This is a genomic window from Enterobacter sp. 01-M-02-SI-ECC (genome assembly GCF_047530595.1).
Taxonomy (GTDB): domain Bacteria; phylum Pseudomonadota; class Gammaproteobacteria; order Enterobacterales; family Enterobacteriaceae; genus Enterobacter; species Enterobacter cloacae_M.
Genome location: NZ_JBLKCZ010000002.1, coordinates 287250 through 344920 on the forward strand (window position 1 = coordinate 287250; position 57671 = coordinate 344920).

The window sequence follows — 57671 nt, forward strand, 5'->3', positions numbered from 1 at the left end:
GTGATCATTACCAGCTTAAAGCATGCTTTTTGCAGCTTGAGCAGAACCGGGATCACGTCCGGCTCAAAAGCCAGCTTGTCGAATCGGTCGACCTGAAAATCGGCTGGTGGCTCCGAAATAAGGGTGCCGTCACGATCGATGAAAAGGATCTTCTGGGTCATACTTTCTCCGCTTTCAGGGCGTCAATCACGCGCTGGCTCTCTGCATGTGTGCCTACGGTAATGCGTAGGCACCCGCTCAGGGAAGGTTGTTTATTCTGGTCTCGTAAGATAATGCCCTGATCCCATAAAGATTTAAATACGGCACTCGATGCGGTGAAGCGCACCAGGATGTAGTTAGTTTCCGAGTCGAATACCTGCTCCACGCAAGGGATATCCTTCAGGGCGGTCACCAGATACTGACGTTCCTCCAGGATTTGCGCCACGCGCTCGCGCATCGCGTTGATCCCCTGTGGCGTCAGCGCTTGTGCCGCAATATCGGCAACCGGCGTCGAGAGCGGGTACGGGGCGATCACTTTCAGCAGCAGGTCGATGACCTCTTTATTCGCCAGGGTGAATCCGCAGCGCAGACCCGCAAGGGCAAAGGCTTTTGACAGCGTACGCAGCACGACCAGGTGCGGATACTCTTCCAGCCAGCCAGCCAGCGTCGCCTGCGGGCAGAACTCGATGTAGGCTTCGTCGGCAACCACCAGCGCTTTACCGCGCGTCATCTCCAGCAGGGTGCGAATATCCTGCGGGTTGATAATCTGTCCGGTCGGGTTGTTCGGGCTACAGACAAAGACAACTTTTACGCCATCGAGATTGTCGGCAATGCCCTGCAGATCCAGCTGCCAGTTCTCCAGCGCCTGCACGTTGCGGCACGCCACGCCGAAGGTTTCCGCGCTGACGCTGTACATACCGTAGGTCGGCTGGCAGTACATCACCGCGTCTTTGCCCGGTTCGCAGAAGGCGCGGATCAGTAGTTCAATGCCCTCATCAGCGCCGCGACTGACCAGCACCTGCTCCGGCTTCACGCCAGCATACTGCGCGTAGTTTTCAATCACGGCCTTCGGCTGACACTCCGGATAGCGGTTCAGCGTTTGCTGCGACAGCTCAAACTGCACCGCCGTCGGGAATTCGTTGGCGTTCAGCCAGACATCTCCTTTGCCTCCCAGACGACGCGCGGACTGATAAGGCGTCAGGCGACGGACATTTTCGCGGGCTAACTCTTCAATGTTCATGCTTGCTCCTTCAGGGCTGCAACGCGCAGCGTAACGGCATTTTTGTGGGCGGTCAGCCGCTCGGCGGCGGCCAGGGTTTCAATAGTAGACGCCAGTGACGCAAAACCTTCGCGGGAGAGCTCCTGCACGGTCATGCGTTTCTGGAAATCCGCCAGGCCCAGGCTCGAACAGGTAGAGGTGTAGCCATACGTAGGCAGCACGTGGTTGGTGCCGGAGGCGTAATCGCCCGCGGACTCCGGTGACCAGTCGCCGAGGAACACCGAGCCCGCGCTGGTAATGCTGTCAACCAGGTCGCGCGCGTTGCGGGTCTGAATGATCAGGTGTTCCGGGCCGTACTGGTTGGAGATGGTAATACACTGGTCAATGTCGCGCGCCACAATCAGGCGGCTGGCCGCTAGCGCCTGGCGTGCCGTGTCGGCGCGGGGCAGGTCGGCAAGCTGACGCTCCACGGCTTCGCCCACGCGTTTCGCCATATCGGCATCCGGCGTCAGCAGGATGACCTGCGAGTCCGGACCGTGTTCCGCCTGAGAAAGCAGGTCGGAGGCGACGAAGTCCGGCGTTGCGCCGCTGTCAGCAATCACCAGCACCTCAGACGGACCGGCAGGCATATCGATGGCCGCGCCGTCCAGACGCTGGCTGACCTGGCGCTTGGCTTCGGTTACATACGCATTGCCCGGACCAAAAATTTTGTCGACCTTCGGAATGGATTCCGTGCCGAACGCCAGGGCCGAAATCGCCTGCGCCCCACCCACTTTATAGACCGCCTGCACGCCGCACAGCTTCGCCGCGTAGAGGATCTCGTCGGCAATCGGTGGCGGCGAGCACAGCACCACTTTCTGACACCCGGCAATCCGCGCGGGAGTCGCCAGCATCAGTACGGTGGAGAAAAGCGGCGCAGAGCCGCCGGGAATATAGAGGCCGACGGACGCAACCGGGCGCGTTACCTGCTGACAACGCACGCCGGGTAGGGTTTCGACATCCACGGTCTGCAGCTTTTGCGCGTTGTGGAAGGTATCAATGTTTTTCACCGCAACAGCCATGGCCTGCTTGATGTCGTCACCCAGACGATTGCTGGCATCAATGATTTCCTGCTCGGTAACCTGTAATGCACCGACTTCCGTCTTATCAAACTTCGCGCTGTATTCACGCAGCGCGTCATCGCCGCGGGCTTTGACGTTATCCAGGATCTCCGCCACGGTGCGTGAGATGCTTTCTGAGGCGGAAATCGCCGGGCGCATCAGCAGCTCGCGCTTCTGTGCGTCGCTACAGTTATTCCAGTCGATGATTGTGTTAAAGCTCATGGCCATTACTCCATCATCTTCTCAATAGGCAGCACCAGGATGGAGCTTGCGCCCAGCGCTTTCAGTTTTTCCATGGTTTCCCAGAACAGGGTTTCGCTGCTCACCATGTGCATCGCCACGCGCTGCTGATCGCCCGCCAGCGGCAGGATGGTTGGGCGCTCGGCGCCCGGCAGGAGGGCAATCACTTCATCCAGACGCTCGGTTGGGGCGTGCATCATGATGTATTTAGACTCACGCGCCTGAATCACGCCCTGAATACGGGTCAGCAATTTGTCGATCAGCTGCTGTTTGGCGTCGGCCATCTCGCCGTCACGCTGAATCAGGCACGCTTTAGAGCGGTAGATCACTTCCACTTCGCGCAGACCATTCGCTTCCAGCGTCGCCCCGGTAGAGACGAGGTCACAGATGGCGTCCGCCAGACCCGCACGCGGCGCCACTTCAACGGAGCCGTTCAGCAGGCAGGATTTAAACTGCACGCCTTTCTGGTCGAGATAACGCTTTAACAGGTGAGGGTAAGAGGTGGCAATACGTTTGCCGTTCAGCGCGGCCGGGCCGTCCCACGCTTCGTCAACCGGCGTAGCCAGGGACAGGCGGCAGCCGCCGAAGTCCAGACGACGCAGTGTGAAGTAACGCGGATCTTCGCCCTGCGCGCGGCGGGTCAGCAGCTCTTCTTCCAGCACGTTTTCCCCGATAATGCCGAGGTCAACGACGCCATCCATGACCAGGCCTGGAATATCGTCATCACGCACGCGCAGAATGTCGATGGGCATGTTTTCAGCCAGAGCAATCAGGCGCTGGGTGTGCAGGTTAATTTTAATCCCGCAGCGGGCCAGCAGTTCGCGTGAATCGTCGCTCAAACGGCCTGATTTTTGAATAGCTATGCGTAAACGTGAGTTATCTAACATTCTTTATTCCTCGTTAACCTGTTTTAACCTGTCTGAATTCGGTCCAAAAAAAAGCCCCCGGAAGAAGATCTTCCGGGGGCTTTTTCATGCGTTCATGCACCACTGGAAGATCCAAACGTCTTCCAGCACACATCGCCTGAAAGACTAGTCAGGATGATGGTGATGATGGTGGTGGTGTTTAAATTGAACGCGTGTCATATAAATTCTCGATGAATGCTTATTCATTTGATGTCTTTTAACCTAAACCAGTTGTACGACATATTGCAAGGGCTTTTTTTGATCATTAATTCATTTCATATTGATGCTATGAATTGTGTGTTCTGCCGGGCTGGCGTAGCCTTATAAAAGACGAGTAAGAGTCAGGAGAATTCGCATGAAAAAGGTCGCGATTGTCGGTTTAGGATGGCTGGGAATGCCGCTGGCGATGTCATTAGCCGCAAAAGGCTGGCAGGTGACCGGGAGCAAAACCACGGCGGACGGGGTAGAGGCTGCGCGCATGTGCGGTATTGACGGCATTGAACTGCGCCTTGAACCGGAGCTGGTGTGTGATGCTGACGATCTGGACACGCTGATGAACGTCGATGCGCTGGTGATCACGCTCCCCGCGCGGCGCAGTGGCCCGGGCGAGTCGTTTTATCTGCAGGCGATGCAGGAGATCGTCGACAGCGCGCTGGCGCACCATGTTCCGCGTATCATTTTTACCAGCTCGACGTCGGTGTATGGCGAAGTTGAGGGCGTGGTGAAAGAGAGTTCCGAGCGCCGTCCCGTGACGGCGAGCGGTCAGGTTCTGAAAGAGCTGGAAGACTGGCTGCATAATCTTCCCGGAACGCAGGTCGATATTGTACGTCTGGCGGGGCTGGTGGGTCCAGGCCGCCATCCGGGACGCTTTTTTGCCGGTAAATCTGCGCCAGACGGCCAGCATGTCGTCAATCTTGTACATCTTGACGATGTTGTAGGCGCGATTGAGCTACTCTTACAGGCTCCGAAAGGTGGACACATCTATAATATATGTGCACCTTCTCATCCGGCGCGCAGCACGTTTTACCCGCTGATGGCACGTCAGCTGGGCCTGGCGGCGCCGGTTTTCGGTGAGGCAAAGGATGACAGTAAAGGCAAAATTGTTGATGGCAATCGCATTTGTCATGAGCTGGGGTTTGAGTATCAGTATCCCGATCCGCTGGTGATGCCCATGGAATAAGACCCGTAGCGGAGACGATCGCGCACCAGAAGGGGGCGAGCATGAAACCGCTGCTGGATGTTCTTATTATTCTGGATGCTCTGGAAAAAGAGGGGAGCTTTGCCGCTGCGTCAGCAAAGCTCTACAAAACCCCATCTGCGCTGAGCTATACCGTTCAAAAACTGGAAAGCGATCTCAATATCCAGATCCTCGATCGCTCCGGACACCGCGCACGTTTCACCCGTACCGGACAGATGCTGCTGGAAAAAGGCCGTGAAGTCCTCCATACCGTTCGTGAGCTCGAAAAACAGGCCGTAAAACTCCATCAGGGTTGGGAAAACGAGTTGGTTATTGGCGTGGATGATACCTTTCCGTTTTCACTCCTGACGCCGCTGATTGAAGCCTTCTATCAACACCACAGCGTGACCCGGCTTATCTTTATCAACGGTGTGCTGGGTGGCTCCTGGGAGGCCTTGACGCAGGGCAGGGCGGACATTTTCGTCGGTGCGCTCCATGAGCCTCCCCAACTGAGTGATTTTGGTTTTGCCCGGCTGGGCGTGCTGGAGCAGGTATTTGCCGTGGCGCCCCATCACCCGCTGGCTCAGGAACCCGAGCCGCTTAACCGTCGCGTGATTAAAGGCTACCGCGCAATCGTGGTCGGGGACAGCTCTCGTCCGGAATGCTCGGTCTCCTCGCAGCTGCTTGATGAGCAGGAAGCCATTACCGTTTTCGACTTTAAAACCAAGCTGGAACTGCAAATAAGCGGCCTGGGCTGCGGCTATTTACCTCGCTATCTGGCGCAGCGGTTTATTGACAGCGGCGCGCTTGTTGAAAAACAGGTACTTGCTCAAAGCAATAATGAATCGGTGTGGGTAGGCTGGAATGAACAAACTGCCGGGCTTGCAAGCGCCTGGTGGCGAGACGAGATTTTAGCAAATAGTGCTATCGCCGCCGTTTACTCTCAGCCCGGCGTCCAGAAATCAGCCAGTTAGTAAAAAGAAAATTGTCCCATGCTTTGCAAAGTATTGCCTTTTGTATCCGATGTGGGGCAAAATGCGGCCGCTGCAACCAAATGAATAATCGACGATATAAAAGGCGTCGGTTATTTTTTTTTGCATGTACGAAACGAAACTAAAAACCAAGAGGCCGGGCTTCGTACCGGATAGATATTTACTAAAATCCGACAGTTGTTGTCGCTGAGGAAGAAAGAAATGGGGCAATTTTTCGCTTACGTGGCGGTTATCACCGTAAAGGAGAATAACTATGTCGCATAACGCAACTCCAAACACCTCTCGCGTGGAATTACGTAAAACGCTTACGTTGATTCCGGTTGTTATGATGGGCCTTGCCTATATGCAACCGATGACGCTGTTCGATACATTCGGTATCGTATCAGGCCTCACAGACGGTCATGTGCCGACGGCTTATGGCTTCGCGCTGATTGCGATCCTCTTTACCGCGCTGAGCTACGGTAAACTGGTGCGTCGCTATCCGTCTGCCGGTTCCGCCTACACCTATGCCCAGAAATCCATCAGCCCGACAGTTGGCTTTATGGTGGGCTGGTCTTCGCTGCTCGACTATCTGTTCGCGCCGATGATCAACATTCTGCTGGCAAAAATTTATTTTGAAGCGCTGGTGCCGTCGATTCCATCCTGGATGTTCGTCGTGGCGCTGGTGGCCTTCATGACTGCCTTTAACCTGCGCAGCATTAAGTCCGTTGCCAACTTTAACTCCGTGATCGTTGTGCTTCAGGTTGTCCTGATTGCCGTTATTCTTGGCATGGTGATCTATGGCGTGTTCCACGGCGAAGGCGCTGGTACGCTGGCGAGCAGCAAACCGTTCTGGTCTGGTGATGCGCATGTGATCCCGATGATTACCGGGGCAACCATTCTGTGCTTCTCCTTTACCGGTTTTGACGGCATCAGCAACCTGTCTGAAGAAACGAAAGATGCAGAGCGCGTGATCCCTCGTGCAATCTTCCTGACAGCGCTGATTGGCGGTCTGATCTTTATTTTCTCGACCTATTTCCTGCAGCTGTACTTCCCGGATATCTCCCGCTTCAAGGATCCGGATGCGTCTCAGCCAGAAATCATGCTCTATGTTGCGGGTAAAGCGTTCCAGGTTGGCGCGCTGATCTTCTCCACCATTACCGTACTGGCGTCCGGTATGGCCGCGCATGCAGGCGTTGCGCGTCTGATGTACGTGATGGGCCGCGATGGCGTATTCCCGAAAAGCTTCTTCGGCTACGTTCATCCAACCTGGCGTACCCCGGCGATGAACATCATCCTGGTCGGTGCCATTGCGCTGCTGGCGATTAACTTTGACCTGGTGATGGCAACGGCGCTGATTAACTTCGGTGCGCTGGTGGCGTTCACCTTTGTTAACCTGTCGGTTATCTCTCAGTTCTGGATCCGTGAAAAGCGTAACAAGACGCTGAAAGATCACTTCCAGTATCTGTTCCTGCCGATGTGCGGTGCCCTGACCGTGGGCGCGCTGTGGGTTAACCTGGAAGAGAGCTCGATGGTGCTTGGCCTGATTTGGGCGGGTATCGGCCTGATTTACCTGGCCTGCGTCACGAAGAGCTTCCGTAACCCGGTTCCACAGTACGAAGACGTCGCGTAATGACTCGCCGGGTGGCGCTAGCGCTTGCCCGGCCTACAAAACGACACACCCGTAGGCCTGTGCCAGCGGGCAAAAAAAAGCCGGAGACATCGCCTCCGGCTTTTTTTATACCCCTCGCTCAGACAATCTCTTGAGCGTACTGGAACAGGGATTTCAACAGCGCCTGTTTCTCAGCATTCCCTTCATACTGGCTATAAAGCATTTCCAGCTCCTGGGCATAGCTGTTAAGAAACTCCTGGGTAAAGACATTGCGACGATGCTGCAGCCAGCGATCCTGCTCTGCCTCGTCCAGCGTGCCGGGGAAATTACGCGCGCGGTAGTTAAACATCAGCTTTTCGATGCGTTTATCGGCGAAAGTAATATCCAGCGCCGGTAAGTTACGCGGCTCGGTTTGCAGAACGATATTCATCGCCGCGCGGTCGGCATCGCTGAAGAAGCCGTTGTAGAGCTGGGCATCCACGTTTTCAGACGGCACGAACGGCTCCGCCTCGGCAAAGATAGCAACCACTTTCTCGCGCACCTGCGGGTTTTCGCGCAGCACTTTCAGGTTATCGAGGCAGTGCTGCCGGTTAATGCCCAGTCTGTCCGCATCTTCCGGGCGCAGCGTATTCGCCTGCGCCAGTACCGGACATTTATTGATATGCACCAGTTTGACCGGCACCGCAGGCAGATCGCCGAGCTCATTTTTCGGGGTGTAAAGCCGTTCGCGCAGGCTGTCGCTGTCGAGCTCAAGCAGCGGCGAAATATCGCCGGCTAAATCCACCATGATGACCGCATTACGGTTGTCCGGATGCCAGGCCAGCGGGGCAACCCAGCTGGTATTGCCGCGCCAGGCGCCAAACATGCCGGAGATATGCACCAGGGGTTTCATCTGCGGTACGTCGATAAGGGTCATGAGCTTCTGCTTGCTGCGGTGGCTCAGCAGATACTCAAACAGCCGGGGCTGCGCGTTTTTCACCAGTTTCGCCATGGCAATGGTGGCATAGACGTCCGCCATCGCGTCGTGGGCATTGCTGTGCTCGATGCCGTTGGCGCGCGTCAGGTGTTCCAGCCGGAAGCTGGTCAGCCCTTCCTCATTTTCAGGCCAGTTAATGCCCTCAGGACGCAGGGCATAACAGGCGCGCATGATGTCGAGCAAATCCCAGCGTGAATTGCGGTTCTGCCAGCTCCAGGCATAGGGATCGTAGAAGTTGCGATAAAAAACGTTGCGCGTCACTTCGTCATCGAAGCGGATGTTGTTGTAACCGACCACGCAGGTATTGGGGACGGTAAACAGATCGTGGATGCGTCGGGCGAATTCTGCCTCGTTAACGCCTTTCTCGCGCGCTTCCTGAGGAGTGATCCCGGTGACCATGACCGCCCCGGGCTGCGGCAGGTAGTCATCAGCCGGTTTGCAGTAAAAGACCTCAGGCTCGCCAATAATGTTGAATTCGTCGTCGGTACGAATGGCGGCAAACTGCGCCGGTCGGTCCAGCGCCGGGTGCGTGCCAAAGGTTTCGTAGTCATGAAATAAAAAAGTCGGGCGAGCGGCAGAGTCAGACACCAGTAATACCATCCTGTTAAAAAATGACGTCACTATGGTAAACGATCGTGCGGTTCAGACCGAATAAAAAGCACCGCCGTGACGCAAATTTGCGCGCCAGCTTCAGAGAAAAATCTGCGTTCTGTCACATTTTTTTGCAATTAAGCCAGGTAACGACATCAGAACTCCCGTAAAAAGGTCATCGATTTTTAATGACCTGAGGATATACCGTTGAAACGCCGTCTGTTTATTGCTGTTTCTTTACTCGCTTCGAGTGTCTCATCTGCTTTTGCGGCCGAACCACTGGATTTTTCGCCGCAGCCTCCGGCCATTCAGGCTGGCTCCTGGGTGCTGATGGACTACACGACTGGTCAGATCTTAACGGCGGGCAACGAACATCAACAACGCAATCCGGCGAGCCTGACCAAGCTGATGACGGGGTATGTGGTTGATCGGGCCATTGATAGCCATCGCATTACGCCGGACGACATTGTCACCGTCGGGCGTGACGCGTGGGCAAAAGGCAACCCGGTTTTTGACGGCTCGTCGCTGATGTTCCTGAAAGAGGGCGATCGCGTCTCGGTGCGTGATTTAAGCCGCGGTCTGATCGTCGATTCCGGCAATGACGCCTGCGTGGCGCTGGCCGATCACGTGGCGGGCGGTCAGCCGCAGTTTGTGAAGATGATGAACGACTACGTGCAGAAGCTGAACCTGCGCGATACGCACTTTGAAACCGTCCACGGGCTGGACGCGCCGGGCCAGCACAGCTCGGCCTATGACCTGGCCGTACTTTCCCGGGCCATCATTCACGGCGAGCCTGAGTTTTACCATATGTACAGCGAAAAGAGCCTGACCTGGAACGGGATCACCCAGCAAAACCGTAACGGCCTGCTGTGGGATAAAACCATGAACGTGGACGGGCTTAAAACGGGGCACACCTCGGGAGCGGGCTTTAACCTGATTGCCTCCGCCGTTGACGGGGAGCGTCGTTTAATCGCGGTGGTGATGGGGGCGGACAGCCCGAAGGGGCGTGAGGACCAGGCCCGAAAACTGCTGCACTGGGGGCAGCAGAACTTCGATACGGTGCAAATCCTGCACAACGGTAAAAAAGTGGGGACAGAGCGTATCTGGTACGGCGATAAGGAGCAGGTAAAACTGGGTACCGACCAGGACTTCTGGCTGGCCCTGCCGAAAGCGGAAGTGCCGAACATCAAAGCCAAATACGTGCTGGATAAAAAAGAGCTGGAAGCGCCGATTGCTGCGCATCAGCGGGTCGGGGAGATCCAGCTCTATGACCGTGACAAGGTGGTGGCGCACTGGCCGCTGGTGACGCTGGAAGCCGTTGATAAAGGTGGACTGTTCTCTCGCATGAGCGATTATCTCCACCACACGCTTTAACCGCTGATGGGCAGACTGGCAGGGTTGCGAGTCTGCTCACATAATAAACACTCCTCGTTTGCCGATAATAGTAATCCAGCCTTATGGTGTATAAATATACAGTAATAAATGGAGGCAGCATGGACTACAGCATCAAGCAGCAACATAAACGTAAGATTGCCGGTTTTCATTTGGTCGGACCGTGGGAACAAACGGTAAAACAGGGCTTTGAACAGCTGGTGATGTGGGTGGACGGGCGCCACATTGAGCCGCTGGAGTGGGTTGCGGTCTATTACGATAACCCCGATGAGGTCCCGGCAGAAAAACTGCGCTGCGATACGGCCGTTACGGTGCCGGACGATTTCGTTATTCCGGAAAACAGCGAGGGCGTCATGATGACGGAAATCGCGGCCGGGGATTATGCCGTGGCGACGGCGCGCGTGGAAAACTACGACTTCGCCACGCCGTGGTATCAGTTCTTTAATTCCCTGCTGCAGGACAATAAGTACCAGATGGCGCTCAAACCCTGCTTCGAGCGCTATCTTAATGACGGCAATGCAGACGGCTACTGGGATATCGAAATGTATATCGCGGTAGAGCATAAAACGGCTTAAGCCTGCTAAATGAAGGGTTTTTCAGCCGGGAGCGATCCGCCCGGCTGAAAACACAGTACAATTGTGATTTGCCGTGTAGCTGGAGAGCGGGTGTGCGTCCCGACAAATCATTAACCCCTTTTGAAATTCGGTTGTACAAACATTACCGCGTGGTGCACGGGTGTCGCATCGCGCTGGCTTTCGTATTGACGTTTGTGCTGGTCCGTTTGCTGGATGTTCCGGAAGGGACGTGGCCGCTGATCACCCTGGTAGTGGTAATGGGGCCCATCTCGTTTTGGGGGAACGTTGTTCCGCGCGCCTTCGAGCGAATTGGCGGGACGGTTTTAGGCTCGGCCCTTGGGCTTATTGCCCTTAAGCTGGAGCTTATCTCGTTTCCGGTGATGCTGGCATGGTGCGGTGCCGCCATGTTCCTGTGCGGCTGGCTGGCGTTGGGCAAAAGACCGTATCAGGCCTTGCTGATTGGGATTACTCTCGCGGTGGTTGTCGGTGCGCCCGCCGGGGATATGACCACGGCGCTGTGGCGAAGCGGGGATGTCATCCTGGGGTCATTGCTGGCAATGCTTTTCACCGGTATCTGGCCGCAGCGGGCTTTTCTGCACTGGCGTATTCAGATGGCGAACTACGTCACCGCCTTTAACCGCGTCTATCAGGCCGGTTTTTCCCCGAATCTGGTCGAACGTCCCCGGCTGGAAAAGCATCTGCAAACGATCCTCAACGATGTGGTCAAAATGCGCGGCCTGATCACGCCTGCCAGCAAAGAAACCCATATTCAGAAATCGATTTTCGAAGCCATCCAGACGGTAAGCCGCAATCTGGTCTGCATGCTTGAACTGCAGATCAACGCGCACTGGGCCTCGCGTCCCAGCCATCTGTTAATGCTGAACGCGCAAACCCTCAAAGAGACCCAGCAGATGACGCAGCAAACCCTGTTGACCATTGCCCATGCGCTCTATGAAGGGAACCCGCAGCCGATACTGGCCAACAGCGAGCGGCTGAATGAGATCGTCGCGGAGCTGAAGCAGTTAATCAATGAACGCCAGAGCGATAACGTAGCGGAAACGCCTATTCATGGCTACGTCTGGCTGAGCATGGAACTGGCGCGGCAGCTTGAGCTGTTATCGCACCTTATTTGCCGGGCGCTGCGCAAATAAAAGGCTTATGTGACGCCTGCTGCTTCGATTCAGCAGCAATTGGGGTTATGATAGCTTTAAACGATATACTCATTGTCATTCGCAGCCGCTGTCAGTAAGGTTATTGTTACAACGGTTGCCTTAACGAATCCGAATCTCACATTATCAGGGGTGTAAAAATGGAAACTACCAAGCCTTCGTTCCAGGATGTTCTGGAATTCGTCCGCCTGTTCCGCCGCAAAAACAAGCTGCAGCGTGAAATCCAGGACGTTGAGAAGAAGATCCGTGACAACCAGAAACGTGTTCTGCTGCTCGACAACCTGAGCGACTACATCAAGCCAGGTATGAGCGTTGAAGCTATTCAGGGCATCATCGCCAGCATGAAGAGCGACTATGAAGACCGCGTTGATGACTACATCATCAAAAATGCTGAGCTGTCCAAAGAGCGTCGTGACATCTCTAAAAAGCTGAAAGTGATGGGCGAAATCAAAAACGGCGAAGCAAAAAGCGAGTAATCGCAGCGAATAGTGAAAAAGGCTCTCTGGTGACAGAGAGCCTTTTTTTATGATTCAGAACGCGGCTGTAGCTGATAAATCCAGGCCTGAACCTGCTTGCCTTCAAGGGTGGTCACCGTGACCTCAACCCGATCGTAGCCGTCTTCAAATTCGTCCAGCATCTGCCAGTGTGCGGCAAGGTTATCCGAGATAAACAGATAGCCTTCGACGCGGGGGGCGTCAGGGTGGAGCACAATTCCCGGGAAGTCCGCCGCGGCGCCCCAGCCGCGTTCGTAAAACGTGCCGGATACGGAACCGGCCAGCCATTCGCCGCCGATGTTTTCAAGAATATGCGCATTAGAGTGGCCCGGGCGCAGCGTGCCGTAGACAAACAGAGCGTTCATTTTCCCTCATCCGCAAAGCAAAAAGCCTGCTTTAAAAGCAGGCTTTTTAAATTTGGCTCCTCTGACTGGACTCGAACCAGTGACATACGGATTAACAGTCCGCCGTTCTACCGACTGAACTACAGAGGAATCGTTGTGGAGGCTTATCTTAGCGGCGAAAAAAGTTTTGTCAAACCTGATCTTAGGGAAAATCGACTGATTGCTGATTCTGTCGTCAGTTTGTTGTAAATCCACACATCTTTTTCTGGAAAATACTTTGCAGGATTAGCATTTGTCCCCCATCATTTGAAATGGAGTTTCAACTTTTCTCGCTAAGGTCCATTTTGAACGTCACTGCCTCCTTACGCCAGGCGATAACTCGCACGCCATGGTATGCAAAACGTAAAAGCTATCGTGTCCTGTTCTGGCGTGAAATCACCCCTCTTGCCGTGCCTATCTTCCTGGAAAATACCTGCGTTCTGCTGATGGGGGTTTTGAGCACCTTCCTGGTGAGCTGGCTGGGAAAAGAGGCGATGGCTGGGGTTGGGCTAGCGGACAGCTTTAACATGGTGGTGATCTCGTTCTTTGCCGCCATAGACCTCGGGACGACGGTGGTGGTGGCCTTTAGCCTCGGCAAGCTTGATCCCAAACGTGCACGCGAGGCGGCCCGCCAGTCGCTGATGATCATGACCATTTTTTCGATCGTTCTGGCGGCGGTGATCCACTATTTCGGTAAAGAGATTATCGATTTTGTCGCCGGGGAGGCCACTAACGAGGTTAAAGACCTGGCGCTGACCTACCTGGAAATGACCGTCTTAAGCTATCCGGCGGCGGCCATTGCGCTGATTGGCAGCGGCGCGCTGCGCGGGGCGGGCAACACCAAAATTCCGCTGCTGATCAACGGCGGGATGAATATCCTGAATATCATTATCAGCAGCGTGCTGATCTATGGCGTGTTCTCGTGGGAGGGGCTGGGATTCGTCGGTGCCGGACTGGGATTAACCATTTCACGCTATATCGGTGCGGCAGCCATCATCGGGGTACTGATGGCGGGGATTACCCCCTCGCTGCGTCTGACGCTGAAAAGCTATTTCCGCCCCTTTAATTTCGCCATTATCTGGGAAGTGATGGGGATCGGCATTCCCGCCAGCATTGAATCGGTGTTATTCAATGGCGGGAAGCTGCTCACGCAGATGTTTGTCGCCGGGATGGGCACCGACGTTATCGCCGGTAACTTTATAGCCTTCTCTATTGCCTCGCTGATTAACCTGCCGGGTAACGCGTTGGGTTCGGCATCGACCATTATTACGGGTAAGCGGCTCGGGAAAGGGCAGATAGGCCAGGCGGAGCGGCAGCTGCGGCACGTGTTCTGGCTGTCGACCATTGGGCTGACGCTGATCGCCTGGGGAACCGCGCCGTTTGCCGGGCTGATGGCCTCGTTCTATACCCACGAAGACGACGTTAAAGAGGTTGTTAAGATCCTCATCTGGCTCAACGCGGCCTTTATGCCCATCTGGGCGGCCTCATGGGTATTGCCCGCCGGGCTGAAAGGAGCGCGCGATGCCCGCTTTGCGATGTGGGTATCGATGCTCGGCATGTGGGGATGTCGCGTTGTCGCGGGGTATACGCTCGGGGTGATGCTCGGATGGGGGGTGGTCGGCGTCTGGCTGGGGATGTTCCTCGACTGGGCCGTGCGGGGCGCGCTGTTCTACTGGCGGATGGTCAGCGGGCGCTGGCTGTGGAAATATCCGCGAAAGAATGCCTGACAATTGCGCGAAGTGGAGAATAATTCGGCAAACGATCGGAAATATGCATTCTGCCTTTGACATCATGGGGGAGCATCGATAATATGCGCCCCGTTCACACGATTCCTCTGTAGTTCAGTCGGTAGAACGGCGGACTGTTAATCCGTATGTCACTGGTTCGAGTCCAGTCAGAGGAGCCAAATTTGAAAAGCCTGCTTTTAAAGCAGGCTTTTTGCTTTTCTGCGCAAGGGAAATGCAAAACGGCAACCGAGTTGCCGTTTTTAGTGTGTGCTCCCTCTCCCGTGGGAGAGGGTTGGGGTGAGGGCACCAGACCGCACGAAATTACACACCAATCGGCGCTGTCGCTTCCACCAGCCACGGACGCGCATCGCTATTCACCAGAGGTGAAAGCACCTCGCGTACCTGCCGGTGATACGCATCCAGCCACTGCTTTTCCTGCTCGCTCAGCAGATGCAGCTCAACCTGACTTAAGTCGATCGGGATCAGCGTCAGCGAGGCAAATTTGCAGAACCCCGGACGGCTCTCCACAATCTCAACCTGGTTTTCAATACGAATACCGTGGCTGTCGCCCAGATAGTAGCCCGGCTCGATAGTCATGATATTGCCCGCCACCAGCGGCCACGAATTGACCTTTTTGGCGATGCGATGCGGGTTCTCGTGGATCAGCAGCTGGTGCCCCACGCCGTGTCCCGTACCGTGATCGTAATCCAGCCCCATCTCCCACAGCGGGCGACGCGCAAACGCATCCAGCTGATGCCCCTGAGTCCCGGAAGGGAACTGCAGAGTAATGAGCGACAGAAAGCCTCTCAGCACGGCGGTGTAGTGCAGGCGCTGCTGCGGATCGACTTTCCCCCACGCCAGCGTGCGCGTGGCGTCAGTGGTGCCGTTAACATACTGGCCGCCGGAATCGTTCAGGTAAAAATGGTCATGGCCGATGGGCTTATTGCTGGCCTCGCTCGAGTGATAGTGGCACATCGCCGCATTGCTCGAAGAGGCGGAGATGGTTGCAAAACTCTGCTCGATGAACCCGGGCTGCTGTTGACGGAACGCAAGCTGCTGCGCCTGCGCGTCCAGCTCGGTGAGCGGTTTTCCTGCCGCCTCGCGCCGCGGCACTTCACGGCTCAGCCAGGCGAGGAAGTTGACCCACGCGGCCCCGTCCTGGTGATGGCACTCGCGATAGCCTGCCAGCTCGACCGGATTTTTAGTCGCTTTCATCAGGGTGATGGGGTCAGTCCGCCAGACAATTTCTCCCCGTGGCTCAACGGCGAAGCGCAGGGCCACCGGCGCGGAATCGGCATCAATCATCACCCGTTTGCCTTCAGCAATCTGCTGGCAGCGTTCAATAAAGGTATCCTGCGGGGCAACGGCGAACGCACTGCGCACACCGTCAGGCAGTGCGCTGAGCTTATTGTCGTTAACAAACCACTCAACGCTACCATCACGGCTGAGCAGCGCGAAGGAAAGAGGAACCGGGCTAAAGGGGATATCTGATCCACGCACGTTTAGCAGCCAGGCGATGTTATCCGGCAGCGTCACGGCGAGGAAATCAGCATTGTGTTCTGCCAGCACGGCGGCGACGCGCTGACGTTTGTCCGCGCTGCGTTCACCGCTGTGTTCAACCGGCATTTCACGGATAAGCCCCGCCGGTGCGGCAGGGCGATCGGTCCATAGCGTGTCAAACGGCGAGGCCTTCAGTGGCACCAGCTCGCACGGCGTGGCTGACAGCTGCTCAAACTCTGAATTGGTCATCAGCAGCGCGTCAAAACCGATGCGCGTTCCTGCCTCAACGTTTTCTGCCAGCCATTCTGCCAGCGGCTCGTTGTGCAGATGGTGGATCTCAACCTCATCCGTATTGACCTGAACGCGCGCCTGAACCTGATAGCGCCCGTCGACGAACAGCAGCGCTTTGTTTTTCAACACTAGCGCCACGCCGGCCGAACCGTCAAAGCCCGTCAGCCAGGCCAGCTTTTCGTCGTAGGGCGCGCAGTATTCGCTCTGCCAGGCATCCGCGCGCGGGACGATCATCCCGTCGAGTTGACTGGCCTCAAGCCAGTGGCGCAGGGCAGAGAGCGGTGATGTGCTGGACATTGTTTTTCCTTATCATTATTAGCGGAACGGCGGTTCGTTGAAGGTGCGCAGCTTGCGCGAATGCAGCTTGTCGCCCTCCGCGCGAAGTAAATCAATCGCACGAATACCAATCTGCAGATGCTCAGAGATAGCCCCTTCGTAGAAACGGTTGGCCTGGCCCGGAAGCTTAATTTCACCGTGCAGCGGCTTATCGGAGACGCACAGCAGCGTGCCGTAAGGGACGCGGAAGCGATACCCCTGCGCGGCGATGGTGGCGCTCTCCATATCGATCGCCACCGCGCGGCTCAGGTTGAAGCGCAGCGCGGAGGCGGAGTAGCGCAGCTCCCAGTTGCGGTCATCCGTTGTGACGACCGTGCCGGTGCGCAGGCGCTGTTTAACCTCTTCGCCCGGCATGCCGCTGACCTCTTTGGTGGCGTCGTACAGCGCGCGCTGTACTTCGGCGATGCTCGGGATTGGGATATCCGGCGGTAGGACCGCATCAAGCACGTGGTCATCGCGCAGATAGGCGTGGGCCAGCACGTAGTCGCCAATCAGCTGGCTTTCGCGCAGGCCGCCGCAGTGGCCAATCATCAGCCACACGTCCGGGCGCAGTACCGCCAGATGGTCGCAGATGGTCTTGGCATTTGACGGGCCAACGCCGATGTTAATCAGGGTGATGCCCTGACCGTCTGCGGTGATCAGGTGCCAGGCGGGCATCTGGTGCTTTTTCCACGCCAGGTCGGAGATCGCCTGCTCGGGGGCTTCGGTTTCAGCGGTGATCCAGATCCCGCCCGCGCAGGACAGCGCGATATACGGGCTTTCCGGGTCGAGGATCTGGCTGCAGCCCCAGCGGACAAACTCATCGACGTAACGGGTGTAGTTGGTAAAGAGCACGAACGGCTGGAAATGTTCGACTGGCGTACCGGTGTAGTGGCGCAGGCGCGCCAGGGAGAAATCGACCCGGCGGGCATCAAAATGCGACAGGGGAGAAAATTCTGCCGGATGATAAATCCCGTCGGCCGTCTCATCGCCAATCTGTGAAAGCTCGGTGGTCGGGAAGTGGCGGGTCAGCCCCGCGCTCATGGAGCGGTCAAGAGTTAACGCCGAACCGTCAATCACGTAGGGATAGGGGATCTCATGCTGGGAGGGCTCAACGGCAATGTGCGCGCCGTAATCCTGGTACAGCAGCGTGAGTTGTTCTTCAAGATACGGGCGGAACAGCGCAGGGCGGGTGACGGTGGTGCTGTAGCAGCCGGAGTGGGTAAAGCGCGCGTAGGCGCGGGTTTTGGGATTACTGCTGGCGCTGCCGTCCCAGGTCACAGAGAGCGATGGATAAACAAAAAGGCCCTCGGTTCTGGCCTTTTGGTCGGGAAGTTTCCCTGTTTCGATATATTCGCTGATGGCGCCGCGCAGCGCGTTGACGGACTGTTCATACAGCGCGTCGAGTTTTTCCAGCGCCTGAGCCGGGGTCAGGCTGGAGCCCTTATTATTCATCTCTGTCTCCTTGTTCCACAGGTGTGCGACTCTACCCGATAGTATGTCACACGCCTGTGAAACAAAAGGGAGATCAGCGGTGGCTCGTCTCTTTCATCAGCAGCGCCGTTGCCGCCGACAGCAGGCAGCCGGCGAGCAGATAAATCGCCACGCTGTGCCAGTTGCCGCCGGAGAAGGTCACCAGCGCGGCGGCAATAAACGGCGTAAATCCGCCGCCGACCACGCTTGCCACCTGGTAGCCCACTCCCGCGCCGCTGTAGCGGTAGCTTGCGCCAAACAGCTCGGTGAACATCGGCTGCTGCACGCACACCACCATGTCGTGAGCGATGTTGGCGAGCATGATGGCGAAGAAGACAATCCAGAAGATCGACTGCGCCTCCAGCGCCATAAAGAATGGCCAGGCGCTGAGGGTGCCAATCAGCGCCCCGGTGATGTAAACGCGACGGCGGCCAAACCTGTCCGCCAGCCACGCGAAGCAGGGGATTGTCAGGCAGCTGATCCCGCCGACCAGCAGGCCGATATTCAGGAACAGCTCGCGCGGCAGACCGAGATTCTGCGTCGAGTAGTTCAGGGCAAACGCGGTGACGATATACATCGTCAGCAGCTCGCACAGGCGCAGGGCGATAATTTTCAGAAAAGCGCCAGGGTGCTGAACCAGCGCTTCCATCACAGGCAGACGCTTTTTGGCGAGCGGTTTTTCCAGCTGTTGTTTTTCAAACTCAGCCGACTCCTCCATCCCGTTACGGATCCACAGCGCAGCGATGACCAGCACGATGCTGAAGATGAACGGAATGCGCCAGCCCCAGCTCAGGAACTGCTCGTCGGTAGTAAGCTGGCTGATTAGCGATACCAGCCCGGTGGAAAGCAGAAGGCCTACGCCGTACCCGACCTGTACGCCGCTGCTGTAAAACGCTTTTCTGTGCTTCGGCGCGCTCTCAACGGACAGCAGCGCCGCACCGCCCCATTCGCCGCCTACGGCGAAGCCCTGGATGGCGCGCAGGGTGACCAGCAGTACCGGTGCCCACCAGCCGATAGAGGCAAACGAGGGGAGAATACCGATAAGCGCGGTGGCGATCCCCATCATCCAGACGGTGAGCATCAGCATGCGCTTGCGGCCGAGACGGTCGCCGAAGTGGCCGAAGATCACACCCCCCAGCGGGCGAAACAGAAAGCCAACGCCGAAGGTGGCAAACGCGGCGAGCGTGCCCATCGCAGGGCTGACCTGGGGGAAGAATTCGCGGTTAAACACCAGCGCGGCGGTAATGCCGTAAAGCAGAAAATCATACCAGTCGACGACGGCACCCGCGAAGCTGCCGAGTGCGGCGCGGCGGGCACGATTGAGCGAAGGGGTCTCCTCGTTGGGACGATCGGAGATGAGGGTGGAGTCCATAGTTGTCCTGTCCGTACTAATTTTTAATTATTGGTATAAGAAAAGGTCACTCACATTGCGCCGTTATATAAACGGAACCTATGAGACTACCGCGACAAAACGCCCGAGAAAACGTTTTTATCTTTCCTGAAGGTGCTGAATAAATAAATTTCATCTTCGCCTGCAGCGAGATAATTGTGTCTTCTGGCTCCGTTACAGGCTGAATGGTTTACAGTAATAGTGACCGCGCGTGAGTTAAGCTGAGGGAATAACGATGCAACGCACCTTTTCGGCATTCTGGATGATTCTGTTTTTATTCGTCGCACCGCTTCATGCGGAGCCCAACGTCTATGGTGAACAGCGTATCAGCGGCTGGTGGAACGCGCTGACGGACGATATTTCGCAAACCTGGGAGCAGCCTCAACGTTACGATCTGTACCTGCCGTTTCTGAGCTGGCACGCTCGCTTTATGTACGACAAAGAAAAAACCGATAAGTACAACGAAATGCCGTGGGGCGGTGGCCTGGGCGTTTCCCGCTATAACGAAGAGGGCAACTGGAGCGCGCTTTTCGCGATGATGTTCAAGGACTCGCACAACGAATGGCAGCCCGCGATGGGCTATGGCTGGGAGAAGGGCTGGTATCTGGATAATGCCAAAGATTTCCGCCTTGGGCTCGGTGCTGCAGCGGGAATCACGGCGCGAGATGATTTTGCAAACTATGTACCGCTACCGTTCATTTTCCCGCTGTTCTCTGCCGGCTACAAGCGCGTTACCGTCCAGTTCACCTATATTCCTGGAACCTATAACAACGGCAACGTGCTTTTTGCCTGGCTGCGCTTAGGCTTTTAAAGGGTGATCACCTTTTTTGCCACGGCGTTAGACAATACCAGCATGGAGAAGAGAACAGAGGTGACGAACGTAAGCACAATCAGCGCCAGCTTCATACCGAGAGAGGTCACCGGTATGAGCGCCGTCAGCAGATGAAACACCGAGTAATGCACAATGTACACGCCGGTCATCGTTTTGCTGATGGCGGCCAGAATGGACTCTTTAAATTCAGCATTGCGGCGAAAGCGCACGCCGTTTGCCGCAATCACCAGCGCGATGATCAAAATGTAAATTTGAGAGCCGGTGAGAATAAAGGCGTTTCTGTCCGCCTTGAACAGCGCGAAGAAGAAGTGGCGCTCGTAAAACCAGGTGAAGAGGTAGATAAACGGGATGGCGACAACCGCCGCCCTGACCACATTTTTGCGGCTAATCCACTCGGCGACTTTCGGGTCGCAGAAGAGTTGCCCCGTCAGATAAAACAGCAGCCACGTCCACAGCCGATACTGTGGTGAAAGAGAAAGGACATGCGTTTCAGGATAAAGCGCCGATAGCAGATCGTATCCGTAGGAAAAGAGCAGCAGGGCGGCAATCGCGCCGCAGAACAGCGCTCGCCGCTGGCTGAGCCACTCCACCGCCGGGTGGAAGGTGTAAATCACCACAAACGCAAACACGAACCAGGGCTGGATTAAATAGCCGCGCTGATAGGGCTCCCACAGGTAGTAGATCGTTATCCAGAACAGAAAAACAATCACCAGGCTTTTAATTTTACCCAGCTGCCAGCGGGTGCCGTGCCGGGATTGTCCGTCGAGATAGCCCGCAACCACAAAAAACAGCGGCGTGGCAATTGTCGAGATAAAGGTTAAAAACCCCAGGATCCAGTGATAGTCATAATCATAATGATCCCAGGTATTATAGATGGTGAAGAAGGTGACCGCCGTCATACAGCCCAGCGTTTTGATAATGTTCAGCCCTGTCGCATTCATTGTTGTTTGGCTTCGTCCTTACGATGGAAACACGCATAAATCACGGGGAGTACCAGCAGCGTCAGGATTGTAGCAAATCCCAGTCCAAACATAATGACAACGGCCATGCTCTGGAAGAAAACGTCCAGCAGCAGCGGAGCCAGGCCCAGTACGGTCGTGAAAGCGGTGAGCAGGATAGGGCGCAGGCGCGAGGTGGCGGCGTACACGATCGCCTCGTGCTGGTCCTTTTGCGTTTTCTGCTGTTCGATCTCTTCCACCAGCACGATGCCGTTACGGATGAGCATGCCGCTCAGGCTCAGCAGGCCAATCAGCGCCATAAAGCCGAACGGGATACCGGTAATCAAGAATCCAGGCGTGACGCCAATCAACGCCAGCGGCACGGTCAGCCAGATGGCGACGGCATTTTTTACCGAGCTGAACATCAGTACGGTGATAACAAACATCACCAGATACCCGAGAGGTAGCGTAGTGAATAGCCCCTGCTGCGCTTCGCTGGAGTTTTCCGCGTCGCCCCCCCACTCGATGCTGTAGCCGTGTGGCAGGCTAAGGGCATCAATCTGCGGCTTCACGCGGGCGAGAATGTCCCCGGAGGTTTGCTGGCTCAGCGGGTCCGGGTCCGTCTGCACCGTCAGCACCCTCGAGCGGTCGCGTCGAAGGATGAGCGGATCTTCCCACTCCAGCGAGAAGCGGCTGACGACGTTACTCAGCGGGATATACTGCTGCCGCGTCTGGCTCCACACCAGCACGTTGTTCAGGTGATTGGCGTCCAGCCGTTCGCTCTCAGGCGGGCGCACCACGACCGGGAGCAGGTCACTGCCTTCCCGGTACAGCCCAGCCCGGCTGCCGGAGAAGTTCATCTCCAGCGCGTTATCAACGTCCTGCTTATCTACGCCAAGCTCACGGCCCAGGGCGGCAACGTACTGTGGGCGGATCACCTTGCTGCGGTTTTGCCAGTCGTTCCTGACGCTGCCCGTGGCCGGGTCGCGGGTGAGGATGTCGTCCACCTGGCTGGCAATCAGGCGCAGCCTGTCAGGGTCGGGGCCTTTAATGCGCACCTCAATGGCGCTGTCGCCGGAGGGGCCAAACATGACGCGTTTGGTACTGGCGTTGACCTGCGGATAGTTTCGCGCGATGTACTCGTCAACGTGGCGCGTCAGGGCGGAGATGTTGCGCTGGTCGTCCATGCGCACCATGATCTGCGCATAGTTGCTGTACTGGCGCTGTCCGCTGTAGGTCAGAATGAAGCGCATACTTCCCTGACCAATGGTTGAGACGGTGGTCTCCACGCCCGGCTGGCCATTGATCGTCTTTTCAATATCGCTGGTCATTTTCTCAGTCCACTTGATATCGGTACCGTAGGGTAGCCACAGGTCGACAAAGAAAATCGGCGTATTAGACGACGGGAAAAAATTTTGCCGCACGGCGCCGAAGCCCCAGACAGAGGCTGCCAGCAGCGCAGCCATCACAATGAGCGTCGGTGCCTTATGGTGCAGCAGCGCGTTAAGCAGGCGCTGGTAGGCGCGGTAGAGGCGTTTGTCGTAAGGATCTGACTCGTCGGTTTTATCGGGCGCGCTGTCGTTTTTAAACAACCACCACTTAATCAGCACCGGGGTGAGGGTGAGCGCCGAGAACCAGCTCAGCATCAGGGAAATCAGCAGCACCTGGAACAGGGATTTACAATATTCCCCGGTGGAATCCTGCGACAGCCCGATAGGGGCAAACGCCAGTATGGCAATCACCGTCGCCCCCAGCAGCGGCAGGGCGGAGCGGCGGATGATGTAGTTCACGGCGGTCAGCAGTGGCGAGCCCTGCTGTCGGGCAATCAACACCCCTTCGACAATCACGATGGCGTTATCCACCAGCATGCTGAGGGCGATAATCAGCGCCCCGAGCGAGATGCGCTGTAGCTCAATGCCACACAGATACATAATCAGCAGCGTGCCCAGCACGTTAAGGGCGAGAGAAACCGCGATGATGATCCCGCTGCGTACGCCCATAAAGATCAGCAGCACGCCGATGACAATCGCCAGCGCCATCAGGAAGTTAATAATAAAACCGTTAACGGAGTGGCCCACTTCGGCTGCCTGATCGTAAAACAGATTTATCTGTATACCTGCCGGTTTTTCCGCCGACATCTGGCTTAGCTTCGCCTCCAGCGCGTGGCCCACGTCGATAACGTTCACGCCGGGAATAAACGAGACGCCCATGGTGACGGCTTTTTTGCCGTTGGCATGGTAGATACTGGCTGGCGATTCGTTCAGCCCGCGCGACAGCGTGGCGATATCCCGCAGACGCGTCGCCGCCCCGGTGCCGGAAGGCGTGATGATGATATCCGCCAGTTCATCAAGATTCTCGAACTCACCGGTCGGGTGCAGGCGAATGGATTCGGTGCCGGAGGTGATTTCTCCTGCGCTGGAAACGACGTTAAGTCTGTTGAGCAGGGCGGAAAGCTGGTTCAGCGTAATGCCGCGCGCGGCCATTTTGGTCAGGGAGATATCGATGTTGACCTGTTGGCTAATCGCCCCGCCGATGGCGACCTTCGCGACGCCGGGTATCAGAATTAACTCCCGGCGCAGCTGCTCCGCATATCTCACCAGTTCAGGATTACTGAATTCATCTCCGGAAATGGCGAAGAAGAAGCCGAACACGTCGCCGAAATCGTCATTCACAAAGGGCGTGACGACGCCGGGCGGAAACTGACGCGAGGCATCGCCTACGCGGCGTCGCAGTTCATCCCAAATCTGCGGCAGCTCGTTCGAGTGATAGCGAGAAGCGATGTTAACGGTGATTTGCGACAGACCGTTTGAAGAGATGGAGCTCACGTTGTCCAGATAAGGCAGCTGCTGAAGGGCATTCTCCAGCGGAAGCGTCACCTCCTCTTCAACCTGCTGAGCGGATGCGCCGGGGTAGTGGGTGACCACCACTGCGGTTTTGATGGTAAAGGCGGGATCTTCCAGCCTGCCGATATTCAACAGGGCAAAAATACCCCCGATGCCCAGCAGCAGGATCGTTAGCCAGACGCGAACAGGGTTATTAATAAATTGACGAGAGATATCCATTACAGTCCCCGTTCACGCGTCCAGATACGTACCGGCTGGTTAGCATGGAGCTCCCCAACGCCCGCGGCCACCACGCGTTCGCCTGCCTTAAGCCCGCTGGTAATCACCACCCCTTCGGTGCTCACTTGCCCCACGCTGACCTTGCGGTCTTCGAGATGGAGCGCGTCGCCTTCGCCCGTCACGACCCAGACGTGCGGCTCGTTGCGCGGGCTGTTGTTCGGGTTAAAGACTGCCTCAACCGGTACGACCAGCGCCTGAGCGTCCGCGCCCGCCGGAAGGTTGGTTAAATTGATGGTCACCGTACCGCTTACGCCACCGACGGCGGGAAAATCATCCGGGCGCGGCATGGTCAGTATCACCTGCCAGGTCAGGGTATTACTGTCGCTGCTGCCCGAATGCTCTTTGTAGACGGCGGTAAATTCCCGATCCGGCATAGCGTTAATTTTCACCACGGGGCGATACTGCGCGTTGCGGATATCAAAGGCCTTAAACAGGTTTTCAGGGATACTGAACACCACGTCCAGCAGGTCGGTGCGGGTTAACGTGGCAATGGGCTGACCGGGGGACACCACCTGATGGTTTCGGACATGTACGCTGGCCGCCGTCCCGCTGAAGGGGGCGACGAGCGTCATCTGATTCAGCTCTTCCCGGGCAATCTGTAGCGCCGCATTCGCCGAATCGCGGTTCGCACGCTGCACGTCCATTTCTGCTTTCGAAATCGCCTGACGGCCCGCCAGCGTCTGGAAGCGATCGAACTGCCTCTGGGCCAGCGTCGCCGCCGTTTGTCTGTCGTTAACCCGCTGCTGGGCTTCACGGGCGTTCAGTCTGGCAAGCTGTTGCCCCTGCTTGATGGCTGCGCCCTGACGCACATCGAGCGCTTCAATTTGACCGGCGCGCTTGAAGGAAAGGTCTGTGGCATCGCCCGATTCAATGCGGGCGGGAAAAACGCGCTGCCGGGCGTGACCGGGAACCGTCACCTCCGCCACTTTTACCATCCTGGGCAGGGGGGCGGCTTGCTTCGGTTTCGGGTCGCACGCCGTGAGCGTTAACAAAACGAACGGTAAAAGAGAGAGGTAGCGGTTCACTGTATTCCCCTAATAAATAACTGTTTTATTTATTCCATCACCTGGACAGGGGGTGACACTATTCTGCCAGAACAGTGACGACCATATAGGTAAATAAACCAATCGCCGTGCTGGCGATAATGGCAAGTGCAATAAACATACCCAGGCGGATCAGGCTTAAACCATACATACATTCCTCCATGAGCCGGAAGCGGTGGCTGACTATGAGCATAGTCGGCGAAAAGATAAATGTTAAATAACCATTATCAGTGGGGAAGCGCTAAACCTGATATTCCTGTGCTACGTTTAATATTATCCATCTTTTTTACCGTAGCTGGCATTAAGGGCAACCCCCTGCATTTAATGCGTTTTTTTGCTTCATTCACTCTCGTGTTGGTTATAAAAAGGATGCTCGATATGTATAAAAACATTCTCGTTCCGGTGGATGTCTACGAGACAAGCCTGGCGGATAAGGCGTTGCAGCATGCACAGTTTCTGGCGCAAAGCGCATCGGGTGACATTCATTTGCTGCACGTCATGCCCAAGTTTTCAGCCGAACTGACGCGTGGTTTTATTTCAGATGCGCGCAAAATGGATGAATATATGATTAATAATTCGAAAGAAAAGCTGTCTGACCTGGTCAAAAAAGTAAATCTGCCAGAAGAGCGTGTTCATCTCCACGTCCGTAGCGGGAATGTTCGTGATGAGGTTATTAAGCTGGCGGATGAACTTGCCGTCGGCGCGATTATTGTCGGCTCGCGAAATCCAAATATTCAAACCCATTTGTTAGGATCTGAGGCGGCAAGTATTGTTCGTTACGCTCATGTTCCTGTTTTCGTTATTCGTTAATTACAGAGAAGCAAGGTGATTTCTGAATAGAACCTGAGGAAGGAACGATGAAAACAGGAAAACCTGAACGTCCGTATTATCAACAAACCGTTGACGAAACCCTGTCGAATATCCACTCCACCCTGGAAGGCCTCAGCGGCACAGAGGCATCAGCCCGACTTCAGCAGCACGGTGAGAATGCGTTACCGCAAAAAAAGGGCAAACCCGCCTGGCTGCGCTTCCTGGCGCATTTTAACGACGTATTGATTTACGTGCTGCTGGTGGCCGCGTTGCTTAAGCTCTTTATGGGCCACTGGGTAGACATGTTTGTGATCCTTGGGGTTGCCATCATTAACGCGCTGATTGGCCATATCCAGGAGAGCAATGCTGAAAAATCGTTGCAGAGCATTCGCAATATGCTCTCCAGCGAAGCCGTGGTGGTACGACAGGGGAATCATGAAACGATCCCCACTACGGCGCTGGTCCCGGGAGATATCGTGGTGATCCGCGCCGGGGATCGTATCCCTGCGGACCTGCGCGTGATTGAAGCGCATAACCTTCGCGTGGAGGAGGCCATCCTGACCGGCGAATCCACCGTTGTTGAGAAAAACAGCGATGCGTTAAGCGGGGAACTGCCCTTAGGTGACCGGTATAATCTGCTCTACTCGGGCACCACCGTCAGCTCCGGCGGCGGTAAAGGCGTTGTGGTAGCAACCGGGGGGGAGACCGAGCTGGGCCACATCAATCAGATGATGTCCGACATTGAAAAGCACCGCACGCCGCTGATGGTGCAGATGGACAAGCTCGGTAAGACCATCTTCATCACTATCCTGGTGATGATGGTGGCGCTGTTTGTCTTTAGCCTCCTGTTCCGGGATATGCCGGTTTCTGAACTGGTGCTGTCGCTTATCAGCCTCGCCGTTGCCGCCGTGCCGGAAGGCCTGCCGGCCATCATCTCCATCATCCTTTCGCTTGGCGTACAGGCCATGGCGCGCCGCAAGGCCATCATTCGCAAGCTGCCTACGGTTGAAACGCTGGGGGCGATGACGGTCATCTGTTCGGATAAAACCGGCACCCTGACGATGAATGAAATGACGGTCAAAGCGGTGATAACCGCTGACACGACCTATCGCGTGGAGGGCGACAGCTACGAACCGGTGGGGAATATTCACCCCGTAGATGACCCAACGCCCGTCAGCGTGACGCAGGGTTCCCTGCTGGAACGCTACCTGCGCACCATTGACCTTTGTAATGACAGCCAGCTGATCAAAGACGAGCAGGGGCTGTGGAAAATCACCGGGGGCCCAACCGAGGGCGCGCTGAAGGTGCTGGCGGCGAAAATCCCGCTCCCTCCGGTCGATACCGAAATGCGCAGCAAAATCCCGTTTGATTCACAGTATAAATACATGTCCACCCTGTACCGGCTGGGTGATGAAGAGGTGATTTTAATCACCGGCGCGCCGGACGTCCTGTTCCGCCTCTGCCAGTACCAGCAGACGAATGACGGGCTGCAGCCGTTCGATCAGCCTTACTGGGAAGGGAAGATTGAAGAGTATGCCCGGGAAGGTCTGCGCATGGTGGCCGCGGCCTGGAAACCTGCCCGCGAGGGGCAACGCGAGCTGGATCACCCGGACCTGCATGACGGCGTGATCCTGCTGGGCATTGCCGGAATGATGGATCCACCGCGTCCGGAGGCCATTACCGCCATTGCCGACTGTCTGCAGGCCGGGATCCGCGTGAAAATGATCACCGGCGACCACCCGCAAACGGCCATGAGCATTGGGCAAATGTTGGGGATTGGTAACGCCGCAAGCGCTGTTACCGGACGTGAGCTGGAAGCGATGGACGATCGTCAGCTGAGCGACGCCGCGCAGCAGTACGATATTTTCGCCCGAACCAGCCCGGAGGATAAATTCCGCCTTGTGCAGGCCCTGCAAAGTAAGCAGGAAGTCGTGGGCATGACCGGGGATGGCGTAAATGATGCCCCGGCGCTCAAGCGGGCGGATGTGGGTATCGCCATGGGGATTAAGGGGACGGAAGTGACCAAGGAGGCCGCCGACATGGTGTTAACGGATGACAACTTTGCCACCATTGCCAGCGCGGTGCACGAGGGACGCCGGGTTTACGACAACCTGAAAAAGACCATTCTGTTCGTTATCCCCAGCAACATCGCGCAGGCTCTGCTGATCATCATCGCGCTGCTGGCGGGGAACCTGATCCCGCTGACGCCGGTCCTGATCCTGTGGATGAACATGGCCACGTCAGCAACGCTGTCGTTTGGCCTGGCGTTTGAAGCGGGTGAGAAGGACATCATGAACCGGCCACCGCGCAAGGCTAATCTCCATGTGATGGACGGCTATGCCATCTGGCGCGTGGTGTTTGTCGGTCTGATGATTGCCATTAGCGCCTTCGTGCTGGAAGCCTGGCTACAGCCGCGCGGCTATTCGGCGGAATTTATCCGCACCGTGCTGCTGCAAACCCTGGTGACCGCGCAGTGGTTCTACATGCTTAACTGCCGCGTGAATGACGGCTTCTCGCTGAGCAAAGGCCTGCTGGCGAATAAAGGGATTTGGATCGTGAGCGGCGTACTGCTGGCGCTACAGCTTCTTATCATTTACGCACCGTTCATGCAGATGCTGTTTGGCACCGAAGCGCTGCCGTTCCGCTACTGGGTCATCACCTTCCTGATTGGTTTTGTGATGTTCCTTATTGTCGAGGCGGAGAAAGTGCTGACGCGCAGGTGGCGCAAAACCGAAGCGTAATAGCGTAAACTGAGAAAGCCTGCCTGAGTCCGGGCTTTCTCTTTTTTGAGCGCAGAAAACTATGATTCGACTTACCTGGTTCGTCCTTACGCTGTGTGCCGCTGTACCCGGTGCGTTTGCCGTAACCTATACGCTTCCGCCGGAAGGCAGTCGTCTGGTGGGAACCCCGATTATCATCACCGTTCCTGAAGGTAACACGCTGCCTCTGGAAGCCTTTGCCGCGCAGCACGGGCAGGGGCTGAGCAATCTGCTGGAAGCGAACCCGGGCGTAGATCCTTTTTTGCCTAAATCCGGCACCCGGCTGGTGATCCCTCAGCAGCTGATTTTGCCCGACACCGTCCGCGAGGGCATTATCGTGAATGCTGCGGAAATGCGTCTCTACTATTATCCGCCTGGCGGTAATACCGTTGAAGTTCTGCCCATCGGCATAGGTCAGGCCGGACGCGAAACCCCGCGTAACTGGGTGACGGCCGTTGAGCGTAAGCAGGAGGGGCCAACCTGGTCTCCGACGCCGAACACGCGCCGTGCCTATGCGGCAGAAGGGAAAACGCTTCCGGCATTCGTACCCGCCGGGCCGGATAACCCGATGGGGCTGTATGCCATTTATATCGGCAGGTTGTATGCCATTCACGGCACAAACTCGAATTTCGGCATCGGGCTGCGGGTAAGTCAGGGCTGTATTCGTCTGCGTAATAACGACATCAAGTATCTTTTCGATAACGTTCCCGTAGGCACCCGCGTGCAGCTTATCGACAGGCCGGTTAAAGTCACCACCGAGCCGGACGGTAGCCGCTGGGTGGAAGTTCACGAGCCATTATCACGCAACCGAGCGGAATTTGAATCGACCCGGAAAGTGCCGCTGCCCATCTCCGCCGCGCAGCGGACGCAGCTGATAAACGAGGGGGCAGGAGCCGAACTGGAACGGCGGTCCGGGATGCCGGTGAAGTTCGGCATGTAAAGGCATAGTGCGGTCTGGTGCCCTCACCCCAACCCTCTCCCACGGGAGAGGGAGCACACACTAAAAACGGCAACTCGGTTGCCGTTTTGCATTTACCTTGCGCAGAAAAGCAAAAAGCCTGCTTTAAAAGCAGGCTTTTCAAATTTGGCTCCTCTGACTGGACTCGAACCAGTGACATACGGATTAACAGTCCGCCGTTCTACCGACTGAACTACAGAGGAATCGTGTGAACGGGGCGCATATTATCGACCTGCGTTCGCCTTGTCAAAGGGTGGATCAACGCCTTTTGATCGTTTGCTGACAAAATCGGCAAAGTGATGTTTTTGACAGCGGAATGCACCGTCATGGTGCGGGTATACCCCTAATGGGGCAGATCATAAACTGCTGTTTCGGTAATAAAACCCCCCTCTGTAATTAGGTTTCCTTATTTTCAGGCGCTTAGCGAACAATTTAGACCGCCTGGTAAAAGTGGCATTCATATTGCAAAACCTGTTCAACAACGACAGCCGGTTCCGGCACAGCATTTCGAACAGGGGGCAAAATGAACTTAAGACGACTGAAATACTTCGTAAAAATCGTCGATATCGGCAGCCTGACTCAAGCGGCAGAAGTGCTGCATATCGCGCAGCCTGCGCTGAGCCAGCAGGTGGCTACTCTGGAAGGCGAGATGGATCAGCAGCTGTTGATTCGCACCAAACGCGGCGTCACGCCAACGGAAGCAGGCAAGATCCTGTATACCCATGCGCGCACCATCCTTCGCCAGTGTGAACAGGCGCAGCTGGCGGTGAATAACGTGGGCCAGACCCTGAGCGGGCACGTGTCTATCGGCCTGGCGCCGGGAACTGCCGCGTCCTCTATTACCATGCCGCTGCTGCAGGCCGTTCGCGCCGAGCTGCCTGAGGTGCTGGTCTACCTGCACGAAAACAGCGGCTCCGTGCTGAATGACAAACTGCTCAACGGCCAGCTGGATATGGCGGTCCTTTACGATCGCTCCCCGGTCGCCGGCATCACCAGCCAGCCGCTGCTGAAAGAAGATCTCTACCTCGTGGGCACCCGCGACTGTCCGGGCCAGAGCGTAGACCTTACCGCCGTGGCAGAGATGAACCTTTATCTGCCGCGCGACTACAGCGCCGTGCGCGTGCGCGTGGACGAAGCGTTCTCACTGCGCCGCCTGACGGCCAAAATCATCGGCGAAATTGACTCAATTTCCACGCTCACAGCGGCCATTGCCAGCGGGATGGGGGTGACCGTGCTGCCGGAATCCGCAGCCCGCTCGCTGTGCAGCGCGGCAAACGGCTGGATGGCGCGGATCACCACGCCTTCCATGAGCCTGCCGCTGTCGCTGAACATGTCTGCTCGCGGTTCGCTGTCGCCGCAGGCGCAGGCGGTAAAAGAAATTTTGATGTCGCTGGTCAGCAAGCCGTCGCTTGAGAACCGTGAACTCCAGCTCGTGAGCTGATATTCCATAAAAGCATAAGATGCTGGTTTTTATTATTTGTTCTGCAGCGCGGCAGACTCTAACAATAGAGCTATGTCAGATGCGCCGGAGTGAATCGTGAATTTCCAGCAACTTAAAATCATCCGTGAGGCGGCCAGGCGGGACTACAACCTGACCGAGGTCGCCAATATGCTTTATACCTCTCAGTCCGGCGTCAGCCGCCATATCCGCGAGCTGGAAGAGGAGCTGGGCATAGAGATTTTTATCCGTCGCGGCAAGCGGCTGCTCGGCATGACGGAGCCGGGTAAGGCTTTGCTCACCATCGCAGAGCGGATCCTCAACGAGGCCAGCAACGTGCGTCGTCTGGCGGATCTCTTTACCAATGACGCTTCGGGCGTACTCACCATCGCCACCACCCACACCCAGGCGCGCTACAGCCTGCCGCCGGTGATTAAAGCGTTCCGCGAACTTTTCCCCGACGTCCGTCTGGAGCTTATCCAGGGCACGCCGCAGGAAATTGAAGTGCTGCTGCAAAACGGTGGGGCGGATATCGGCATAGCCAGCGAACGCCTGAGCAACGACCCGCTGCTGGTGGCGTTCCCCTGGTTCCGCTGGTACCACAGCTTATTACTCCCGGTCGATCATCCGCTCAATCAGGTCTCTCCCCTGACGCTGGAAGACATTGCGAAATGGCCGCTCATTACCTACCGCCAGGGGATCACCGGACGCTCGCGTATTGATGAAGCCTTCAACCGGAAAGGGTTAACGCCGGACGTGGTGCTGAGCGCGCAGGATTCTGACGTGATCAAAACCTACGTCGAGCTGGGTCTGGGCATTGGTCTGGTGGCGGAACAGTCCAGCGGAGAACGCGAGGACGGGAACCTGGTGCGTCTTGATACGCGTCACCTGTTTGACGCTAACACCGTATGGCTTGGCCTGAAGCGCGGGCAGCTGCAGCGCAACTACGTGTGGCGCTTTATCGAGCTCTGCAACGCCGGGCTGTCGGTGGATGAGATTAAACGCCAGGTGATGGAACCGGAAGAAGTGGCGATTGATTATCAGATTTAGGCGCTGGTTTGCCCGGTAGCGCTGCGCTGACCGGGCTCATCGCTTAGTTGAACGGATATTTTTTAAAGACCGCCTGTGATTCAAATGATTCGGCAGCCGCCTGAATCTCTCTAAAATCCGCTGCGTTAACGACGTGCGGAATCATCGACTGAATAAACGTCCAGACAACCGTGCTCGTGACGGCAACCTGATCGGGATCGGCGGAGGCCGGACGCTTCTTCAGCAAGGCATTCCATTCCCTGCAGGCCGCCAGCAGCTGGGTTGTAATGCGTTCGACCCATAAAGCGTGCTGCTTTTCCAACGGGCGCTGGTGGTGTTCATACACATTTTGAACGGCTTTCTCCGCGGCGGCGAGGATAAAGCCCAGCGTCTGAAGATCGTTTGCCAGCGCATCCGGCGCGACGGTCAGGAGTCTCCGCTCGGGTGCGGCCTGAGCCTCGAAATAATTCAGTATCAGCGACGAATCCATCAAACGTACTCCGTTATCCAGAATCAGCGTGGGCGCTTTTACCGCGGGGTTGATTCGGGAGAACGCTTCGAAAGTGCTAAAGACCGACAGCGGTTGGCTTTCAAACTCAACGCCATAAAGCTCAAGGGAGATCGCCACGCGCCGTACATAAGGTGAATCCATCATGCCAACAAGCTTAATCATCTTTCCCGTTTTCCTGTCTCTGTGAAATAACGCGTCATTGAAGAGGATGAACAGACAGTACAATACAAACTTCCTGGCGAATATCTTCAGTATCTTACCGTAAAGGTTAGTATTACTGACATGTGGGCAAGTTGCCGTTATACATCCAGCGCGGATAAGGGAGAGCTTTCATGTCGGATTTTCCACCCATTGCCAGTTTGCGAAGCTTTGAAGCCGTCGCCCGTCTTGGCAGCGTGACGCTGGCGGCGAAAGAACTCCACGTTACCCATTCCGCAATCAGCCAGCAGATCAAACTGCTGGAGGAGATGGTGGGCGTAAAGCTCTTTATCCGTCAGGGACGCGGGGTGCAGATCAACGAAGAAGGGCGGCTATATGCCTTACAGGTACGCGAGGCGTTGAACCATATTGCGGATGCCACCCGGCTCGTACAGGTGAAGCCGAGAAAGCAGGAGCTAACGCTAGCGATGGTGCCGTCTTTTGGATGCCACTGGCTGTTGCCGCGTCTGGAACGCTTTCGGGCGAAATATCCGCTTATCACCCTTCGGATCCTGGCCAGCCTGACGGTCACCAGCCTGCAGCAGGAAGGAACAGATATCGCGATACGAATGGGGAAGGGAAACTGGGAAGGGAGTGAAAGCCAGTACCTTTTTTCCGATGAGCTTATTGTGGTGGCCGCGCCTGGCTATAACGACGGTGTGTTGCCCGCTACGCCGGCTGAGATTGCAAAAAGTCATATTATTTTTTCCATGGAGTCGTGGAAAACGTGGTGCGTGAATGCGGGGCTGGAGAAAGAGATCGTGCCTGGCGGTTTATGCATTAACGACTCCAATATCATTATCGAAGCTGTTCGGCTCGGGAAAGGGATCGCGCTGGAGCGCCGCTCTCTGGTTCAGGATGCCATCACCCGGGGTGAACTGGTCCAGCTAACCTCCATTACCGCGCCGTATCCCTGGCCTTACTGGCTGGTGACAGCGCGGTCAACGGAGACGAAGCCGGAGGTGGCTCTTTTTGTCGCATGGCTGGATGAGGAGGTGGCGGTCTGGCGGCAGTTGACGGGCTGCTGAACTTTTTTCGATGCTGCTCGTAACAAAATGAATATCCAACAAGGGATACACAGAATTACTCCGGCACGCGTTCAGTCTTTCCGTAACCCCACAAGATTCTGCTTTTCCATCTCTGCATAATCATCGCTATAGCTTTGCATGTATATAGTTTTTGATCTATATTGGATGGGAGGCCTTGTGTCGGCAATTAACACGACGGACAGGTTTGATCGCTGGTTTACTTCGCTTGACGATACCGAACGCGCCAGCGTACTTGCAGCCCTGCTTGTTTTGCGAGAGAAGGGGCCGGGTTTATCGAGACCCTACGCCGATACGCTTAAAGGCTCTCGTCACAGCAACATGAAAGAGCTACGTATTCAGAGTAAGGGCGATCCCTTGCGGGCGTTTTTCGCCTTTGATCCAAACCGCACGGGTATCGTGCTTTGTGCGGGCAATAAGGTCGGCAATGAAAGGCGATTCTACGATGAGATGCTTCTCGTTGCTGACCGGGAATTCACTCACTGGCTGAATACATTAAAAGAGAGGGAATAGCGCGATGGGAAGAACCCTTGAGCAGCTTATAGCGGATGAAAAGCCGGAGGTTGTCGCCAGCGCTCAGGCGATAGCAACGGATATTTTGCTCAACATTCATCTTGCTGAGTTACGCGAGAAAGTACAAAAAACGCAGGTAGAAATGGCGCAGGCGTTGGGTATCAGGCAACCTACCGTTGCGGTAATGGAAAAGCCCGGGCGCGATTTGAAACTCTCTTCCCTCAAGCGCTACGTTGAGGCGGCGGGCGGAAAGCTGCGGCTTGATGTGGAGCTGCCGGATGGCTCGCACTATGAGTTCGTGCTGTAGGGCAGAAAAGCAAAAAAAACCTGCTTCAAAACCGCCAGCATGACCGTCACTCGCGGTGATGAACGAATAGATGCAATTACTTATGGGTAGAAGTGGGGACATGCTGCTGCATCAATTCAACGATCCAATCAATAAAAACGCGCAGTTTAGCGTTAACGTGGCGGTTCGGCGGAAATGCCAGATACAGGGGCATTGGATCAATACGCCAGTCTTCAAATAGCGGAATCAAGGAACCACATGCCTGATGCGCTGCCGCCATATAGACGGGTAGCGCAATCACGCCTAATCCCGCGAGCCCGGCTTCGAGGTAGGCGTTGCCATCATCCACTGCAAGCACATAGCTTCCCGTGATTTCAATACGTACACTCTCACCGTTCAGTACCAGAGGATCAATCTTACCGGTGCGTGAGGACAAGAATCCCACTATGCGATGGTCCGTGTTTTCCAGCTCTCGCGGGTGCGCAGGGGCGCCGAGGCGTTCCACGTAGCTCGGTGCGACGTAAACACCGATTTGCAAATCGCCAACATGGCGTGCGATCAGGGACTGGTCATTGATTCCCCCGCCGCGCACGACGCAATCCACGTTGTCGCCGATCAGATCCACCACCCGGTCACTCACGCCCATGTCGAACTGGATATCAGGGTAGCGCACGTGAAAAGCCGGTAGCGCGGGCACCAGCACCAGGCGGGCGAGAGGAGTGGGCACATCTACCCGTAGCCGTCCTCTGGGCGTAATTGCCGCACTGGACAGGCTGTTTTCAGCATCTTCCATGTCCGCCAGCAGGCGGATGACGCGCTCGTAGTAGACCGCGCCATCAGGAGTCACACCGAGCCTGCGGGTGGTGCGATGGAGCAGCTTTACGCGCAGGCGAGCTTCGAGCTGCTGAATAAGCTGCGTCACCGTGGTTTTGCTCATATGAAGCGTTTGGGCAGCCTTGGTGAAACTGCCAGCCTCCACCACGCGAGCAAAGGCGCGCATCGCATCGAAACGATCCATCCCAGGTCCTCTCTTTTCGCAGATTGTTTGGATATTACAAACAATGATGAACAAAGTCGCTTGTTTATCCGCCCGATCTGGCACCTGTAAAGTGTCTTTATGTTCACCGGGCAGATTTCGCCCCATTACAGAGGCACAAACATGACAACACGCGAAGCCGTTTTTCCATTAGGACGACAGGCGCTCTACGAGCGTAATCGCTATTCACCCGCCATCAAATCTAACGGCTTCCTGTTTGTTTCGGGACAGGTAGGTAGCCGGGAGGATGGTTCGCCTGAAGAGGATCTCAACGCGCAGATCCGGCTGGCATTCGATAACCTTAATGCTGTTCTCGCAGCTGCGGGCTGCACGTTCGATGACGTGGTTGACGTTACCCTCTTTGTCGTCGATCCTGAGTCAAACCTCGACGCAATCTGGAGTATCCTGCCAGAATATTGGGGGGAAGCGCCTTACCCTACGTTGACTGGGATCGGCGTGACGTGGCTGTACGGATTCCAGTTTGAGATTAAGGTGATTGCCAGGCTGCCCTAAGCGACAGGAGCTTTTTGCCATACGGCAAATTATCCGAACGCAGAAAAGCAAAAAGCCTGCTTTAAAAGCAGGCTTTTCAAATTTGGCTCCTCTGACTGGACTCGAACCAGTGACATACGGATTAACAGTCCGCCGTTCTACCGACTGAACTACAGAGGAATCGTGTGAACGAGGCGCATAGTAGCGACCTCGGTACGCCTTGTCAAAGGGTGAAAACGCACTTTTCTTTCGTTTGCCGACAATTTCAGCAAATCGCTGATTTTATAGCAAATTCGCGTTGAAATTACACAGCAAAATGCACCGCCCGCAGGCGGCGCTCAGGATCAGAACAGTACGGAGTAGTTCAGACCAAAGGTACGTCCGCGGCCTTTATAGGTATACAGCCCCGGCGCACCGTAGGTTGGGCTATACAGCCCCGGCGCGCGCTGGCCCCAGGCGGTGGTGTAGTCTTTGTCCAGCAGGTTTTCCACGCTGAAGCTGACCTTACCCACCGGCAGGGCGTAGCTGCCCAGGAAGTCGACCGTGTTATAGCCATCGATCTTCTTGCCGTCGGAGTCTGACACGTCAAAGGTCTGCGTGCTCTGCACGCGCAGGGTCCAGTCGCCCGGCGCCCAGTTGACCCATGCGCTGGCTTTCGACGGGCTTGCGCTGTCAACCGTCAGCTTCTCCCATTTCCCGTTTTCGCGCGTTTCAGACTTGATGGCGTTAAAGTTCGCACCGGTGCTCCAGTCGCTGTCGGTGAAGAAATAGTCCACCTGACCTTCCACCCCGTAGATACGACGCTTGTCGTCTTCCAGGTTGATGGTCATATCCGACTTGTTGATGGTGATGGTTTTATCCGAGAGCGAGTAATACGCCGCGACCTGCGTGCGCAGGTTATCGCCGGTGTAGCGCCAGCCCAGCTCATAAGCGTTGACCTTGATACCGTCCAGCGTCGAGTCGTTCACGTTGACGCTGTTCAGCAGGCGATAGTGACCGTTGCTGAGCTGATAGGTGCCGGAGCCGTAGTACTTCGCCAGGTCCGGAATTTCGAAGCCCTGGGAGAAGTTAAACCACAGCTGCTGCTGTTCGGTCAGGCGACCGAGGATCCCGGCGTTAAACAGGAAGTTATTGTAATCGGTTTTCCCACCCGGCACCGCATCGGCGGAGGTGGCTTTCCCGGTGGCGATGGCCTGCTGCTGGGTATAACCGACAAAGTCGTCCACCTTGTTCTCGGTGTACTGATAACGCACGCCGCCGCTCAGGGTGATGGCGTCAATGTCGTAGCTGGCCTGCAGGAACGGGGCGAGGTTGGTGATGCTGTAGCCCGGGTAACGGCCCACGTTGTAGGCATTATCCAGCTCCATGCCGCCGCTCGCCGCGGCCTTGCTCAGGTTGAAGAACTGCTGGTTGGCATCGAAGGTTTCGTGGTCGGCATCCACACCCCAGGTCAGCGTCAAATCGTCCACCGGCTTGCTGTTCAGCGTCAGCTTGCCGCCGTAAAAATCGGTTTTCTGCTGGGACGCGCCGATGCTGCTCACCACGCCTTTGGTCAGGGTCGGGAACGGATAATAGGTCAGGCTCTCGTCGCGATAGTAAATCTGCGCAACCAGATCCTGGCCCCAGAAATCGGTATTGGAATACTGCAGGTTAATCAGATGGCGCTCGGTACCCGGTACGCGGTCAGAATCGAGATTATCTTTGTTGTACGCGGTCGCATCGCCCGTTACCGCCGAGAAGTTCTTCCCGAGATACAGCCCATGCTTGCCGTCGGACTCGCTCTTGTAGTACTGCGTCGTCAGCTGCAGCTGCTGACGATCGTCAATGTTGATGGTGCCTGTGCCCATTACATCAATACGGTCGGAATACTGGAGGCCGGTCTGGGTGTTATCGATAATCACCTCGTTGCCTTTGCCGTCATACCAGCCGCCGTAGCGCTGATAGGACACCGACAGACGACCGGAGGCGTTGTCGTTGCCGCCGCTTACGGCTGCCGACACGTTCTCATCGTGATCGTTGTGGCTATTAAACCCGCTTTTTGCCCCGGTCTGGAACTCAACCTCGGTATCCGGCTGGCCCTTTTTGGTGACGATGTTCACCAGGCCGCCTGTGCTGCCGCCGCCGTAGAGCGAGGTGGCGCCGGAGATCACTTCGATACGGTCAATGTTGAACGGATCGATAGAGTCCAGCTGGCGGCTGTCGCTGCGGGACGAGTTCAGGCGAACGCCGTCCACCATCACCATCATGGAGCGGCCGCGCAGGTTCATGCCGTAGTTGGTACGGCCCTGGCTGCTGACGTCCATGCCCGGGATCAGCTGCGCCAGCACCTCTTTAATCTCTTTCCCGCCCTGAACCTGCTGCTCAATTTCAGCCCGCTCAATGACCCAGGTGGTCTGCGCCATCTCCGCCACGCTGCGGTGCGCGCGGCTGGCGGAGACAACGATATTTTCTTCCTTTTGTTCTTCCGCCCACGCAGAGGTAGAAAGCATTGCAAGCAAGCAAGGATTTAAAACCCAAAGATGAGAACGTTTCATTGTTATGTTGATCCTGATTGTGTGTGTCAGTACTCGGTGGTTTTTGCTAATGATTTAAAAACCGGGCTGCTGTCCGGGCTGGTGGTTGTGCGCCAGTGGATAACGCCGGGTGTGGTGGCCAGCTCAAACGGCTCGTCGGCATGCGCGCGATTAAGAATTCGCGCCGCGCGCCAGGCCATCAGGCTGAGCTGGGGTTCGGCAATGCCGAGACGGTGCATCCCGGCGTTCACGGCGAACAGGCGGTTGCTCTGCGGGCCGTCCCATTCGAGGGTGAAATCGTTGTTAATGCAGAAGGCTTCGTCCGTGTCCAGATGCAGGCGGTGAGACAGCGGCGCGAGGAACGCGGGCTGCACGGCGCGGTAGCCGGTGGCGAAAATCACCACGTCGCTATCCAGCTGCTCGCGGCCGCCGTCGAGGTGATGCTGAATGCTCAGGCGATGTCCGTTTTCCTGGCGCGTCAGGGCCGTCACCGAGCGGGACGGCATCAGGTGCGCCCAGGGTTTTTCACGCAGCACTTCGAAGCGGTGGTACATGGCGCGGTAAATCGCCAGCAGGGACTCGGTGGTGATGCCGTCGGAGGTCATCTTCTGCTCGTGCAGCATCTGACGTCGGGCCTCTTCGCCCAGCGTGGAGAAGCTGTCCACGTACTCCGGCGTGAAATACTCGTTGGCAAAGGCGGCTTCATCCAGCGCGTTATAGTTATTGCGGCGCGATACCCAGTTCAGGCTCAGCGGCTGGCCCCATTCGCCGCGGAAGATATTCAGGAACAGGTCGGCCCCGCTCTGGCCGCCGCCGACGACGGTGACGCGCTTGCCGGTGAGATCCGGCGTGCGCAGCATCATCTCGCTGGCGTGGAAACAGGTATCGTCCTGCGTCGTAACGCAGTCAGGCAGGTTGATCTGTTTGCCAATCCCCACGCAGACGTGCCGCGCCAGGAAGCGGTCGCGCTGGGTCACCACCTCAAACAGGCCGTTTTTCTCATCAAAGCTCACCTGCTGCACCTGCTGGCTAAAGGCCAGGTTGGTGAGGTTATCCGCCGCCCAGCACAGGTAGTCCGCAAACTCTTCGCGGGAGACGGTGCGCTGCTCGGTGGTCAGGAAGCGGTAGAACTTTTTGCGCTGCACCAGATAGTTCAGGAAGCTGTGGCGGTTGGTCGGCTCCACGGCGCTGACCAGATCCTTCAGGAAGCTGGTCTGCATGTGGCAGTCCGGCACCATCATTCCCGGGTGCCAGGAGAAGTGCGGTTTACGCTCAAGGAACAGCGAGCTAAAGCCGTCCAGCCCTTCGGCCAGAGCGGCGATGCTGAGGTTAAACGGGCCAATACCAATGCCGATGAAATCATAGGTTTTCATTGCGCTGACTCCCGGGAGGCGAGAAAAAGAGGGTTATCAAGGTCGGTGACGTAGTTCGGCAGCATGCGGCTGCCGCCGTCGTGTTCGGAGAAGGTCAGTTTGACCGGGTTGAGGATCACGCGAATAATCTGCGGCTTGAAGAGATCGAATTTGGCGAAGCGCTCTGCCAGATCCGGGTGCGCCGCCATATACTCCCGTAAAACTCCGGCCAGAATCTGGTAGAAGCGCGTTTCGCTCACGCCGCATTGCAGGGTGAGGCGCGAGATAAAGCGCAGCACCGTCACAAAGTTGCCGGTTTGCAGGTCGTGAATGATGTAATCCGCGCTCAGGCGCGCCGTGACGGCCTTCACCTGCTCCGGCAGGCTCTGGGCCTGCGGGAAATCCTCATCCACCAGTCGCATATCGCCCTGGAAATCTTTCAGCAGGATGCGCTGCGGGACGTAATCCTTCATCACCAGCGTCACGTTCTGGCCGTGGGCGATCAGCGCCACGCCGTAGCGGCAGAGCAGGTGATAGAACGGGATCACCGTTGCCTCAAACAGCTTTTCCAGCCATGCGTCGGCGCTTAGCCCCGAGCGTTTAATCCACGCGTCGATCAGCGGGCGCCCGGCATTGTCGGTTTCCATCAGCGCGGCCATCAGCACCGCCTGTTCACCGTCTTCTAAATAACAGGACGGATTCTCGCGCCAGATCACCCCCAGCATCTCCTGATAGCGGTAGGGCGCTTTCGGCAATGCGGCATAGCCCGGATGCGACAGATAGCCGGCAGCGGGTTCGCCAAGCACCTGCGCACCGGAGCGGATCAGCGTGGCGTCGGTGGCAAACTGCTGCTGAAGCCAGCGCGAAGCCAGCGGCCCGGCAGCAATGTATTTGCCCGGGATGCCGCGATAGCAGGAGGTGTTGTAGATGGTCAACGGAAGCTTGATGTCATACGGCGCGCGACGGCTGGCGTTGGTGAGCGTGCGCAGGGACTGCTGCGCCAGATACTCGTCGCCAAATTCGCCCAGCTCAACCATCTCTTCGCGCGCCAGCTGGGCCAGGAAATGAACGGCGATCTTCTGCTGCCACTGCCACGGGTGCAGCGGCAGTGGCAGCCAGCCGTCGTTGAGACCCAGCGCCTGCCAGCGGGCGTCAAAGCGGGCGCGCTCGGCGTTGTCCATGGCGCTCGCCAGCAGAGCGTTGATCTCGCAATCGGCGTCGCTGCTCCAGACCAGATGCTCGCGCTGAACGGCGACCCAGTGCAGGCGAAAACGTCCGCGATACTCGGGCGCGTACTGACGCAGCGCGTCCAGGCCCCAGCCGCGGCGACCTTTGTTGAAAATAAACTTCGGGTGACCGCTCATCAGACACTGTAATTCGTCCGGGTCGAGGTGGATCAGCGCGTCCGCGTCCAGCGCTTCACGCGCCTGCAGCAGCTGCATGTCGCCGCGCAGCGTGGCGTAGAGATCTTCCATATGCTCTGCCGTTTGCGCGTCGCTCATCTCCAGCACCGTCGCCAGCTGCAGCAGCGCGCGTTCCGCTTCCACGGCATCGCCGCTGGCGGCGATCAGGCTGTCCGGGTCGATATGCAGCCAGCCCCAGATCCCGCGCGCGGCGCGAAACTGCCAGGACTCGTTGCCTATGGCGATGCGCCAGAGGTCCGACGAAACCGGCTCAGCGCGCAGGGTGCGTTCGTACTCCAGCTCGGCGAGAATCTTTGCCACCATCTCGCGGTTCACTTTCTGCCAGAGCGCGTTCACAGTTCCACCTCGCTGAAGAAGCGGTGGCGCTGGCTCATGATCAGGCGCGAGCGCTTGTGCGGGAAGTCGAACTCTTTCACCGTGTCGAAACCGGCGGAGGCCAGATGGCGGAACAGGCGCTGGTTGTCAAAGCGCGGCTCGGCTACGATGCGCGCGGTGCGCGGTTCATCGAGATACAGATAGTGGCTCAGGCCGCGCAGCCAGCTGCGGATGTACTGCGCGCCGCGCCAGTTCTCTTCGCCCACCAGCATGTGCAGCCCGCGGTCAAACGGCTGCCAGCGGTAGTGGCGGCCAATGCGATCTTCTGCCGCCCAGTAGAGCTCAAAATAGCCGAACGGCTGGTCGTCGAAGCAGCCGATAACCGGGTAGCAGTAGGTCGAGTCAAGCTGACGGCGCAGGTAGCTTTCCTGCTCGGCCTGCGGGCCCGCCATCTCCCAGAAGGCGTTCACGCGCGGGTTGTTCATCCATTGGGTAAAGCGCTCGCCGTCCAGCGCCACGTCGACCACGCGGAAGCTGAGGGTGCGCTTAATTTGCGGATCGTAGCGACGGTACACTTCGCCCTGCGGGCGGTGAGGACGCAGCGGGAAATACAGCTGACGGCTCTCATCAAACTGCATCCCGCCGCTGGCCTGCGGCCGTTCGCCTTTCAGCCACAGCGGCAGCTGCCAGAAGGTTTCGCGTGCCAGATAGTCCCCGTGGGCCAGGCTAAACAGCGCCTGCGCCTGGGGGGCATCCTGCCAGGTCGCCCAGGGCAGGGTAATGCCGGTCAGCGCGGGTGCGGCAACAAACAGCTGATCCAGGGCTTCGACCAGCCAGCCGTCCGGGAGCCCATTCAGACGCTCCAGCACCGCGCTGCCGTCGAGACCCAACGTCAGCGGCAGCGCGCGATCCGTTGCGGTGCAGCGAAAGCCGTAGCCGGAATGGACGATATTCGCGATTGCCATTACGCCTTCTCCTTGTAAAACGGGTTGCTAAAGTCGAAATAGATCACCGCCGGATCGGCGATGGTGTTTTCATTGCGATCGTGCAGGTAGCAGAAGAAGTTGCCTTTGCAGTTCCAGGTCGGGCTGTCGAGCACGTAGTCGAGGCAGCGGGTCTGCTTTGCCGTGCGGCGCAGTTCGGCCAGCGCGTCGCGCACGCGGGACATCAGGTTCTCCTCGCTGTCAAAACCGGCAGCGGCGAGGGCGGCGGTGACGGCAAGGGTAGAGTTCAGCAGCAGGTAATAAGGGAAGTAGCGCAGCAGCTGGCTCTCACCGAAGCGGTTTTCCACCTCCGTTTCGCCCGCCTCTTTCAGCCACGCGTCGGCCCCTTCGGTCCACGCGCTGCCCTGGCAGTCGCGGTAGATCAGCCCGACGGGGAAATCCTGCTGCATCTCAACGAGGATATTTTGCTGGTGCGCCAGCAGGACCAGACCGTAGTCCGCCTCGGCGCTGAACAGCGGGAGCAACACGCGGTCGCAATAAGCGTCCAGCCAGCAGCGGGCGGCCTGGGCGAGCGGTAAATCCAGACGCTGGCTCAGACGGCGCACCGCGGAAGCCAGCAGGCTGTCGCCGCCGTCCGGCGCGGCCTGGGTCAGGCTCACCAGCACGTTGGTCTGGGTGTCTGGCGTATCGAACAGCAGATTGACGCGCAGGGCCATCAGGCTCTCTTCCTGAATAACGCCGCTTTCGTCACGCAGCCCCGCCCAGCCGTCCTCCTGCATCACGCGCATGGTTGGGTAGAGAGCCTGTAAATCTTGCCAGCGTTCCGTTTTCGCCAGGCGCGCCAGGCGCATTCCGCGCTTAACCTCTTTGACCGACAGCGTGCGCACGGAGTTGGTCAGGCGCACGCTGAGGGAGAACTTAATCATGTCGCTGTTGGTTTCGCTGTACAGCGAGCGGGAGGAGCTGGTAGGCAGCCACTGCGCGCCCGCTTCGCCCAGATCCTGCAATGTACCGTTTTCCGCCAGACGCTGACACCAGTCCTGCTCCAGCAGATAGTCGGCCTGCCACGGATGCATCGGCAGCAGCCAGCGGGTGTCGGTGAAGTGGCCGAGCAGCTCAGGCGCGCTCTGGGCCGCGAAGCGCAGCAGACGCTCGCGCAGGGAGACGTTCAGGCTGTCGCCGGCAACGAGCGTGCTCTCAACGGCAAACCAGCGCAGCGGGAAGCGGGAGGCGAAATCGGGCAGATAGCGACGCGCCTCGGTTTCGTTGAACGGCTCGTGCGACTTCGGTGCAGGGTGAAACGCGTGGCCGACCAGCAGCGCCTGTTCCGCGTCGGCAAACGTCAGCGGCTTATCGCGCAGGTTTGCCCAGCTGTGGCGCAGATCGATCGCCTGCCAGGTGTGCGCATGGCTTTCGAGAACGCGCTGCTTAAAACGCGCCAGCGTATCGGCATCCAGCGAGCCTTTAACTGATGGTTTTTCAAGAATTAAATCAACCATTTGGTCAAATGTGACGGCGTCACCGTCATCACTGTTGCTCTGAATAAGCGTTGCCGGGAAACGGTACTGATGATGCTGGGTGGGAGAGAAATAGCGTACCGGAACACGAAGCGCCTGGGTTTGGGACAGCGGGATATGAATGTTCGGTAACGCATCCGCAGCGGTAGCGGGGAGATAGCGCCAGTCCTTCGTTTCGCGCAACAGGGCGTTTAAAAAACACTGGGCTGCAACGTCTGTACCGGCAGAGCGGGGCAGAGCACGCATAGATGTACCTCATTCCATGATTGATAATAATTCTCGTTATGATATTCATTCTGTTTACAGTCGCAACCATTTTTGCAATATTTGTTTTCATAAACTTCATGATTTCCACACATTTATTGACACTATGTTTACATTCTCATGCGCGCTGACTCAGAAACATTGACCGAAAACGTCACCTCAAAAGCCAACTGGCCCCTGGCGTTATGTGCGGGTTTATTAGGTATCGGGCAAAACGGCCTGCTGGTGATGCTCCCGCAGCTGGTGACCCTGACCGGGCTGTCGCTCTCGGTCTGGGCCGGTCTGCTGATGTTCGGAACCATGCTCTTTTTACCGGCCTCGCCCTGGTGGGGACGCCAGAGCGAGCGACGGGGATGTAAGGCCGTGATGCTGGCCTCGCTGAGCGGCTATCTGGCCAGTTTCGCCGTCATGGCGCTGGTGGTCTGGGCGATGGCGGCCGGAAGGCTGGATACTTTCTGGGGACTGGCGGGGCTGATTCTTTCACGTCTGCTTTACGGACTGACTGTGTCGGGGCTGGTGCCTGCGGCCCAGACGTGGGCTATTCAGCGTGCGGGGCTGGAGAAAAGAATGGCGGCGCTGGCGACGATAAGCTCCGGCCTCAGCTGCGGACGTCTGCTCGGCCCGCCGCTGGCGGCGCTAATGCTCAGCGTCAGCCCGGTGGCGCCGCTCTGGCTAATGGCGATCGCGCCGTTAATCGCGCTGCTGCTGGTGCTTCGCGAAGCCGCAGACCCGCCGCTGCCGCCGGTGGCGCACCAGGCAACCCGTCTGCAGGCCTCCATGCTGCCGTTCCTGCTGCTGGCGCTGCTGCTGGCGGCGCTGGTGAGCCTGATGCAGCTTGGCCTGTCACCGCATCTTAGCCCCCTGCTGGAGGGCAACGCCCGGGAGATCAGCCATCATGTTGCGCTTCTGCTGAGCCTGGCCGCGCTGGCCACGCTCGCGGCGCAGTTTCTGGTGGTCCGCCCGCAGCATTTCACCCCGGTGACGTTGCTCTGCATCGCGGCGGTGCTGATGGTGGCCGGGCTTGGGCTGATGACCGTCGCGGGTTTAACGCTGTTCTACGTGGGGATTGTTATCACTTCACTCGGGGCGGCGATGGCCACGCCGGGCTACCAGCTTCTGCTGAACGACAGGCTGACCACCGGGAAAGGGGCGGGCGTCATCGCCACCAGCCACACGTTAGGCTACGGCGTCAGCGCGCTGCTGGTGCCCGTGGTGACGCGCTTTTACGGCGAGCAGTCTTTGACGGTGGCCGCGTGGGGAATGGCAGTGCTGTTTTTAGCGTTGAGCATAGGGGTACGCTCAACCGAGCGGACCCCTTCTGAAAAGCCTTAATGGATCTGGCGGGAGGAATGGCCGCCAGACTCCTCATTTTGCCGCAGACGCTGGAGCGGATCCTGCTGATAAAACTGGCAGAAACGCTGCCACAGCGCCGGGAAGCGGGGCGCGAAGAGTTCGGGCGCGCTGAAGAAATACTCCGAGAGCACCGCAAAGCACTCGGCCGGGTCGGTTGCCGCATAGGCGTCAATGCTGGCCGCGCTTTCGCCCACCAGGTCTATTTCATCCTGAATGTTATCCATCGCCGCGTGCAGATCGTGCTCCCAGCCCGCCACCTCGCGAAGCGGGATCAGCGGAACTCCGCTGGCGCGATCGCCGTTGCGGGTATCGAGCTTATGCGCCACTTCATGGATAACCAGATTAAAACCGGACGCATCGAACGAGTCCTGAATGTCGAGCCAGTTCAGGATAATCGGCCCCTGCTGCCAGCTTTGTCCGGACTGCACCACGCGCTGGTTGTGCACCAGCCCGATATCGTCCTGCCATTCGTCATCCACCACGAACGGCGCGGGATAGATAAGCACCTCGTGGAAACCGTCCAGCCACTCAATGCCGAGCTCAAGCACCGGCAGACAGAAAAGCAGGGCGATACGCGCGTTTTTCAGGGGATCGAGTTCGAAACCCTGCAGTGGAACCAGACGTTTTTGCTGTAAAAAACGATCCGCCAGCTGAACCAGTTTCGCTTGTTCATCCGGCTTAAGATTAGCCAGAACAGGGATCGTCAGCGCGTCATCCCATGGCAGCGCCATATCCCGGCCAGCTTCATTCGTTTTCCAGGGCCACTTTATCATCGCTTTGCTCGCAAACTCGTCACTTGAACAAAAATGGGAAAGTCAGGTTTGGTTAAGATGCCAGAAAATCGCTCACTGCGACAATTCCAGCCTGAATAAACTATCATTCGTACGTAGCGGTGGGTAGCGGTTTACGGGCATCACCTTCATTTTGTGAAGTCTGTCGTAGCCTTAGCCCACAGGTTCAGTGAAGAAATCAGTACGGTATTGAAAAGATGAGCGATTTCAAAGGTAACAAGCAGAGTCTGCCCAGCCGTGCGTGCGCGCACTGCCAGCGGCCTATGACGTGGCGCAAGAAATGGGCGAAATGCTGGGATGAGGTCAAATACTGTTCCGAGCGCTGTCGCAGGAGCCACCGTTGACCGAACTGCGCCTGATCCTCGGCGATCAGCTTAATCCGCACCACAGCTGGTTTGATGCCTGCAATCCAAATGTCATTTACGTGATGCTGGAGCTGCGGGCAGAAGCCGCGTACGTGCTTCATCACGCTCAGAAAGTGATCGCCATTTTTGCGGCCATGCGCGCGTTTGCCACTGCGTTAAAGGAGAAGGGGCATCGGGTGAGGTATGTCCGGCTCTCTGACGGCTCAAACCGCGGCGCGCTGGAAGACAATCTCAACGCGCTGGTCGCGCATTACGGCGCCGACAGGGTGATATGGCAGGAGCCCGACGAATGGCGCCTGGATACGCAGCTCCAGACGTGGGCGAAAGCGGCGTCCGTCGAAACGGCCTGCGTCAGCAGCGAGCATTTCTTCACTACCCGTGAACAGGTGAGCGCGTTCTTTGCGACGCGCAAAAGCTGGCGAATGGAGTACTTTTACCGGGAAATGCGTCGTCAGCACGGCGTACTGTTAACCTCAGAAGGCGAGCCGGAAGGGGGGAAATGGAATTATGATGCCGAAAACCGCAAACGCTGGTCCGGCGAGCCGCCCGCACCGGAGGATTCGCGTCCGCGCCACGATTATTCAGCCTTATGGGCGGAGATCCAGCGCTGCGGCGTAATGACCTTCGGCGAACCGCAGGCCGGGAATTTTCGCTGGCCGCTCAACCGTTCGGAAGCCAAAGCCAGGCTGGATGAATTTATCGCTCACGTGCTCCCCCAGTTCGGCGCCTGGCAGGACGCGATGCACGCTGAGGAACCTTTTCTGTTCCACTCGTTAATTTCATTCGCGCTGAATACCAAAATGCTTAATCCGCGGGAAGTGGTAGCTGCCGCCCAGCAGGCATGGCGTTCGGGCCATGCGCCGCTGCCTGCCGTTGAAGGGTTTATCCGACAAATTCTCGGCTGGCGGGAATACGTGCGTGGGATCTACTGGTCGCAGATGCCGGGCTATCGGGAGCTGAATGCCTTAGACCAGCACGCCCCGCTGCCGGACTGGTTCTGGACCGGCAAGACGCAGATGCGCTGCCTGGCGCATGCCGTTGGACAGTCGCTCACCGAGGCTTACGCCCACCATATCCAGCGCCTGATGGTCATCGGGAACTTTAGCCTGCTCAGCGGCCTGTCGCCGCAGGCTGTTCATGAATGGTATCTGGGTGTCTACATTGATGCCTTTGAATGGGTAGAGCTGCCCAATACCCTCGGGATGAGCCAGTTTGGCGATGGCGGATTGCTGGCCAGTAAGCCCTACGTTTCGAGCGCGTCGTACATTCACAAGATGAGTAATTACTGTCAGGGGTGCCGGTATCAGCACACCCAGCGTACCGGAGAGCTGGCGTGCCCCTTCAATGCCCTTTACTGGGATTTCTTTGCGCGCAACCAGGCGCGTCTGGGTAACAATCCCCGCCTGGGCATCGTCTTTAAACAGCTTGCGGACATGAAGGAAGAGGAGCGGCAGGCCATTGCCGACCGCGCCGGGTATATTCGCCTGCATCTCAACGAGCTCTGACGTATTTCAACACTGCGCCGGTTGCGGTGGGTCAATAAGACGCTATTATTTTTGACTTTGCTGCGTATTCCCCGACAGGACATCCAGACGCTATGCCCGTGAATTTTGACCTTAACGATCTTTATGCTTTCAGAGCGTTAGTGGAATACGGTAACTTCCGTGTCGCCGCTGAATCTATCTGCTTATCCCAGTCGGCGCTGAGCCGCAGGATTGAAAAACTGGAAGCCGCGCTGGGAAACCGGCTGTTTGACCGTACCACCCGCCGCGTGGCCTTAACGTTATACGGGCAAAACTTTGCTGAACGCTCCGCGCAGCTGCTCGACAACGTTGAGTCAATGCTGGCGGATGTCGATAAGGTCAGCGAAGAGCGGACGGGGCTGATCACGGTTGCCACGGTACCGTCCGCGGCCTGTTACTTTATGCCCGATGTGATCCGTCGTTTTCAGTCTCGCTATCCGCGCGTTCGCATTAAGCTCATCGACAGCAGCGCGGGGAATGTGATTGACGCCGTGGCCCGAAGCCAGGCGGATTTTGGCATCAGCTTCGCAGGAAACCTGCCGTCTGACATCGAATTTTTCCCGCTGGTGGAGGATGTCTATGTTGCGGCGTGCCGAAAGGATCACCCGCTGGCGCAGAAGAGTCATCTGACGTGGCAGGCCTTTTACCAGCAGGATTATATCTCCCTCGATAAAACGTCAGGTAACCGTAACCTGCTCGATCGGATGCTGGGGGATATCGTTCCCGACCGCCCTAGCGTATGCGAAACGCGCCACGTTACCACGATGCTCGGTATGGTAGAGGCGGGGATCGGCATTGCTGCCGTTCCCGCCATGTCGATGCCGACGTCAGAGCACACGCTGCTGACGCATCTGCCGCTGGTGGCGCCGGAAGTGAAACGCACCGTGGGGCTTATCCGGCGCCGGGGGCGCATCCAGTCCTATATTGCGGCTGAACTGGAAAAACAGATCACCGAGCAGTATCGCCGGACGTAACGGGGATCATTCCCGTCTTCTGGATGACGTCCCTGGAGGGCGGTGAGGCGAGATAGGTTAGCAGCGCTTTCCCCTCCGCGGGATATTCTGCGTGACGGGTGACCGCACCCGCGAAGCGCGTGATGTACTGCAGATTATCCGGGATTTTCCCGATAAAGGTGACGCCCTGAACCGGCAGCAGCTCGCTCACCTGCTGGAAACCGACGGTGTATTTTCCTTTCGCCACTTCTGAGGCGACCGGGATACGCTCGACCATTGTCGCTTTATCCGCCACTTCCTTTTCAATCCCCAGCTTTTTGAACAACGTCTGGCTGACGTACCTGCCGCTGGCGCTGTCAGAGTAGGCGATGGAGCTGGCCTGCAGCAGCGTTTTACGCAGAGCCGCCTCGCTGCTGATATCAGGGACATCCGCCCCTTTTTTCACCACCATGCCAACGGGGGAGTCCGCGAGTTCCGTTCGCGAACCCGGCTGGGTCTGGCCGGCTTTTTCGAGCTTCTCCAGCGCATCGCCCACCATAATCACCACGTCGGCTTTCTCGCCGCGCGCCAGTCGGTTTGGGATCGCCTGCGGCGTAGCGCCCATTGAGGGTCCGGGGATAATCACGATTTTATCCCCGGTCCGGCGTTCATAGTCCGGGGCCAGCTTTTCCAGGGCGGCCTTGAAGCCGCCTGAAATCATGACCTTCACGTCCTGGGCACAGGCATTAACGCTCAGAAGCGCCAGCACCAGCGCGCTGGCGGTAAAGCGATAGGTGCGTTTCATACTGCCCCCTGTGACTTGACGGTGTTTTGCAGCGATACCGCGCGGCGGCGGTAGAGGTAGAGCGTGGCCAGCAGGGCACACACGGCAGCGAAACTCATCCAGTAGCCAGGCGAGGCTTTGTCACCGGTGTATTCAATCAGCGCGGTGGACATGACCGGGGTAAAGCCGCCAAAGACCGCCGTTGCCAGGCTGTAAGCCAGAGAGAACCCCGCCACGCGCACTTCAGCAGGCATAATCTCCGTCAGGGCCGGGATCATCGCGCCGTTGTACAGGCCGTAGAGGAAGGAGAGCCACAGCAGCACGATCAGCATCATGGAGAAGCTGGGCGCGCTCGCCAGCAGCGTCAGGGCAGGGTAGCTGGTCGCCAGCGCAAGCAGGGCCATGGCAATCAGCACCGGCTTGCGCCCGAAGCGATCCGACAGCGCGCCGCCCACCGGCAGCCAGATGAAGTTAGAAATCGCCACCAGGAGCGTGACCAGCAGACTGTCCGAGGCGCTGAGCATCAGCACCTTTTTGCCAAAGGTGGGGGCGTAGACGGTGATCAGGTAGAACGCGGTGGTGGTCATCGCTACCATCAGCATGCCTGCGACCACCACCTGCCAGTTGCCGAGCAGCGTTTTAAAGACCTGACGCATCTCCAGATGCTGGCGGCGCGCGCTGAACTCTTCCGTCTCCTCCAGCTTGCGGCGCAGGAAAAAGATAAACGGCACGATTAAGCAGCCGAACAGGAACGGGATGCGCCAGCCCCATTCGCGAATGGCGCTCTCCTCCATCAGGGCATTCAGGGCAAAGCCCATCGCCGCGGCGACCATAATGGCGACCTGCTGGCTACCGGACTGCCAGCTGGTGTAAAACCCTTTGCGCCCCGGCGTGGCGATTTCAGCCAGATAAACCGAGACGCCTCCAAGCTCCGCACCGGCGGAAAAGCCCTGCAGCAGACGGCCCGTCAGCACCAGCAGCGGCGCCCACAGACCGATGCTTTGATAAGAGGGGATAAGCACGATCAGGAACGTCCCCGCCGCCATGATGGAAAGCGTGACGATTAGCCCCTTTCTGCGCCCCACCTTGTCGATATATGCGCCAAGCACGATGGCGCCTATTGGACGCATCAAAAAGCCCGCGCCGAAGACGGCGAAGGTCATCATCAGCGACGCAAATTCACTGCTTGCCGGGAAGAACGTGTGGGCGATGTAGGTGGCATAGAAGCCGAAAAGAAAGAAATCGAACTGCTCAAGAAAGTTGCCGGACGTCACGCGAAGTATGGCGCCCGCTTTCGAGCGTACGGTTGCAGGTGAGGTTGAGGAAAACATGGTTATCTCCAGTTTATTGTTGACGTTTTACGCGTCTGTTTTTGAAAACTGGATCAGGATGAGGAAATAGATAAGCGCAAATGCCGCATCGGCTGATGCACTTTTTGCATGAATAGCCTTCGCGGGATAAATACAATTAATGACAACAATAACTTAACAATTAATTGATTTTTTATTCACCACGTTTTGCTAAGTGGCTGATATCACGGTTTTGTGACATGACGCAGGCGCATGTCTTTCTGCGACTGCCGGGCAGCGTTGCGCCACCCGGACTGTCTCAACCTAGCGCTGTGAACAACCCGCGCACTGTTTGTTCTGGATCTGCTGGAAGAAATCGTTGCCTTTGTCATCCACCAGGATAAACGCCGGGAAGTTCTCGACTTCAATTTTCCAGATGGCTTCCATTCCCAGCTCCGGATATGCGACGCATTCCAGGCTCTTAATGCTGTTTTGCGCCAGCACCGCCGCCGGGCCGCCAATGCTGCCCAGGTAGAAGCCGCCGTGTTTATGACAGGCGTCGGTTACCTGCTGGCTGCGGTTGCCTTTCGCCAGCATGATCATGCTCGCGCCGTGGGATTGCAGTAAGTCCACATACGAGTCCATACGGCCAGCCGTGGTCGGGCCGAGTGAGCCAGACGCGTAGCCTTCCGGCGTTTTGGCCGGGCCTGCGTAGTAAATCGGATGATCTTTAACGTACTGCGGCAGTTCTTCACCGTTGTCGAGTAGCTCTTTCAGCTTCGCGTGGGCAATATCGCGCGCCACGATGATGGTACCGTTCAGCGACAGGCGGGTAGAGACCGGGTGCGCGGAAAGCTGTGCCAGGATCTCCTTCATCGGCTTGTCCAGATTGATGCTCACCACGTCGCCTTCGCCCTGCTGGCGCAGTGATTCAGGAATATACTGGCCCGGGTTGTGTTCCAGCTTCTCAATCCAGATCCCGTCGCGGTTGATCTTCGCTTTAATGTTGCGGTCTGCGGAGCAGGAGACGCCCATGCCGATTGGGCAGGAGGCGCCGTGGCGCGGCAGGCGGATCACGCGGATATCGTGGGCGAAGTATTTACCGCCGAACTGCGCGCCGAGGCCGAGGTTCTGCGCTTCCTGGAGCAGTTCCTGTTCGAGCTGAACGTCGCGGAACGCCTGGCCGTGTTCATTACCTTCCGTCGGCAGCGCGTCGTAGTAGCGCGTGGAAGCGAGCTTCACGGTTTTCAGCGTGGCTTCCGCTGACGTACCGCCAATCACAAACGCGATATGGTAAGGCGGGCAGGCCGCAGTGCCCAGGGTGCGCATCTTCTCAACCAGGTAGTTTTTCAGCTTCGCCGGGGTGAGCAGCGCTTTGGTTTCCTGATAGAGGTAGGTTTTGTTGGCAGAACCGCCGCCTTTTGCCATGCACAGGAATTTGTATTCGTCCCCGTCCACGCTGTAGAGATCGATCTGCGCGGGCAGGTTGGTGCCGGTATTCACCTCTTTATACATGTCCAGCGCCGCATTCTGCGAGTAGCGCAGGTTATCTTCAATGTAGGTGTTATACACGCCCTGGCTCAGCGCCGCTTCGTCACCGCCGCCGGTCCAGACGCGCTGGCCTTTTTTGCCCATGATGATCGCGGTGCCGGTATCCTGGCAGGTTGGCAGAACGCCTTTTGCGGCAATTTCAGAGTTACGCAGGAACTGCAGGGCAACGTATTTGTCGTTCTGGCTGGCTTCCGGGTCGTTGAGAATGGCGGCAACCTGCTTCTGATGGGAAGGACGCAGCATAAACGCGGCATCATGGAAGGCCTGCTGCGCCAGCAGGGTCAGGGCTTCCGGCTCCACTTTCAGCACTTCCTGACCGTCGAATTCGGCAACGGAGACGTGCTCTTTGGTCAGCAGGTAGTATTCGGTGTCGTCATGGGAAAGAGGGAAGGGGTTCTGATAAAAAAACGGTTTATTCGACATAGTATTGCTCCACAAAAATAAAACCGCCGGAGGAAACGTCCGGCGGTCAGGAATCAGAACATCATGGACATCCACGGATAACCAATCAGCAGCAGGGCCGCCAGGAAGATGGCACCGAAGATGGTGCCGAGGCGCCAGTAGTCTTTGGTTGGCAGGTAGCCGCTACCGTAGTAAATCGGGCTTGGGCCAGTACCGTATGGGGTGATGATCCCCATCACGCCCAGCGAAGTCACCATCAGCAGAACGAACACTTCCATATTCATGCCAGGGATGGTGGAGGCGATGGTCAGCATCGCTGGCAGCAGCGCCGTGGTGTGCGCTGTGGTGCTGGCAAACAGGTAGTGCAGCAGGTAGAACGCCAGCAGCAGAACGATGGTCGCCACGCCCGGAGAGATACCGCTCATCAGCAGACCGCCTTCTTTACCTAACCAGCTGATAAAGCCGGTAGAGGAGAGGCCATCCGCCAGCGCAACCAGGGTGGCGAACCAGACGAAGGTGTTCCATGCGGCCTTGTTACCGGTGATATCGTTCCACTCCAGCACGCCGGTCCACAGCATCAGACCGACGATGAGCAGGGCCGCCATGGCAGGCTCAATCCACGCGGCGGCGAAGATCCACATCAGCAGAGCACAGCACACGAACACCAGCAGCAGAATTTCGTTGCGGGACAGTTTGCCCAGTTTTTCCAGCTCGCGGGTCGCCCACAGCGGCACTTCGTTATTCACTTTGACTTCTGGCGGGTAGAACCAGTAGGCCAGCAGCGGCATGGTCAGAATCAGCAGGATACCCAGCGGCAGGAAGGCGAGGAACCAGGTGCCCCAGGAGATATCAATCCCAACCGTACTTTTCACCAGCGCCAGGGCCAGCAGGTTTGGCGCGAGGGCGGAGAGGAACATTGAGCTGGTGATACAGGCGGCGGTGATCGCCACCCACATCAGGTATGAACCAATCTTACGCGCGCTTGGGTCATTAGGTTTTGAACCGTACAGCGGCGGCAGGTTAGCGATAATCGGGTAGATGGTTCCGCCGCTGCGCGCGGTGTTGGACGGGGTGAACGGTGCCAGCAGCAGGTCAGCAAACGTAATGGCGTAACCGAGCGTCAGGCTGCGACGGCCGAGGTACTTCACCAGAATCAGCGCCAGACGGCGGCCGAAGCGGGTTTTGTCATAGCCTGCGGCGAACATAAAGGCACCGAAAATCAGCCAGACGGTAGAGTTACCAAACCCGCTCACCGCCCATTTAAAGGAGGCGCCCGCCAGTTTGAATTTCGGGTCAGCCAGTTGATCGGGGCTGAACAGCACCCACTGGCTGCACAGGGCGATGGCGACCACGCCGGTCAGGCCGATCACCGCACCCGGCAGCGGTTCGAAGATCAGACCGACGATCACGCCGACAAAGATGGCGAAGTAGTGCCATGCGTAAGGCGGCAAGCCGTCAGGAACGGGAACAAACAGCAGCAGTACGGCGACGATGACGGGTAGCGCCATCATCAGCAATCGTTTTGCGTTTCCATTTGATGCCTGGTTCGCCACAGGGGGCGTTACAGCAGTTTTTGTATTCATAGTTTCACGTCTTAAGTTGTCAAAAATTCGGTCACAATGAAAAGGCACTTTATTTAGTTTCTTTGCTTTTTTTAGTTATTAAAGGTGCTTTCTTGTATTTTCAGTAATAACGATTTAACACGTTTTTGTGTGCGCTAAATTAAAAAATGATGATGTTTTTATATTGCGCTTTTGAATGCCATAACTATTGATCGCGATCAAAAAAATAGAATTGCAGCGTTATTTTTATGCTTTTATTAATAACCACTCTGGCGTATGTGGTTATTGCCTTTTTTTGGCATATTTTTTATCATTTTTTTAACAGGTTAGATTTTGGTGTGTTTGTAGAGTATTGTTTTTATTGATTTTAATTTTGTTTTGGTGAATTGGTTTTACCATTAATCATTTAACGAATTTTAAATTATTGTGAATGGCTGAATTACAATTGCTAACACCAATGTGTTATTTGTGTTATCGAAGGGATTAAATAGTTTTTTAACTAACGTAATAACTTTAGAAACTAAAAAAATCATTATATTAATATCATGACATCGGCAAATAACGACGAAATAAAAAATCAATCCGATAACGAATTCTTAATTTTTAAAAGTTTGGAGTTTCTATTATGAGCACTAACGAACGCATTCTTAGCCCTTTCACATTACCGAATGGTACTGAACTGAAAAACCGTTTGTTAATGGCCCCTATGACAACCTGTACCGGCTATTTTGACGGCACCGTCACCAGCGAGCTGGTGGAGTACTATCGTGCCCGTTCCGGCAGCATTGGCACCATCATTGTGGAATGCTGCTTCGTCGACGATCTCGGTCTCGCCTTCCCGGGTGCCATCGGTATTGATAATGACGAGAAAATCGCCGGGCTGGCGAAAATCGCAGAAGCCATTAAATCCAAAGGATCTAAGGCGCTGCTGCAGATCTACCACGGCGGCCGCATGGTTGACCCGAAACTGATCGGTGGCCGCACCCCGGTTGGCCCGAGCGCCGTAGCCGCGCCGCGTGAAGGTGCCGCAACGCCGGTTGCTCTGACCGCAGAAGAAGTGGAAGGCATGATCGGCAAGTTTGGTGAGGCGGTGCGTCGCGCCATCCAGGCCGGTTTCGACGGCGTGGAAATCCACGGGGCAAACACCTATCTGATTCAGCAGTTCTACTCACCTAATTCAAACCAGCGCGATGACGAGTGGGGCGGCAGCCGCAATAACCGCGCGAAGTTCCCGTTGGCCGTGCTGGACATTACCCACAAAATGGTGCGCCAGTACGCGGACGACGCGTTTATTATTGGCTACCGCTTCTCCCCTGAAGAGATGGAAGTCCCGGGCATCCGCTTTGACGACACCATGTACCTGCTGGAAAAACTGGCGGCGCGCGGCGTGGACTATCTGCACTTCTCCGTCGGCGCGACCCTGCGTCCTTCCATTGTCGACACCCAGGATCCAACCCCGCTTATCGAAAAATACTGCGCGATGCGTTCTGAAACGCTGGCGCAGGTTCCGGTCATGGGCGTGGGCGGCGTGGTGAATGCTTCCGATGTGAATGAAGCGCTGGACCACGGTTACGACCTGATTGCCGTTGGCCGCGCCACCATCGCTTATCCGGACTGGACAGACCGCATTGCGGCCGGGGAAAGCCTGGAGCTGTTTATGGACAGCACCAAACGCGAAGAGCTCAGCATTCCTGAACCGCTGTGGCGCTTCTCGCTGGTAGAAGCGATGATCCGCGACATGAGCATTGGCGAATCCAAATTCAAACCGGGTACCTTTGCAGAGAAAGTGCAGGATGACGCTAACGAACTGGTGATTAACGTCAGTCTGGAAACCGACCGCATTGCGGACATCGAACTGGCCTCCGGCCCGAGCGAAGACGTTGAGTTTGTGACCAGCTTTGAAGAGATCCGTACCCGCATTCTGGATGCCAACACCCCGCACGTGGATGCTATCACCGGCGCAACCAGCCAGAGTGAAGCGGTGAAGAAAGCGGTCTCTAAAGCGATGCTGAAATCCAGCAAAGCGCTGGCCGCGGAAGAGGGCGTCGACCCGAACGAAACCCGCAGCGTGGACGTGGTCGTTGTCGGCAGCGGCGGCGCCGGTCTGGCGGCAGCGATCCAGGCTCACGACGAAGGCGCGAGCGTGCTGATTGTCGAGAAAATGCCGACCATCGGCGGGAACACCATTAAAGCCTCTGCCGGTATGAACGCCGCCGAAACCCGCTTCCAGCGCGTGAAGGGCATTCAGGACAGCAAGGAGCTGTTCTATCAGGAAAGCCTGAAAGGCGGCGGCAACAAGA

The 57671-nt window shown here is 57.0% G+C and carries 49 protein-coding genes, 4 tRNA genes and 1 other annotated feature (2 of these 54 cut by a window edge); of the genes, 25 read left to right on the plus strand and 28 right to left on the minus strand.

The genetic code is table 11. The features are described from left to right. From hisB to hisL, 5 genes are all read right to left on the minus strand, one after another. Positions 1-161, minus strand: the beginning of a protein-coding gene (gene hisB / locus ACMWLG_RS04465) for a bifunctional histidinol-phosphatase/imidazoleglycerol-phosphate dehydratase HisB (RefSeq protein ID WP_045620647.1). It extends 907 nt beyond the left edge of the window; 161 of the gene's 1068 nt are visible here — the first part of the coding sequence; the start codon lies at positions 159-161; its stop codon lies beyond the left edge, outside the window. Further along, complete coding sequence (gene hisC, locus ACMWLG_RS04470) at positions 158-1219, minus strand: histidinol-phosphate transaminase (protein ID WP_045356756.1); 1062 nt, start codon at positions 1217-1219, stop codon at positions 158-160. Before hisC ends, hisB begins: the two co-directional genes overlap by 4 nt. After that, positions 1216-2520, minus strand: a complete 1305-nt coding sequence (hisD, locus tag ACMWLG_RS04475) for a histidinol dehydrogenase (RefSeq protein ID WP_045403243.1) — start codon at positions 2518-2520, stop codon at positions 1216-1218. The genes hisC and hisD overlap by 4 nt, the downstream gene beginning before the upstream one ends. Before the next feature lie 5 nt (positions 2521-2525). Continuing rightward, positions 2526-3425, minus strand: a complete 900-nt coding sequence (hisG, locus tag ACMWLG_RS04480) for an ATP phosphoribosyltransferase (protein WP_000886595.1) — start codon at positions 3423-3425, stop codon at positions 2526-2528. Positions 3426-3470: 45 nt separating this feature from the next. Next, positions 3471-3594, minus strand: a sequence feature (His leader region). Next, positions 3570-3623 (minus strand): his operon leader peptide, encoded by a 54-nt coding sequence (hisL, locus tag ACMWLG_RS04485; RefSeq protein WP_109267079.1) that lies wholly within the window; start codon positions 3621-3623, stop codon positions 3570-3572. (Overlaps the previous feature by 25 nt.) Before the next feature lie 175 nt (positions 3624-3798). Between hisL and ACMWLG_RS04490 the strand changes: the two genes are divergently transcribed. The 4 genes from ACMWLG_RS04490 (at position 3799) to plaP (ending at position 7224) form a co-directional block, all read left to right on the plus strand. After that, entirely contained in the window at positions 3799-4623 is an 825-nt protein-coding gene (locus ACMWLG_RS04490; protein ID WP_045403090.1) for an SDR family oxidoreductase, read from the plus strand. 41 nt (positions 4624-4664) lie between these two features. Beyond that, positions 4665-5594, plus strand: coding sequence for a LysR substrate-binding domain-containing protein (locus ACMWLG_RS04495; protein ID WP_045403092.1), 930 nt, complete (start codon positions 4665-4667; stop codon positions 5592-5594). Between the two features lie 219 nt (positions 5595-5813). Beyond that, on the plus strand, positions 5814-5876 hold the full coding sequence (gene yoeI / locus ACMWLG_RS04500) for a membrane protein YoeI (RefSeq protein ID WP_099458931.1): 63 nt from the start codon (positions 5814-5816) through the stop codon (positions 5874-5876). Next, positions 5866-7224: a putrescine/proton symporter PlaP gene (gene plaP, locus ACMWLG_RS04505; RefSeq protein ID WP_023312362.1), complete on the plus strand. Its 1359-nt coding sequence runs from the start codon at positions 5866-5868 to the stop codon at positions 7222-7224. Before yoeI ends, plaP begins: the two co-directional genes overlap by 11 nt. 118 nt (positions 7225-7342) lie before the next feature. On the opposite strand, the gene sbcB is transcribed toward plaP, so the two are convergent. Beyond that, entirely contained in the window at positions 7343-8779 is a 1437-nt protein-coding gene (gene sbcB, locus ACMWLG_RS04510; protein WP_373873228.1) for an exodeoxyribonuclease I, read from the minus strand. A gap of 198 nt (positions 8780-8977) precedes the next feature. Between sbcB and dacD the strand changes: the two genes are divergently transcribed. From dacD to ACMWLG_RS04530, 4 genes are all read left to right on the plus strand, one after another. Continuing rightward, complete coding sequence (dacD, locus tag ACMWLG_RS04515; protein ID WP_023312360.1) at positions 8978-10144, plus strand: serine-type D-Ala-D-Ala carboxypeptidase DacD; 1167 nt, start codon at positions 8978-8980, stop codon at positions 10142-10144. A 119-nt stretch (positions 10145-10263) separates the two neighbouring features. Next, positions 10264-10737, plus strand: coding sequence for a DNA gyrase inhibitor SbmC (gene sbmC / locus ACMWLG_RS04520; RefSeq protein ID WP_023312359.1), 474 nt, complete (start codon positions 10264-10266; stop codon positions 10735-10737). A 92-nt stretch (positions 10738-10829) separates the two neighbouring features. After that, the gene (locus tag ACMWLG_RS04525; RefSeq protein WP_023312358.1) at positions 10830-11888 is read left to right on the plus strand and encodes an FUSC family protein; all 1059 of its coding nucleotides are present in this window, start codon (positions 10830-10832) and stop codon (positions 11886-11888) included. 158 nt (positions 11889-12046) lie between these two features. Then, positions 12047-12382 (plus strand): DUF496 family protein, encoded by a 336-nt coding sequence (locus ACMWLG_RS04530; protein WP_008499467.1) that lies wholly within the window; start codon positions 12047-12049, stop codon positions 12380-12382. 47 nt (positions 12383-12429) lie between these two features. On the opposite strand, the gene ACMWLG_RS04535 is transcribed toward ACMWLG_RS04530, so the two are convergent. Then, positions 12430-12765, minus strand: a complete 336-nt coding sequence (locus ACMWLG_RS04535; protein ID WP_045403099.1) for a gamma-glutamylcyclotransferase family protein — start codon at positions 12763-12765, stop codon at positions 12430-12432. A 53-nt stretch (positions 12766-12818) separates the two neighbouring features. Beyond that, positions 12819-12894: transfer RNA gene (locus ACMWLG_RS04540), tRNA-Asn, on the minus strand. A 161-nt stretch (positions 12895-13055) separates the two neighbouring features. Here ACMWLG_RS04540 and emmdR point away from each other — a divergent pair. Both emmdR and ACMWLG_RS04550 read left to right on the plus strand, forming a co-directional pair. Then, on the plus strand, positions 13056-14510 hold the full coding sequence (emmdR, locus tag ACMWLG_RS04545; RefSeq protein ID WP_123244567.1) for a multidrug efflux MATE transporter EmmdR: 1455 nt from the start codon (positions 13056-13058) through the stop codon (positions 14508-14510). Between the two features lie 103 nt (positions 14511-14613). Next, positions 14614-14689 (plus strand) — tRNA-Asn (locus ACMWLG_RS04550). 142 nt (positions 14690-14831) lie between these two features. Here ACMWLG_RS04550 and ACMWLG_RS04555 read toward each other — a convergent pair. The 3 genes from ACMWLG_RS04555 to shiA all read right to left on the minus strand — a co-directional run bounded on the left by ACMWLG_RS04555 (position 14832) and on the right by shiA (position 19461). Continuing rightward, a complete protein-coding gene (locus tag ACMWLG_RS04555; RefSeq protein ID WP_045403102.1) occupies positions 14832-16598 on the minus strand; it encodes an aminopeptidase P family protein in 1767 nt (588 codons plus the stop codon). 18 nt (positions 16599-16616) lie between these two features. Then, positions 16617-18071, minus strand: a complete 1455-nt coding sequence (locus tag ACMWLG_RS04560; RefSeq protein WP_023312354.1) for an AMP nucleosidase — start codon at positions 18069-18071, stop codon at positions 16617-16619. Between the two features lie 73 nt (positions 18072-18144). After that, positions 18145-19461, minus strand: a complete 1317-nt coding sequence (gene shiA / locus ACMWLG_RS04565; RefSeq protein ID WP_045403105.1) for a shikimate transporter — start codon at positions 19459-19461, stop codon at positions 18145-18147. 253 nt (positions 19462-19714) lie between these two features. Between shiA and pagP the strand changes: the two genes are divergently transcribed. Further along, complete coding sequence (pagP, locus tag ACMWLG_RS04570) at positions 19715-20290, plus strand: lipid IV(A) palmitoyltransferase PagP (RefSeq protein WP_045403108.1); 576 nt, start codon at positions 19715-19717, stop codon at positions 20288-20290. On the opposite strand, the gene ACMWLG_RS04575 is transcribed toward pagP, so the two are convergent. Genes ACMWLG_RS04575 through ACMWLG_RS04585 form a run of 3 tightly spaced genes read right to left on the minus strand, consistent with a single transcriptional unit; the run spans position 20287 to position 25396 of the window. Next, positions 20287-21252 carry an acyltransferase gene (locus ACMWLG_RS04575; protein ID WP_045403111.1) on the minus strand — a complete coding sequence of 322 codons (966 nt, stop codon included), beginning with the start codon at positions 21250-21252 and terminating at the stop codon, positions 20287-20289. The genes pagP and ACMWLG_RS04575 overlap by 4 nt on opposite strands. After that, a complete protein-coding gene (locus ACMWLG_RS04580; RefSeq protein ID WP_045403114.1) occupies positions 21249-24311 on the minus strand; it encodes an efflux RND transporter permease subunit in 3063 nt (1020 codons plus the stop codon). The genes ACMWLG_RS04575 and ACMWLG_RS04580 overlap by 4 nt, the downstream gene beginning before the upstream one ends. After that, positions 24311-25396, minus strand: a complete 1086-nt coding sequence (locus ACMWLG_RS04585) for an efflux RND transporter periplasmic adaptor subunit (RefSeq protein ID WP_045403119.1) — start codon at positions 25394-25396, stop codon at positions 24311-24313. The genes ACMWLG_RS04580 and ACMWLG_RS04585 overlap by 1 nt, the downstream gene beginning before the upstream one ends. Before the next feature lie 396 nt (positions 25397-25792). Between ACMWLG_RS04585 and ACMWLG_RS04590 the strand changes: the two genes are divergently transcribed. The 3 genes from ACMWLG_RS04590 (at position 25793) to ldtA (ending at position 29923) form a co-directional block, all read left to right on the plus strand. After that, positions 25793-26224 carry a universal stress protein gene (locus ACMWLG_RS04590; RefSeq protein WP_029741859.1) on the plus strand — a complete coding sequence of 144 codons (432 nt, stop codon included), beginning with the start codon at positions 25793-25795 and terminating at the stop codon, positions 26222-26224. A 47-nt stretch (positions 26225-26271) separates the two neighbouring features. Beyond that, positions 26272-28965, plus strand: coding sequence for a cation-transporting P-type ATPase (locus ACMWLG_RS04595; protein WP_045620731.1), 2694 nt, complete (start codon positions 26272-26274; stop codon positions 28963-28965). A gap of 61 nt (positions 28966-29026) precedes the next feature. Further along, complete coding sequence (ldtA, locus tag ACMWLG_RS04600) at positions 29027-29923, plus strand: L,D-transpeptidase (protein ID WP_045403124.1); 897 nt, start codon at positions 29027-29029, stop codon at positions 29921-29923. Between the two features lie 145 nt (positions 29924-30068). Here the strand turns inward: ldtA and ACMWLG_RS04605 are convergent. Beyond that, positions 30069-30144: transfer RNA gene (locus ACMWLG_RS04605), tRNA-Asn, on the minus strand. A gap of 320 nt (positions 30145-30464) precedes the next feature. Between ACMWLG_RS04605 and nac the strand changes: the two genes are divergently transcribed. Further along, positions 30465-31382 (plus strand): nitrogen assimilation transcriptional regulator NAC, encoded by a 918-nt coding sequence (gene nac / locus ACMWLG_RS04610; RefSeq protein ID WP_008499475.1) that lies wholly within the window; start codon positions 30465-30467, stop codon positions 31380-31382. A gap of 96 nt (positions 31383-31478) precedes the next feature. Then, positions 31479-32429: an HTH-type transcriptional regulator Cbl gene (cbl, locus tag ACMWLG_RS04615; protein ID WP_010432106.1), complete on the plus strand. Its 951-nt coding sequence runs from the start codon at positions 31479-31481 to the stop codon at positions 32427-32429. Positions 32430-32472: 43 nt separating this feature from the next. On the opposite strand, the gene ACMWLG_RS04620 is transcribed toward cbl, so the two are convergent. Further along, the gene (locus ACMWLG_RS04620) at positions 32473-33081 is read right to left on the minus strand and encodes a glutathione S-transferase family protein (protein ID WP_057061635.1); all 609 of its coding nucleotides are present in this window, start codon (positions 33079-33081) and stop codon (positions 32473-32475) included. 170 nt (positions 33082-33251) lie between these two features. On the opposite strand from ACMWLG_RS04620, the gene ACMWLG_RS04625 reads away from it, so the two are divergent. From ACMWLG_RS04625 to ACMWLG_RS04635, 3 genes are all read left to right on the plus strand, one after another. Next, a complete protein-coding gene (locus ACMWLG_RS04625) occupies positions 33252-34145 on the plus strand; it encodes a LysR substrate-binding domain-containing protein (protein ID WP_047063523.1) in 894 nt (297 codons plus the stop codon). Between the two features lie 177 nt (positions 34146-34322). Next, positions 34323-34676, plus strand: a complete 354-nt coding sequence (locus ACMWLG_RS04630) for a type II toxin-antitoxin system RelE/ParE family toxin (RefSeq protein ID WP_100245677.1) — start codon at positions 34323-34325, stop codon at positions 34674-34676. A gap of 4 nt (positions 34677-34680) precedes the next feature. After that, positions 34681-34983 (plus strand): XRE family transcriptional regulator, encoded by a 303-nt coding sequence (locus ACMWLG_RS04635; RefSeq protein WP_029741460.1) that lies wholly within the window; start codon positions 34681-34683, stop codon positions 34981-34983. Between the two features lie 76 nt (positions 34984-35059). Here the strand turns inward: ACMWLG_RS04635 and ACMWLG_RS04640 are convergent, their stop codons facing one another. Continuing rightward, positions 35060-35980 (minus strand): LysR family transcriptional regulator, encoded by a 921-nt coding sequence (locus ACMWLG_RS04640; RefSeq protein ID WP_045403136.1) that lies wholly within the window; start codon positions 35978-35980, stop codon positions 35060-35062. A gap of 141 nt (positions 35981-36121) precedes the next feature. On the opposite strand from ACMWLG_RS04640, the gene ACMWLG_RS04645 reads away from it, so the two are divergent. Next, positions 36122-36511, plus strand: a complete 390-nt coding sequence (locus tag ACMWLG_RS04645) for a RidA family protein (protein WP_023312340.1) — start codon at positions 36122-36124, stop codon at positions 36509-36511. Positions 36512-36594: 83 nt separating this feature from the next. Here the strand turns inward: ACMWLG_RS04645 and ACMWLG_RS04650 are convergent. The 6 genes from ACMWLG_RS04650 to ACMWLG_RS04675 form a co-directional block, all read right to left on the minus strand. Next, a tRNA-Asn gene (locus ACMWLG_RS04650) sits at positions 36595-36670 on the minus strand. A gap of 164 nt (positions 36671-36834) precedes the next feature. Then, on the minus strand, positions 36835-39024 hold the full coding sequence (locus ACMWLG_RS04655; protein WP_045403139.1) for a TonB-dependent siderophore receptor: 2190 nt from the start codon (positions 39022-39024) through the stop codon (positions 36835-36837). 26 nt (positions 39025-39050) lie between these two features. Beyond that, a complete protein-coding gene (locus tag ACMWLG_RS04660; RefSeq protein ID WP_045403143.1) occupies positions 39051-40376 on the minus strand; it encodes a lysine N(6)-hydroxylase/L-ornithine N(5)-oxygenase family protein in 1326 nt (441 codons plus the stop codon). Then, positions 40373-42115 carry an IucA/IucC family protein gene (iucC, locus tag ACMWLG_RS04665; protein ID WP_047634860.1) on the minus strand — a complete coding sequence of 581 codons (1743 nt, stop codon included), beginning with the start codon at positions 42113-42115 and terminating at the stop codon, positions 40373-40375. The genes ACMWLG_RS04660 and iucC overlap by 4 nt, the downstream gene beginning before the upstream one ends. Beyond that, positions 42112-43059, minus strand: a complete 948-nt coding sequence (locus ACMWLG_RS04670) for a GNAT family N-acetyltransferase (protein ID WP_045403147.1) — start codon at positions 43057-43059, stop codon at positions 42112-42114. The genes iucC and ACMWLG_RS04670 overlap by 4 nt, the downstream gene beginning before the upstream one ends. Then, a complete protein-coding gene (locus ACMWLG_RS04675; RefSeq protein ID WP_045403150.1) occupies positions 43059-44801 on the minus strand; it encodes an IucA/IucC family protein in 1743 nt (580 codons plus the stop codon). Before ACMWLG_RS04675 ends, ACMWLG_RS04670 begins: the two co-directional genes overlap by 1 nt. Before the next feature lie 138 nt (positions 44802-44939). Here ACMWLG_RS04675 and ACMWLG_RS04680 point away from each other — a divergent pair, with 138 nt between their 5' ends. Beyond that, positions 44940-46151, plus strand: a complete 1212-nt coding sequence (locus ACMWLG_RS04680; protein WP_045403153.1) for an MFS transporter — start codon at positions 44940-44942, stop codon at positions 46149-46151. Here ACMWLG_RS04680 and mtfA read toward each other — a convergent pair. After that, positions 46148-46945: a DgsA anti-repressor MtfA gene (gene mtfA, locus ACMWLG_RS04685; protein ID WP_023312333.1), complete on the minus strand. Its 798-nt coding sequence runs from the start codon at positions 46943-46945 to the stop codon at positions 46148-46150. The two genes, ACMWLG_RS04680 and mtfA, sit on opposite strands and share 4 nt — an antisense overlap. A 215-nt stretch (positions 46946-47160) precedes the next feature. Here mtfA and ACMWLG_RS04690 point away from each other — a divergent pair, with 215 nt between their 5' ends. The 3 genes from ACMWLG_RS04690 (at position 47161) to ACMWLG_RS04700 (ending at position 49825) form a co-directional block, all read left to right on the plus strand. Beyond that, a complete protein-coding gene (locus ACMWLG_RS04690) occupies positions 47161-47307 on the plus strand; it encodes a DUF2256 domain-containing protein (protein ID WP_065454001.1) in 147 nt (48 codons plus the stop codon). Beyond that, positions 47304-48833, plus strand: a complete 1530-nt coding sequence (locus ACMWLG_RS04695; RefSeq protein WP_100245676.1) for a cryptochrome/photolyase family protein — start codon at positions 47304-47306, stop codon at positions 48831-48833. The genes ACMWLG_RS04690 and ACMWLG_RS04695 overlap by 4 nt, the downstream gene beginning before the upstream one ends. A 92-nt stretch (positions 48834-48925) precedes the next feature. Next, positions 48926-49825 (plus strand): LysR family transcriptional regulator, encoded by a 900-nt coding sequence (locus ACMWLG_RS04700; RefSeq protein ID WP_045403159.1) that lies wholly within the window; start codon positions 48926-48928, stop codon positions 49823-49825. Here the strand turns inward: ACMWLG_RS04700 and ACMWLG_RS04705 are convergent. From ACMWLG_RS04705 to ACMWLG_RS04720, 4 genes are all read right to left on the minus strand, one after another. Then, on the minus strand, positions 49800-50588 hold the full coding sequence (locus ACMWLG_RS04705; protein WP_045356695.1) for a substrate-binding domain-containing protein: 789 nt from the start codon (positions 50586-50588) through the stop codon (positions 49800-49802). The genes ACMWLG_RS04700 and ACMWLG_RS04705 overlap by 26 nt on opposite strands. After that, complete coding sequence (locus tag ACMWLG_RS04710; RefSeq protein WP_045356692.1) at positions 50585-51898, minus strand: MFS transporter; 1314 nt, start codon at positions 51896-51898, stop codon at positions 50585-50587. Before ACMWLG_RS04710 ends, ACMWLG_RS04705 begins: the two co-directional genes overlap by 4 nt. 282 nt (positions 51899-52180) lie before the next feature. After that, on the minus strand, positions 52181-53830 hold the full coding sequence (fumA, locus tag ACMWLG_RS04715; protein ID WP_045403163.1) for a class I fumarate hydratase FumA: 1650 nt from the start codon (positions 53828-53830) through the stop codon (positions 52181-52183). Between the two features lie 53 nt (positions 53831-53883). Continuing rightward, on the minus strand, positions 53884-55392 hold the full coding sequence (locus ACMWLG_RS04720) for an anion permease (RefSeq protein WP_072254576.1): 1509 nt from the start codon (positions 55390-55392) through the stop codon (positions 53884-53886). A gap of 604 nt (positions 55393-55996) precedes the next feature. Between ACMWLG_RS04720 and ACMWLG_RS04725 the strand changes: the two genes are divergently transcribed. Next, positions 55997-57671, plus strand: the 5' portion of a protein-coding gene (locus ACMWLG_RS04725) for a flavocytochrome c (RefSeq protein ID WP_045403170.1). 1106 nt of this gene lie beyond the right edge of the window; only the first 1675 of its 2781 coding nucleotides appear in the window; it begins with the start codon at positions 55997-55999; its stop codon lies off the right edge, out of view.

Bases quoted from the DNA above. Each gene is read 5' to 3' on its own strand.
- hisC (WP_045356756.1), bottom strand. From the start codon at position 1,219: ATGAACATTGAAGAGTTAGCCCGCGAAAATGTCCGTCGCCTGACGCCT.
- hisD (WP_045403243.1), bottom strand. From the start codon at position 2,520: ATGAGCTTTAACACAATCATCGACTGGAATAACTGTAGCGACGCACAG.
- hisG (WP_000886595.1), bottom strand. From the start codon at position 3,425: ATGTTAGATAACTCACGTTTACGCATAGCTATTCAAAAATCAGGCCGT.
- ACMWLG_RS04490 (WP_045403090.1), top strand. From the start codon at position 3,799: ATGAAAAAGGTCGCGATTGTCGGTTTAGGATGGCTGGGAATGCCGCTG.
- ACMWLG_RS04495 (WP_045403092.1), top strand. From the start codon at position 4,665: ATGAAACCGCTGCTGGATGTTCTTATTATTCTGGATGCTCTGGAAAAA.
- plaP (WP_023312362.1), top strand. From the start codon at position 5,866: ATGTCGCATAACGCAACTCCAAACACCTCTCGCGTGGAATTACGTAAA.
- sbcB (WP_373873228.1), bottom strand. From the start codon at position 8,779: ATGGTATTACTGGTGTCTGACTCTGCCGCTCGCCCGACTTTTTTATTT.
- sbmC (WP_023312359.1), top strand. From the start codon at position 10,264: ATGGACTACAGCATCAAGCAGCAACATAAACGTAAGATTGCCGGTTTT.
- ACMWLG_RS04530 (WP_008499467.1), top strand. From the start codon at position 12,047: ATGGAAACTACCAAGCCTTCGTTCCAGGATGTTCTGGAATTCGTCCGC.
- ACMWLG_RS04535 (WP_045403099.1), bottom strand. From the start codon at position 12,765: ATGAACGCTCTGTTTGTCTACGGCACGCTGCGCCCGGGCCACTCTAAT.
- emmdR (WP_123244567.1), top strand. From the start codon at position 13,056: ATGGAGTTTCAACTTTTCTCGCTAAGGTCCATTTTGAACGTCACTGCC.
- ACMWLG_RS04555 (WP_045403102.1), bottom strand. From the start codon at position 16,598: ATGTCCAGCACATCACCGCTCTCTGCCCTGCGCCACTGGCTTGAGGCC.
- ACMWLG_RS04560 (WP_023312354.1), bottom strand. From the start codon at position 18,071: ATGAATAATAAGGGCTCCAGCCTGACCCCGGCTCAGGCGCTGGAAAAA.
- shiA (WP_045403105.1), bottom strand. From the start codon at position 19,461: ATGGACTCCACCCTCATCTCCGATCGTCCCAACGAGGAGACCCCTTCG.
- pagP (WP_045403108.1), top strand. From the start codon at position 19,715: ATGCAACGCACCTTTTCGGCATTCTGGATGATTCTGTTTTTATTCGTC.
- ACMWLG_RS04575 (WP_045403111.1), bottom strand. From the start codon at position 21,252: ATGAATGCGACAGGGCTGAACATTATCAAAACGCTGGGCTGTATGACG.
- ACMWLG_RS04580 (WP_045403114.1), bottom strand. From the start codon at position 24,311: ATGGATATCTCTCGTCAATTTATTAATAACCCTGTTCGCGTCTGGCTA.
- ACMWLG_RS04590 (WP_029741859.1), top strand. From the start codon at position 25,793: ATGTATAAAAACATTCTCGTTCCGGTGGATGTCTACGAGACAAGCCTG.
- ACMWLG_RS04595 (WP_045620731.1), top strand. From the start codon at position 26,272: ATGAAAACAGGAAAACCTGAACGTCCGTATTATCAACAAACCGTTGAC.
- ldtA (WP_045403124.1), top strand. From the start codon at position 29,027: ATGATTCGACTTACCTGGTTCGTCCTTACGCTGTGTGCCGCTGTACCC.
- nac (WP_008499475.1), top strand. From the start codon at position 30,465: ATGAACTTAAGACGACTGAAATACTTCGTAAAAATCGTCGATATCGGC.
- ACMWLG_RS04620 (WP_057061635.1), bottom strand. From the start codon at position 33,081: ATGATTAAGCTTGTTGGCATGATGGATTCACCTTATGTACGGCGCGTG.
- ACMWLG_RS04625 (WP_047063523.1), top strand. From the start codon at position 33,252: ATGTCGGATTTTCCACCCATTGCCAGTTTGCGAAGCTTTGAAGCCGTC.
- ACMWLG_RS04635 (WP_029741460.1), top strand. From the start codon at position 34,681: ATGGGAAGAACCCTTGAGCAGCTTATAGCGGATGAAAAGCCGGAGGTT.
- ACMWLG_RS04640 (WP_045403136.1), bottom strand. From the start codon at position 35,980: ATGGATCGTTTCGATGCGATGCGCGCCTTTGCTCGCGTGGTGGAGGCT.
- ACMWLG_RS04645 (WP_023312340.1), top strand. From the start codon at position 36,122: ATGACAACACGCGAAGCCGTTTTTCCATTAGGACGACAGGCGCTCTAC.
- ACMWLG_RS04655 (WP_045403139.1), bottom strand. From the start codon at position 39,024: ATGAAACGTTCTCATCTTTGGGTTTTAAATCCTTGCTTGCTTGCAATG.
- ACMWLG_RS04660 (WP_045403143.1), bottom strand. From the start codon at position 40,376: ATGAAAACCTATGATTTCATCGGCATTGGTATTGGCCCGTTTAACCTC.
- ACMWLG_RS04670 (WP_045403147.1), bottom strand. From the start codon at position 43,059: ATGGCAATCGCGAATATCGTCCATTCCGGCTACGGCTTTCGCTGCACC.
- ACMWLG_RS04675 (WP_045403150.1), bottom strand. From the start codon at position 44,801: ATGCGTGCTCTGCCCCGCTCTGCCGGTACAGACGTTGCAGCCCAGTGT.
- ACMWLG_RS04680 (WP_045403153.1), top strand. From the start codon at position 44,940: ATGCGCGCTGACTCAGAAACATTGACCGAAAACGTCACCTCAAAAGCC.
- mtfA (WP_023312333.1), bottom strand. From the start codon at position 46,945: ATGATAAAGTGGCCCTGGAAAACGAATGAAGCTGGCCGGGATATGGCG.
- ACMWLG_RS04690 (WP_065454001.1), top strand. From the start codon at position 47,161: ATGAGCGATTTCAAAGGTAACAAGCAGAGTCTGCCCAGCCGTGCGTGC.
- ACMWLG_RS04700 (WP_045403159.1), top strand. From the start codon at position 48,926: ATGCCCGTGAATTTTGACCTTAACGATCTTTATGCTTTCAGAGCGTTA.
- ACMWLG_RS04705 (WP_045356695.1), bottom strand. From the start codon at position 50,588: ATGAAACGCACCTATCGCTTTACCGCCAGCGCGCTGGTGCTGGCGCTT.
- ACMWLG_RS04710 (WP_045356692.1), bottom strand. From the start codon at position 51,898: ATGTTTTCCTCAACCTCACCTGCAACCGTACGCTCGAAAGCGGGCGCC.
- fumA (WP_045403163.1), bottom strand. From the start codon at position 53,830: ATGTCGAATAAACCGTTTTTTTATCAGAACCCCTTCCCTCTTTCCCAT.
- ACMWLG_RS04720 (WP_072254576.1), bottom strand. From the start codon at position 55,392: ATGAATACAAAAACTGCTGTAACGCCCCCTGTGGCGAACCAGGCATCA.